At 43.0% G+C, this 42,849-nt stretch carries 43 protein-coding genes and 1 other annotated feature (1 of these 44 cut by a window edge); of the genes, 2 read left to right on the top strand and 41 right to left on the bottom strand.

Translation table 11 applies throughout. The annotated features are described in order from the left end of the window. Positions 1 to 193 precede the first annotated feature (193 nt). The 37 genes from HOP45_RS17300 to gpr all read right to left on the bottom strand — a co-directional run bounded on the left by HOP45_RS17300 (position 194) and on the right by gpr (position 37,708). The gene (locus HOP45_RS17300; RefSeq protein WP_181350633.1) at positions 194 to 1,315 is read right to left on the bottom strand and encodes a Nif3-like dinuclear metal center hexameric protein; all 1,122 of its coding nucleotides are present in this window, start codon (positions 1,313 to 1,315) and stop codon (positions 194 to 196) included. After that, positions 1,312 to 2,142: a tRNA (adenine(22)-N(1))-methyltransferase gene (locus HOP45_RS17295; protein ID WP_255437735.1), complete on the bottom strand. Its 831-nt coding sequence runs from the start codon at positions 2,140 to 2,142 to the stop codon at positions 1,312 to 1,314. The genes HOP45_RS17300 and HOP45_RS17295 overlap by 4 nt, the downstream gene beginning before the upstream one ends. Before the next feature lie 41 nt (positions 2,143 to 2,183). Next, on the bottom strand, positions 2,184 to 2,549 hold the full coding sequence (gene cccA / locus HOP45_RS17290) for a cytochrome c550 (protein ID WP_181350632.1): 366 nt from the start codon (positions 2,547 to 2,549) through the stop codon (positions 2,184 to 2,186). A 325-nt stretch (positions 2,550 to 2,874) separates the two neighbouring features. Then, positions 2,875 to 3,993 (bottom strand): RNA polymerase sigma factor RpoD, encoded by a 1,119-nt coding sequence (gene rpoD, locus HOP45_RS17285; protein WP_181350631.1) that lies wholly within the window; start codon positions 3,991 to 3,993, stop codon positions 2,875 to 2,877. A 49-nt stretch (positions 3,994 to 4,042) separates the two neighbouring features. After that, positions 4,043 to 5,860, bottom strand: a complete 1,818-nt coding sequence (gene dnaG / locus HOP45_RS17280) for a DNA primase (protein WP_370458059.1) — start codon at positions 5,858 to 5,860, stop codon at positions 4,043 to 4,045. Between the two features lie 30 nt (positions 5,861 to 5,890). Further along, positions 5,891 to 6,349 carry a DUF188 domain-containing protein gene (locus HOP45_RS17275; protein ID WP_181350638.1) on the bottom strand — a complete coding sequence of 153 codons (459 nt, stop codon included), beginning with the start codon at positions 6,347 to 6,349 and terminating at the stop codon, positions 5,891 to 5,893. A gap of 198 nt (positions 6,350 to 6,547) precedes the next feature. Then, positions 6,548 to 7,372: a pyruvate, water dikinase regulatory protein gene (locus tag HOP45_RS17270; RefSeq protein WP_181350630.1), complete on the bottom strand. Its 825-nt coding sequence runs from the start codon at positions 7,370 to 7,372 to the stop codon at positions 6,548 to 6,550. 31 nt (positions 7,373 to 7,403) lie between these two features. Next, complete coding sequence (gene ccpN, locus HOP45_RS17265; RefSeq protein WP_181350629.1) at positions 7,404 to 8,066, bottom strand: transcriptional regulator CcpN; 663 nt, start codon at positions 8,064 to 8,066, stop codon at positions 7,404 to 7,406. A 49-nt stretch (positions 8,067 to 8,115) separates the two neighbouring features. Continuing rightward, the gene (gene glyS / locus HOP45_RS17260) at positions 8,116 to 10,200 is read right to left on the bottom strand and encodes a glycine--tRNA ligase subunit beta (RefSeq protein ID WP_181350628.1); all 2,085 of its coding nucleotides are present in this window, start codon (positions 10,198 to 10,200) and stop codon (positions 8,116 to 8,118) included. Next, the gene (gene glyQ, locus HOP45_RS17255) at positions 10,193 to 11,080 is read right to left on the bottom strand and encodes a glycine--tRNA ligase subunit alpha (RefSeq protein ID WP_181350627.1); all 888 of its coding nucleotides are present in this window, start codon (positions 11,078 to 11,080) and stop codon (positions 10,193 to 10,195) included. The genes glyS and glyQ overlap by 8 nt, the downstream gene beginning before the upstream one ends. A 72-nt stretch (positions 11,081 to 11,152) precedes the next feature. After that, positions 11,153 to 11,323 (bottom strand) — a binding site (T-box leader). A gap of 49 nt (positions 11,324 to 11,372) precedes the next feature. After that, positions 11,373 to 12,116 (bottom strand): DNA repair protein RecO, encoded by a 744-nt coding sequence (gene recO / locus HOP45_RS17250; protein WP_181350637.1) that lies wholly within the window; start codon positions 12,114 to 12,116, stop codon positions 11,373 to 11,375. Between the two features lie 22 nt (positions 12,117 to 12,138). Next, positions 12,139 to 12,285, bottom strand: coding sequence for a YqzL family protein (locus HOP45_RS17245; protein WP_181350626.1), 147 nt, complete (start codon positions 12,283 to 12,285; stop codon positions 12,139 to 12,141). Positions 12,286 to 12,380: 95 nt separating this feature from the next. Further along, positions 12,381 to 13,286, bottom strand: coding sequence for a GTPase Era (era, locus tag HOP45_RS17240; RefSeq protein WP_181350625.1), 906 nt, complete (start codon positions 13,284 to 13,286; stop codon positions 12,381 to 12,383). Positions 13,287 to 13,384: 98 nt separating this feature from the next. Next, a complete protein-coding gene (locus HOP45_RS17235) occupies positions 13,385 to 13,753 on the bottom strand; it encodes a diacylglycerol kinase family protein (RefSeq protein ID WP_370458058.1) in 369 nt (122 codons plus the stop codon). Further along, entirely contained in the window at positions 13,728 to 14,195 is a 468-nt protein-coding gene (gene ybeY / locus HOP45_RS17230) for an rRNA maturation RNase YbeY (RefSeq protein WP_181350624.1), read from the bottom strand. The genes HOP45_RS17235 and ybeY overlap by 26 nt, the downstream gene beginning before the upstream one ends. Before the next feature lies 1 nt (position 14,196). Further along, on the bottom strand, positions 14,197 to 16,341 hold the full coding sequence (locus tag HOP45_RS17225) for an HD family phosphohydrolase (RefSeq protein WP_181350623.1): 2,145 nt from the start codon (positions 16,339 to 16,341) through the stop codon (positions 14,197 to 14,199). 61 nt (positions 16,342 to 16,402) lie between these two features. Beyond that, positions 16,403 to 17,374 carry a PhoH family protein gene (locus tag HOP45_RS17220; protein ID WP_181350622.1) on the bottom strand — a complete coding sequence of 324 codons (972 nt, stop codon included), beginning with the start codon at positions 17,372 to 17,374 and terminating at the stop codon, positions 16,403 to 16,405. Positions 17,375 to 17,385: 11 nt separating this feature from the next. Further along, entirely contained in the window at positions 17,386 to 18,561 is a 1,176-nt protein-coding gene (gene yqfD / locus HOP45_RS17215; RefSeq protein ID WP_181350621.1) for a sporulation protein YqfD, read from the bottom strand. Between the two features lie 10 nt (positions 18,562 to 18,571). Further along, the gene (gene yqfC / locus HOP45_RS17210) at positions 18,572 to 18,859 is read right to left on the bottom strand and encodes a sporulation protein YqfC (RefSeq protein ID WP_181350620.1); all 288 of its coding nucleotides are present in this window, start codon (positions 18,857 to 18,859) and stop codon (positions 18,572 to 18,574) included. 78 nt (positions 18,860 to 18,937) lie between these two features. Beyond that, entirely contained in the window at positions 18,938 to 19,429 is a 492-nt protein-coding gene (locus HOP45_RS17205; protein ID WP_181350619.1) for a hypothetical protein, read from the bottom strand. Positions 19,430 to 19,464: 35 nt separating this feature from the next. Beyond that, positions 19,465 to 20,457, bottom strand: a complete 993-nt coding sequence (floA, locus tag HOP45_RS17200) for a flotillin-like protein FloA (RefSeq protein ID WP_181350618.1) — start codon at positions 20,455 to 20,457, stop codon at positions 19,465 to 19,467. 17 nt (positions 20,458 to 20,474) lie between these two features. Beyond that, a complete protein-coding gene (locus HOP45_RS17195) occupies positions 20,475 to 21,806 on the bottom strand; it encodes an NfeD family protein (RefSeq protein WP_181350617.1) in 1,332 nt (443 codons plus the stop codon). 188 nt (positions 21,807 to 21,994) lie between these two features. Continuing rightward, positions 21,995 to 22,441, bottom strand: a complete 447-nt coding sequence (locus HOP45_RS17190; protein WP_181350616.1) for a GatB/YqeY domain-containing protein — start codon at positions 22,439 to 22,441, stop codon at positions 21,995 to 21,997. Positions 22,442 to 22,462: 21 nt separating this feature from the next. Then, positions 22,463 to 22,642, bottom strand: coding sequence for a 30S ribosomal protein S21 (gene rpsU, locus HOP45_RS17185; RefSeq protein WP_255437734.1), 180 nt, complete (start codon positions 22,640 to 22,642; stop codon positions 22,463 to 22,465). Between the two features lie 142 nt (positions 22,643 to 22,784). Then, positions 22,785 to 23,456, bottom strand: coding sequence for a deoxyribose-phosphate aldolase (gene deoC / locus HOP45_RS17180; RefSeq protein WP_181350615.1), 672 nt, complete (start codon positions 23,454 to 23,456; stop codon positions 22,785 to 22,787). A gap of 131 nt (positions 23,457 to 23,587) precedes the next feature. Further along, positions 23,588 to 24,937 (bottom strand): tRNA (N(6)-L-threonylcarbamoyladenosine(37)-C(2))-methylthiotransferase MtaB, encoded by a 1,350-nt coding sequence (mtaB, locus tag HOP45_RS17175; RefSeq protein WP_181350614.1) that lies wholly within the window; start codon positions 24,935 to 24,937, stop codon positions 23,588 to 23,590. A gap of 5 nt (positions 24,938 to 24,942) precedes the next feature. Next, the gene (locus tag HOP45_RS17170) at positions 24,943 to 25,695 is read right to left on the bottom strand and encodes a 16S rRNA (uracil(1498)-N(3))-methyltransferase (RefSeq protein ID WP_181350613.1); all 753 of its coding nucleotides are present in this window, start codon (positions 25,693 to 25,695) and stop codon (positions 24,943 to 24,945) included. A gap of 12 nt (positions 25,696 to 25,707) precedes the next feature. Beyond that, a complete protein-coding gene (gene prmA, locus HOP45_RS17165; RefSeq protein ID WP_181350612.1) occupies positions 25,708 to 26,646 on the bottom strand; it encodes a 50S ribosomal protein L11 methyltransferase in 939 nt (312 codons plus the stop codon). A 165-nt stretch (positions 26,647 to 26,811) separates the two neighbouring features. Beyond that, complete coding sequence (gene dnaJ / locus HOP45_RS17160; RefSeq protein ID WP_181350611.1) at positions 26,812 to 27,939, bottom strand: molecular chaperone DnaJ; 1,128 nt, start codon at positions 27,937 to 27,939, stop codon at positions 26,812 to 26,814. Between the two features lie 142 nt (positions 27,940 to 28,081). Beyond that, complete coding sequence (dnaK, locus tag HOP45_RS17155; protein WP_181350610.1) at positions 28,082 to 29,914, bottom strand: molecular chaperone DnaK; 1,833 nt, start codon at positions 29,912 to 29,914, stop codon at positions 28,082 to 28,084. Positions 29,915 to 29,946: 32 nt separating this feature from the next. Then, on the bottom strand, positions 29,947 to 30,483 hold the full coding sequence (grpE, locus tag HOP45_RS17150; protein ID WP_181350609.1) for a nucleotide exchange factor GrpE: 537 nt from the start codon (positions 30,481 to 30,483) through the stop codon (positions 29,947 to 29,949). Positions 30,484 to 30,602: 119 nt separating this feature from the next. After that, positions 30,603 to 31,634, bottom strand: coding sequence for a heat-inducible transcriptional repressor HrcA (gene hrcA, locus HOP45_RS17145; protein ID WP_181350608.1), 1,032 nt, complete (start codon positions 31,632 to 31,634; stop codon positions 30,603 to 30,605). Between the two features lie 203 nt (positions 31,635 to 31,837). Then, on the bottom strand, positions 31,838 to 32,974 hold the full coding sequence (gene hemW, locus HOP45_RS17140; protein WP_181350607.1) for a radical SAM family heme chaperone HemW: 1,137 nt from the start codon (positions 32,972 to 32,974) through the stop codon (positions 31,838 to 31,840). 64 nt (positions 32,975 to 33,038) lie between these two features. Further along, positions 33,039 to 34,853, bottom strand: a complete 1,815-nt coding sequence (gene lepA, locus HOP45_RS17135; protein WP_181350606.1) for a translation elongation factor 4 — start codon at positions 34,851 to 34,853, stop codon at positions 33,039 to 33,041. Between the two features lie 169 nt (positions 34,854 to 35,022). Next, positions 35,023 to 35,337, bottom strand: coding sequence for a hypothetical protein (locus tag HOP45_RS17130; protein ID WP_181350605.1), 315 nt, complete (start codon positions 35,335 to 35,337; stop codon positions 35,023 to 35,025). Positions 35,338 to 35,353: 16 nt separating this feature from the next. Next, on the bottom strand, positions 35,354 to 36,517 hold the full coding sequence (gene spoIIP, locus HOP45_RS17125) for a stage II sporulation protein P (protein WP_181350604.1): 1,164 nt from the start codon (positions 36,515 to 36,517) through the stop codon (positions 35,354 to 35,356). A gap of 99 nt (positions 36,518 to 36,616) precedes the next feature. After that, positions 36,617 to 37,708, bottom strand: coding sequence for a GPR endopeptidase (gene gpr / locus HOP45_RS17120; protein WP_181350603.1), 1,092 nt, complete (start codon positions 37,706 to 37,708; stop codon positions 36,617 to 36,619). A gap of 159 nt (positions 37,709 to 37,867) precedes the next feature. Here gpr and rpsT point away from each other — a divergent pair, with 159 nt between their 5' ends. Then, the gene (gene rpsT, locus HOP45_RS17115; RefSeq protein WP_181350602.1) at positions 37,868 to 38,128 is read left to right on the top strand and encodes a 30S ribosomal protein S20; all 261 of its coding nucleotides are present in this window, start codon (positions 37,868 to 37,870) and stop codon (positions 38,126 to 38,128) included. Between the two features lie 114 nt (positions 38,129 to 38,242). Here the strand turns inward: rpsT and holA are convergent, their stop codons facing one another. Then, positions 38,243 to 39,289, bottom strand: coding sequence for a DNA polymerase III subunit delta (gene holA / locus HOP45_RS17110; protein ID WP_181350601.1), 1,047 nt, complete (start codon positions 39,287 to 39,289; stop codon positions 38,243 to 38,245). A gap of 369 nt (positions 39,290 to 39,658) precedes the next feature. Between holA and HOP45_RS17105 the strand changes: the two genes are divergently transcribed. After that, positions 39,659 to 39,790 (top strand): YqzM family protein, encoded by a 132-nt coding sequence (locus HOP45_RS17105; protein WP_181350600.1) that lies wholly within the window; start codon positions 39,659 to 39,661, stop codon positions 39,788 to 39,790. A 37-nt stretch (positions 39,791 to 39,827) separates the two neighbouring features. Here the strand turns inward: HOP45_RS17105 and HOP45_RS17100 are convergent, their stop codons facing one another. From HOP45_RS17100 to HOP45_RS17090, 3 genes are all read right to left on the bottom strand, one after another. Next, positions 39,828 to 42,077, bottom strand: a complete 2,250-nt coding sequence (locus HOP45_RS17100; RefSeq protein WP_255437737.1) for a DNA internalization-related competence protein ComEC/Rec2 — start codon at positions 42,075 to 42,077, stop codon at positions 39,828 to 39,830. Positions 42,078 to 42,100: 23 nt separating this feature from the next. Next, positions 42,101 to 42,682, bottom strand: a complete 582-nt coding sequence (locus HOP45_RS17095) for a ComE operon protein 2 (protein WP_181350598.1) — start codon at positions 42,680 to 42,682, stop codon at positions 42,101 to 42,103. Between the two features lie 67 nt (positions 42,683 to 42,749). After that, positions 42,750 to 42,849, bottom strand: partial view of a helix-hairpin-helix domain-containing protein gene (locus tag HOP45_RS17090; protein ID WP_255437732.1) — the 3' portion only. 470 nt of this gene lie beyond the right edge of the window; 100 of the gene's 570 nt are visible here — the last part of the coding sequence; its start codon lies beyond the right edge, outside the window; the stop codon is at positions 42,750 to 42,752.

Below are 42,849 nucleotides of genomic sequence, written 5' to 3'. Positions count from 1 at the left end.
CCTTCGCCGTTCGGGACTTGAACCCTATAGTTTATGCCCATGCCGGGCACACATAGATAACGCTCTGAGCAAATGGACTCAGAGCGTTACTTTTTTTATACTTATAGCTACGACTCGGCTTCGAGATCGTTTGTGGGTTTGACGGTATAAGGAGTTGGTTTTACGTTTTACCTAATGGGGGTCTTAACCCGTTTTATACAAACTGAAATGGTTCTGTTGGTGCCTCAGAAATCATAATGTGAACCTGCTTTGCTTCATGATTGAACGTGTCATTAAAAAACGACTGCACAGATCGTTTCATGAGCTTTTCCACGTGGTGACCAGGGTCAACAACATTCAACCCCATCGCCCAGGCATCCTGAGCAGGATGAAGGGTCATGTCCCCTGTGACATATACATCAGCATCTTTTGACTGGGCGGCATCGATAAATTTTTCGCCACTTCCGCCCAATACAGCCACGCGTTTAACCATGTCATCGAGGGAACCGGTTACGCGCAGAGCCGGTACATCAAATGCTGTCTTGACCTGAGAGCAGAATGTTTCCAACGTGACCGGTTCTTCCAGTACGCCCACACGCCCGATTCCGTGTAGTTTCCCCTGATTTTTGAGCGGGTACACGTCATAGGCTGCTTCTTCATAAGGGTGGGAGGCTTCCATAGCCTGTAATACGTCAGAAAGCTTATGTTTAGGGACAATGGTCTCCACGCGTTTTTCAGCAGCTTTCTCAATCTCTCCCTGGTTTCCAATAAACGGGTTCGTTCCTTCCAATGGTTTGAACGTACCTTCACCACCAGATTGAAATGTACAATGGCTATAATCTCCGATATGACCGGCACCAGCCTGGCTGATGGCATCGCGTACGGTGTCTGCATAATCTTCAGGAACAAATACGACCAGTTTGATGAGTTCCTCACGGTGGGTCTCGACTAATGATTCGAGTTGCTCCAGTTGCAAAGCGTGAGCCATTGCATCGTTGACTCCCCCCTCAACGATGTCTAAATTTGTATGGGCCGTATACACAGAAATATCGTGTTTTAATAACTTTGTGATCACTCTGCCTTTGGGATCATTTGAATGAATCTGAGACAGCGGTTTAAAAATGACGGGGTGATGCGCTACGATTAAGTCAACTTGATTTTCAATGGCTTCATCGACTACGTTTTCCATCACATCTAACGTAATCATGACGTTTCGTACCGGTTTGTTCAGTGTGCCAACATTCAAGCCAACATTATCCCATTCATAGGCCAGATGCGGAGGACACCATTTCTCAAAAGCATGAATCAATTCTGTACCTTGAACGGACGGGTTCATTGGTCCAATGCCTCCTTTATCCAGTTTATCTCTGTATTTAATTGGTTCACTTTGAGTGAATCTGGTTGTTTCGCCAGTTTCATTTGTTCTAATACGAATTGTTTCTTCATTAATTCCTTGCGCCATTTTTTCTTGAACACTTCCGTACATTCTTCAAGTAAATACGGCCCCATCATTAACTGCACATCACGTCTCCCTATTTGATATTCTGATGCCGTGCCCGCTTCTCTTTTGTCTGCCGTGAGCACTTCATAGATGTGCCCCGATTCTTCAATAATTTCCTCGTGCACTAACGTGTAGTCATGGTGAAGAAACCATCTTCTTACAGCTCTGGCTTCAATATTAGGCTGGACGATAATACGCTGTACACCGGTTAATTTGTTTTGGCCCTCTCTGAGAATCTCAGTCATTAACGGACCTCCCATTCCAGCCAAAACAATCTGCCCCACTTCGCCCGGTCTTAACACTTCAAGCCCATTTCCCTTTCTCACATCGATGCGATCTGTTAACGCTTGTCGTTCAACTTCTTCAATTGCACTTTCATACGGGCCCTGGTTTATTTCGCCAGCTATGGCATTAGCGTCGACGTCCCGTAAACACACATAACACGGTAAATACGCGTGATCCGAACCGATATCTGCAAAGTTAGCACCTTCCGGCAATTGAGCAGCAACAGTTCTCAAGCGATTCGATAATTGATTGACGTTCATGGTCGACTCCTCTTTCACAATGATATATAAAAGTGTGTTAAACGTTGCTGGTGGCTGATGAAGGTTATTCAATAGAATCGCCGTTTTCAGGGATTGGTTATCCGCGCTGATAATCAAAAAGCCTTCTGAGAACTCAGAAAGCTTTTTGGTTGTTGCCCTTATTCTCCTGTCTTTTTGGATAACCATTCAGCAACTAGATCTGCTTCTTCCCCTTGCACAGCATTAGCCGGCATGGCTCCAGGACCTTCCTGAATGACGCCTAGAATATCATCTTTAGATAAACTGCTGCCGACATCCTGAAGCGCAGGACCGTTACCGCCCGACAAATCTGAGCCATGACATTGAGCACAGTTATTTTGGAAAATTTCTTCTGGATCTGAGCTCGCCTGTTCTTCAGACTGCTCGCCTGAATCTCCCTCTTCTATCGCTTCTTGTTGATTGGTTCCGACTGCAGAAATAACAATCATCACTAATATGCCCAGTACGGCTATCAACCCAAAAGGAATCACAGGGTTTCTTTTCATCTCTATTTCCTCCTTATGTATCCCCATTGCTTCTAATCAGACTATGTATATTTTACTTCAAATCGCAGCCTTAGAAAAGGGATATAGTGAAATAAACGTAAGACAACATCAGATGCCTACTTATGCTTCCGAGTTTGGATCACAACATTATTCGACAAAAGCCCTGTTTGCAAAATCACATGCAATTCAGTAAAATTAAAAACAAGATTAAACAGGGCACTTCAAAATCAGCTGAACGCCAAATCGTATAGTAAAAAACTCAGGAGAATAACAACATCTGACTATGCTATTCAACCTGAGCCAATCACTAGGGTCAGCTATTCGGTTATTCCATAAAATCCTTCAGGCGTTTGCTCCTGCTAGGATGCCGCAGCTTTCTTAACGCTTTGGCTTCAATTTGACGTATTCTTTCGCGTGTAACGCCGAACACCCGGCCGACTTCTTCAAGAGTACGTGTACGCCCATCATCTAAACCAAACCGTAACCGGAGAACATTTTCTTCTCGATCAGTCAGCGTATCAAGAACATCCTCTAACTGTTCTTTTAACAGTTCATAAGCTGCATGGTCCGAAGGAGAGGTTGCTTCTTGATCTTCAATGAAATCGCCCAAATGCGAGTCATCTTCTTCACCAATTGGCGTTTCCAGGGATACAGGCTCTTGAGCAATCTTCAAAATCTCACGAACTTTATCAGGGGTGAGCTCCATATCTTCTGCAATTTCTTCCGGTGTTGGTTCTCTGCCAAGGTCCTGGAGCAGCTGACGTTGAACACGAATCAGTTTGTTAATGGTTTCCACCATATGCACCGGGATTCTTATCGTACGAGCCTGGTCTGCAATAGCTCGCGTTATAGCCTGACGAATCCACCACGTTGCATAGGTACTGAATTTATAACCTTTTCGATAATCAAATTTTTCTACAGCTTTGATCAGTCCCATATTACCTTCCTGAATCAAGTCGAGGAATAACATCCCTCTGCCTACATAACGTTTTGCGATACTGACCACGAGGCGTAAGTTTGCCTCAGCTAAGTCCCGTTTAGCTTCTTCGTCTCCATTTTCTATCCGTTGAGCTAAATCAATCTCATCGTTTGCAGAAAGAAGATTGACACGACCGATTTCTTTCAAATACATCCTTACAGGGTCATTTATCTTCACCCCGGGAGGAACGCTTAGATCATTCAGGTCAAACTCCTCTTCTTTATCCAGTTGCTGCATGCTCGGATCTTCCTCAGAATCCCCGATCACTTCAACCCCTTGTTCATTCAGGTGCTCATAGAATTCATCCATCTGCTCTGATTCCAACTCAAAATTCGACAATCGTTCCGCGACTTCTTCATATGCTAAAACGCCGCGCTTTTTCCCAATTTCGAGCAGTTGCTCCTTCGCTTGGTCAAGCGTCAGTTCGTTTTCATTTTCTTTAGAACGTGATGGCTTATCTGCCATAAGTCCCCCTCCTTCCAACGTGTCCTTACCAGTCATTCAATTCATTTTTTTATGATTGCTTCATCTGTTGTTTTAACTGAAGAATCTCCATTGCAATTTCTGCTGCCCTGATCGGTTCATTTTGTTGCTCAGCCTTTTTCTGTTCAGCTTTAAGCGATTGTATATCATGCTTATTGCTTTGTTCAGCTTGAATGGTATAAATATAATCATTGATTTCCTGATCCGAAATTTCGTCGAGTACTGGCATCATCGCAAGCTGGACCACAAGATTTTTCAAATCCGGATCCGACAACCGTTCAACAAATTGAGCAGTATCAGAAAAGTTACCCTCTTCATAATAAGCATATAAATAGGTAACTATGACTTGATGTTGATCAATATTGAAATTTCCTCCTATTTCGTCTTGGACTTTGTCCGCGATATGAGGATCTCTCAACATATGAGCAATCAGTTTGCGCTCTGCATTTTGAAATGCAGGCAAAAGTTTGTCCTGCAAATGAATAGCCGTTTTCGTATTAGTATGCCTAACCGCTCTAGAGTTATCCTTGGCGGGGGCTTTACTTCTTCTGAGCTCTTGGACTTCTTGTCTTAGTGTTTCCAAAGACATGTCAAACTCATTTGCAACTTCTGTCAAGTAATGTTCGCGTTCGATACCTCTATCTAAATCAGCTAACTCCTGAAGTACCTTTTCGATATAATCTATCCGATCTCCTTCTAATTGAAGATTATAATCCCGTTTCAGGTAATTCATGACAAATGTCATGTACGGTGTATGAGCTTCAATAACCTCTTGCCGAAAACGCTCAGCACCATAAGATTGAATATAATCATCAGGATCCATTCCATCAGGTAAGCGGGCAACTTTAACCTGACAACCTGTTCTTTTCAGAAGTCGGGCTGCTTTTATCGTAGCTTCCAGGCCAGCTTCATCTCCGTCATAACATATTATCACGTGTTCTACATAGCGGTGAAGTAATTTGGCTTGTACGTCTGAAATGGCTGTGCCAAGCGTGCCCACCCCATTTTCCACCCCTGCCTGATAAGCGGAAATAACATCCACATATCCTTCAAAAAGGACGGCAGATTGGTTCCTGCGAATAGCAGCACGTGCAAGGTCAAAATTATATAACAGCTTCCCTTTATGGAACAATTCCGTTTCCGGGCTGTTCAAATATTTGGGGTCATGATCATATAAAGCTCTGCCACCGAATGCCACTGTTTTACCATGGTGATTGTGAATCGGGAAAATGATGCGCCCTCTAAATCGATCGGCATATTCTCCTTCATCATTCACATTTAACAAACCAGCTTTGACCATCGTTTGTGGGTGGAAACCTTTTTTTTCTAAAAATTTCACCACAAAATCCTTAGACTGGGGAGCGTACCCTAACTGAAACCGCTCAATGGTTTCCTCAGTGAACCCTCTTTCCAATAAATATTGATAGCCGGCTTTTCCTTCTTTGGAATGACGCAGCAAATGGTGGTAAAGTTTCTCTAACCATTGATGAGCTTCAAGAATTGACTGGGCTTCGCTTGATTGTTGAGGAGTCTTGTCGGTTGCGGATTCAGGGAGGCTGTACCCTGCTGCTTCAGCTAATTGTTGAACAGCCTGAGAGAATGCATAACCTTCAACTTCCATAAGAAACGTGAAAACATTTCCGCCTTTTCCGCAGCCAAAACAGTGAAATATCTGTTTATCTGAAGAAACAGAAAATGACGGTGTGTTTTCCCCGTGAAAGGGGCATAGCCCAAAATAATTTCTACCTTGCTTTTTCAACTGGACATATTCACCTACGATATCCACTATATTAGTGGCTTTGCGGATATCCTCCACTGTTTCCTCAGGTATTCGTCCGTTCATTTTCATCACCATACTCGCCTTATTCGGTATGAATTGCTAAATCCCCTTCATATTTGACAAAATCTTTTTCAAAGATTGCTCTAAACGAAAACGATCTTCTTCTGTTAACGCTTTGGGCCCTTTCAGTTTGTCCTCAGGAGAGCTTGTTTGACGGACATACTTTCGCCACATAATTTCATCAACTTGCTCCTCTGTAATCTGTTTACCTCTTGGGGTAAGCACGTAAACACGACGTGGCGTCAGTAAAGCCGCCAAAGACAAATCTTGCGTAATGGTCACATCAAAAGCTTTAACATGGTTGATGATATACATATCAACCATTTGCGAACCATCATCTACCATTACAGGTTCTCCGTAAGACAACTCATCATTATAATGGTTAACATTCATTACAAAATATAAAGGAACTTCAAAATCTTTACAGATCTTTTCGATCACGTCTTTAAACGGACAACTGTCAGCATCCACAAAAACAACTGGCTTGTTATTCTGCATATTCAATATTTCTACAACATCCTTAGGATTCCTGCCCGATAATTAATGTTTTATTATTCTGAAAAGAAGAGCAACTCTTCTAGATAGAATTTTTCACAAAATATAATTATAATACATTGTCTAACTCAATGCGAGTATTTTATACATTTTTTTTGCAATTACCATGGAAAAGTCGCGCTTAGACCAGCGCGACTTATATTATTGACCATTTTTACGTGAAGAATCAGCTTTCATTTTGTTGGTAATGATGTTGGCCGTTTCTTCTACCGCTTTATCAGAGACATCAACCACATAGCATCCAATCTCATCAACAATCTTATTAAAATGTTCTAATTCCTGGATAATGCGACTTTGATTCGCATAACTTGCCTGATCTCCAAGCCCTAAGGCTTTCAAACGTTCTTTTCGGATATTATTCAGTTTTTCAGCGTTAATCTTCAGACCGATACATTTAGACGGATCCACCTTGAATAATTCTTCAGGGGGTTCGACTTCCGGGACTATGGGAACATTTGCAACCTTTAACCGTTTATGGGCTAAATATTGAGATAAGGGCGTTTTGGATGTTCTTGAAACACCGATTAAAATAATGTCCGCTTTAGTTATACCGCGCGGATCACGTCCATCATCATACCGAACGGCAAACTCAATGGCCTCCACGCGTTTGAAATAATCTTCATCCAACTTATGAACGAGTCCGGGCTCAAGACGGGGGTCTTTATTAAAAAACCTGCGCATGGCATCGATGGAGGGTCCCATAATATCCACGCATTCAATCTGTGCTTCTTCAGCTTGTTCAATCAGGTGACGGCGGTGCTCAGGGTCAACAAGGGTGAAGCCGATAAATGCTTGTTTCTCTTTAGCTTGTGCGACAGCTTCATTTAAGGTTGCTTTATCTTCTATATAGGGAATGCGACGTATCTCATAAGGACCGTCATCAAATTGGCTCAAGGATGCTTTTACTACGAGTTCAGCCGTCTCACCGACCGAATCTGACAACACGTAAATTAGTGGTTTGTTCATCTGAAATCCTCCTCATGCATATGGAAGCCGCTCATACATGCTGGTCGCGTGCGAGTTCAACAAGTGCTTTAGTTATATTCGTTTTTGTTAATCTTCCTGTCACTTCAAGGCCTTGTGAAGAATCTTTTACGACGGGAAGACCATCTATCTGCTTTTCAATCAATTGCTGAGCTGCATCTAATAATAAATCATCTTTTCTGCAGATCGTAATATTGGGCATCCGTGTCATAATAATATGGACGGGTACGGTGGTTAAATCCTGATTTCCAATACTTGCTCGGAGCAGGTCTTTACGTGATAGTACGCCGACCAACAAAGACTTTCCGTTCACGACAAAAAGCGTTCCCACGTCTTCTAGAAACATCGAACAAATAGCATCATAAACGGATACATCTTCCTCAACGACAATTGGAATTGACTGATATTCCTGCACCTTAAACTTCTTCAGTTTTTCAGTAAGCAATTCAGAACCGGTTTTGCCCGTATAGAAATAACCGACACGAGGACGCGCATCTAAAAAGCCTGCCATGGTCAAAATAGCTAAATCCGGTCGTAATGTTGCTCGCGTCAAGCTTAATTGATCCGCGATATTCTCCCCTGTAATCGGACCATTTTCTTTCACGATCTGAATAATCTGTTCTTGTCTATTGGACAGTTCCACCCTTTCACCACCCTGATCACATAACTGTGACATACTATTTATTAATTATAGCTAAGTTGAAGACTGGATAAAAGAAGGATGCTTATACGTGCTGCTTCCATTGCACAGCATTAAAATCAGCAAACGTGTAAATATCTTGAGCGATTTTTTTCAACAGCCCTAAACGGTTTCGTTGCTTGGATTCATCGCCCACCATGACCATTGTATGATCAAAATAAGCGTGAATAGGATCGGCCAGTGCTTCGAGCTGAGCCAGCGCTGCATCAGCCTGCTGATTATTGATGGCCTCCGTAAATGGCGCTTGGATTTCCTGGTGGACCTGATATAGCTTTTCTTCTGACTGGTTCTCAAACAATTCAGGATCCACTGCAGGCTCTGATGCTTTTTCGGCTAGATTCAACACTCTACCTAACGCTTCATGAACAGAACGAAACTGGTCATCATTTCGTTTCGCAGCTAGCAATCCAGCTTTTTGAAGCGTAAACGGATAATGCCCGATGCCTTCGACTAACACGGCATCAATAATATCTGATTCCACTTGTTCAGCACGAAGCAAGTAAGAAGCACGCATCCGGAAAAAGCTGGCCAAATCTTCTTCCACCTCGGTTCTTGGTCTTGTTGGGAGATTCAGCTCCTCGTGTCGATTGAGTGCATTCTGGATTAATGCCTCCACCGTAATATTCCATTTCCAAACGTTCATAATCTGCAGGACACCTAACGCCTGACGTCTCAATCCATATGGATCCTGGGAACCAGAGGGCACGATGCCTGTCGCAATGCTTCCGATAATGGTGTCCAGTTTATCAGCTACGCTAAGGACTGCGCCTGCTTCAGTTGAGGGAAGTGCACCTTGAGCATGCCGAGGGAGGTAATGCTCTGATATAGCTTTGGCAACTTGCTCTTCCTCTCCAAATAAGCGGGCGTACTTTTCTCCCATCACCCCTTGTAGATCAGGAAATTCATCAACCATATGGGTGACGAGGTCGAATTTGCAAATCGCTGATGCTCTAGACACATGTTGTTTCTCTTCCTCTGTCATGCCGAGTCGATCGGCTATGCGACCTGCAATATCGTTAACACGATCTGTTTTATCCTGTAATGTTCCAAGCTCTTCCTGGAAAACAATCCGGGAAAGTTTCGCCATTTTCTGATCAATGCTTCCTTTTTGGTCTTCTTCAAAAAAGAATTGTGCGTCAGCCAGTCTCGCTCTCAGCACTTTCTCATTCCCTTTGACAACTTGGCCAAGGAAGTTATCATCACCATTTCTTACACCTACAAAGTGAGGCAGCAGCGTACCCTCTTTTGAACGTACAGGGAAATAACGCTGATGTTCTTTCATCGATTTGATCAACGCTTCTTCCGGTACAACAAGGAATTCTTCGTTGAAGTCGCCATTGAATAATGTGGGGTACTCTACTAAATGGTTCACTTCTCTTAATAAATTTTGATCGACTAATATTTCCCATTGCTTCTCAGATTCGAGGTCATGAATCTGGTTCATGATCATTCTTTCGCGCTCATCAGGGTCAACAATGACATAGTCTTGTTTCAATTGTTCAACGTAATCATCAGCAGTCTCGAAAGCAATCCGGCTGCCAAGGAAACGATGACCGTATGAGATACGATCGCTCGATACGCCAACGATATCGAAAGGGATTACCTCAGATCCAAATAAGCCGACCAACCAACGGATAGGGCGTACATAGCGAAGGTCTTGGCTCCCCCATCTCATGTTTTTAGGAAAGGTTAATGCTAACACGATATCTTTGAATTGGTGGAGCAGGTCAATCGTAGCAGCTCCCTCAATGAATTTGGTTACAAAAGCGTACGCTGTGCCTTTTACTTCTTTGAAATAGATATCTTCGACCGACACCCCTTGGCCTTTTGAAAAACCAATCGCAGCCTTCGACCAATTTCCTTCCTCATCCAAAGCTATGGTCTTAGCAGGTCCTTTAGCTTCTTCTTCACGATCCGGTTGTTTTTCTTCCACTCCCGTAACGTGAATGGCCAAGCGGCGGGGGGTGGCGAATACGTTTATGGCTTCATAAGGGACGCCAGCGGTTTCAAACCAAGCTGCTGTCTTTGTTCGTAATTGCTCCAGCGCATCATCAATGAAGCGCGCAGGCATTTCTTCAAGACCAATTTCAAATAATACGGATCTAGTCATGAGTTGTCCCCTCCTTTTTCAGCATCGGGAATCCAAGCCGTTCCCTTTCCTCCACGTATGTTTTAGCAATCTGCCGTGCTAAGTTCCGGACCCGGCCAATGTAGCCTGTCCTCTCCGTCACTGATATAACCCCCTTGGCATCGAGGAGATTAAATGTATGAGAACATTTTAAAACGTAGTCATAGGCTGGAAATACTAAACCGTCCTGCATGATTCGCTTGGCTTCTTGTTCGTAGATGTTAAATAACTGGAACAACATGTCCTCATCTGATGCTTCAAAGGTATAGGTAGAATGTTCGATTTCCTGTTGCATGAATATGTCACCAACGGTTACGCCATCTGTCCATTCAAGTTCAAACACATTTTCTTTATCCTGGATGTAAGAGGCAAGGCGTTCCAGTCCGTACGTAATTTCAGCCGAAACAGGCTTCGCCTCCAGACCGCCTATTTGCTGGAAGTATGTAAACTGCGTAATCTCCATACCATCTAGCCACACTTCCCATCCCAGGCCTGCGGCACCAAGCGTAGGGTTTTCCCAGTTATCTTCAACAAACCGGATATCATGCTGAAGTGGATCAATCCCAAGTTTTTTCAATGAATCCAAATATATGTCCTGGATGTTGTCAGGTGAGGGCTTCATGATCACTTGAAATTGATGGTGTTGATAAAGACGATTCGGGTTTTGTCCATACCGTCCATCGGAAGGGCGGCGTGATGGTTCAACATACGCCACATTCCATGGTTCTGGTCCCAAGCTCCTCAATAAAGTCATAGGTGACATTGTGCCAGCACCTTTTTCCACGTCATATGCTTGCATCAGCAAACAGCCTTGCTCAGACCAGTGTTTTTGCAGGGTTAGAATCATATCCTGTATATTCACCGATATCCCTCCACGTTCATTATAGTCATCCTAGTGCGAATCAAAAAAACTCCCGTCCCTATGCCCGTTACGCATAGGGACGGGAGTTTTCCCGCGGTTCCACCCTAATTGCTTCAAAATCGAAGCCACTTCAAAAATAATTGCTCCAGAACGCCTTCACTGAATCCCAGCCACCTGTCTCTCACCGTCACAGGCTCGCTAACACTACGACACTCAGCTACTACTCTCCTTCACCGCACGTTTATCTTCAGTAATAGCATCATACTGAATCAGTAATCGTTTGTCAACAATGCTACTTAAAGAGATCAAGTTGGTCTAAAAACTTTCGGGATTTCAGAAAAAAACCACCGTATTGGTCGTAATAACGATCCATCAATTGCCGTAAACGCTGCTTATTTTCTTCTTTAATCGATATATTCCCCACACGGCTGATATCAATCAAGGTAAATAAGCGAAGCAGTTTGGCCAGCTCTTCTGGAAGACCTATAGCCTCAGAATCTTTATACCTGCATTGCGTACATAAAAACCCGCCTTCAGCAATAGAGAAAGCAAACGGCCCTTGCGATTCACCACAATGCACACATGCGCTGACATGAGGGGCAAAACCACCCTTTTGATACAGTTTAATCTCATACATCAGCACAAGCGTTTCCGGATCCTTGCCCTCTGAGAACCAGATCAAAGTCTGGAGAAACTGCTGGAATAAATAAGGATCCGGTGCCTTTTCTTCCACAAGTTTATCGGTCAACTCAGCTATATAGGCGGCATAAGCAGTGAGCACAATATCTTCCCGAACTGCTCTTAGGGAAGTCAACATTTCACCTTGACTCAACTGCCCGAGGCCTGAACCTATCTGAATTAAAAACTGGCCATGTATAAAAGGTTGGGTTATTGAAGACATTCGGCTCTTTGGCTTCTTTGCTCCGCGAGCCATGACCCCTATTTTACCTTTTTCCCTGGTCAATAACGTCACAATTTTATGTGTTTCTCCATAATCCCTCGTGCGAAGCACAATACCTTCTATTTTCTCTAACAAACGATTCACCTATTCCCATCATTTAAATCTGACGGTCATTTTCTAACAGGGACGCAGTGTCTATACCTTCTTCACTATCATCTTGCTGAATCAATTGAAGTTCTTTCATCAATAAATAACTTTCTATGTTTCCTGTTTGACTGAAAACCTTCCATGAGAAATCAATCACAAGAAACACCGCCTTTCGTGGATTTGAAAGCAAGATACTTAACCATAGCATGTTCTTAATTGACTGAAAGCATGACACTTAAAATTTTCCAAACGTCAGTACTCATCCTTGTTGTAACCAAAATCGCTTAATTGTCTCTGATGATTCCGCCAGTCTTTCTGCACTTTAGCCCACAATTCTAGATAGACTTTACTTCCAAGCAGTATTTCAATATCTTTACGTGCCCGTTTGCCTATTTCTTTCAGCATGCTGCCTTGCTTACCTATAATAATCCCTTTTTGAGACGGACGTTCTACGATGACCGTCGCTTGAATATAGACGGTATCCGAATCTTCTCTGGATTCAATGCTATCCATGACGACCGCTATGGAGTGCGGCACTTCTTCTTTCGTGAGATGTAGTGCTTTTTCTCTAATCATTTCAGTTATAATAAAACGCTCAGGATGATCGGTGATCTGATCTTCCGGATAATATTGAGGCCCTTCAGGTAAATGCTCTTTTAAAACATGGACCAGGTGCTCAACATTATTCCCCTGGATAGCAGATATGGGGATAATTTCAGCAAAATCATATCGTTCCCGATAACCGTCAATCAAAGGAAGCAGTTGCTCAGGGTGGACACGGTCAATCTTATTGACGATGAGAAAAACAGGGCGATCAACGTTCTGAAGGCGGTCGATGATAAATTGGTCTCCGCGCCCATAACCTTCTTCTGCATCAATCATAAACATGATAGCGTCAACCTCATTCAGAGCTCTTTGCGCCACATTGACCATGAAGTCTCCTAACTTATGCTTAGGTTTATGGATGCCAGGTGTGTCAATGAACACGATTTGAGCATCGTCTTCAGTCATCACCCCTTGTATCTTATTGCGCGTTGTTTGGGGTTTATCACTCATAATGGCGATTTTCTGACCAATGACATGATTCATAAATGTTGATTTACCAACATTCGGTCGACCTATAATTGCGACAAACCCTGATTTATATGCTTGCTCCATGTTGTGTCCTCCATTTTGTAAACGTCGCTTCCTGTCTTTATTTTACTATAGTTCCATCATCTTTTCATGTCCATCCTTAGGCTAACGACCAAAAGATTCTAAAGATATGGAATAAACACGATCAATCCTATGATCACGGCCGCTATAGCAGCCGTTAGCACAGCCCCGGCCGCTATGTCTTTTATCGTTCTTATTTTGGGATCATAGTCTGTGGTGGCATAGTTCATGATGCGTTCTATACACGTATTGACCATTTCTAACGTCATAACTGACGTGATCGTCACCGTTATAATCAGCCATTCGACTTGTCGGATACCAAACATGGCCCCGCAGGCTATTGCCAGCATAGCGAAAAACACGTGTACTTTCATATTTCTTTCTTCTTTGAATACCATTAGCACCCCTCGGAACGCATATCGGAACCCAGCACCCCGTTTGCGCTTACCGTCTTTCCAATCCGAATTCACTTAACAATACCTCTTGTCGTTTAAACATTTTGGTTTCTTCTTCGGTATTACCATGGTCATAACCGAGCAGGTGTAATAGGCCGTGAAGTGCTAGGAAGCTTATTTCCCTTTCAAGCGAATGGTTGTATTCCTCTGCCTGCTCGTTTGCTTTATCTATCGAGATCACAATATCTCCGAGCACAACCGGAAACTCTTCTCCTACTATTTTAAGCTCCCCTTCTCCCTCTTCTTGCATGGCAAAGGACAGGACATCCGTCGGGGCGTCTTTTTGTCGGTATATCCGATTTAAGGTCTGAATTTCGTCATTATCAACAAAATTGATGGACACTTCACTCTCTTTTGTCAGGTTTTCTTGCTCAGCTGTGAAATTGAGCAGACGTTGAATCAAATCTGTAAACGCCTCATCCACAGAATTCGTCTTATCGTGAAAATCAATATGCATGTTATTTGGCCTCCTTAATGTTCTGAACCTCTTGAGGGTATTGGATTCTTGTGTGGAATATCCCTTGCAACGTCTCACAAATGGCTGTCTGAACTATTTTCAACTCGACAAATGTCAATTGACACTCATCAAATTGCCCATCTAAAAGCCTGTCTTGGATGATTGAACTGACGATGCGCTCGATTTTTTCTGGAGTTGGCTCTTCTAATGAGCGGACCGCCGCTTCAGTCGAATCGCATATACAAACTATTGCTGCTTCTTTCGTCTGAGGTTTTGGTCCAGGATAGCGGAATTCTGATTCACGCGTTTCTTCATTGTGTTCTTTGGCCTGATGGTAAAAATATTTTAATAATGTCGTGCCATGATGCTGTTGTGCGATATCAACAATTTCTTTAGGAAGTTTGTTAGCGATCAAATCGTTAGCTCCATCATACGGGTGGCTGATGATAATCTCGGCGCTTTGTTCAGGTTCAAGATAATCATGGGGATTTTTTTGCCCCATTTGATTTTCAATGAAGTAATGAGGCCGTTTCGTTTTACCTAAGTCATGATAGTACGAAGCGACTCTGGCTAAGAGTCCGTTCGCTCCGACAGATTCACAAGCTGTTTCGCTCAAATTAGCCACCATAACACTATGATGATAAGTGCCGGGCGCTTCAGTTAAAATTTTCTTCAGCAATGGATGATTAGGGTTGGACATGGTTAGTAATTTACTATCAGAAATAAGCCTGAAGGCTGTTTCGATAAAGGGCATCAACCCTAATGTCAGAACGGCCGATAAAAATGCCGAAACAACCCCGAAGCCAGCATGCATAATCATGTCGTTCCACGCATACTTTTCAAATGATAAAAGTAAAAAGAAGGATATGATTAACACATTGACTGCCGCAACAGCGCAGCCTGCTTTCACAATAGCTAAGCGATCCTTTAAATTACGAAGAAACAGCAAAGCAGCTACCTGTGTAAAAACAAAATAAACACCGGCTTCTGCATTTAGTGTACCCGCAATTTCGCCATTGAAAATGAAACAAGCTAAAATGGCATGAATGATAGACATGGCCACAGCGATCCGTTCGTTAAATAATATTTTTAATAACATCGTGCCGGTAGCAAGCGGCACAAGATAATACAAGGATTCATCAGGTTCCATGAACAAACTTGCTACTTTCATAACAGTAACCATGAAAGCCGAGATCAAAACAACTAATAAAATCTGTTGATTGTTCACAGACAATCGGTTACTCAGGTTAGCAAGTTCAGTATAAATCAAGAGAACGATCATGATGATAAATAAAGCGAGTCCCAGTAAAGGGAGTATGTTGCGTTCATTATTCAATAATCCAGTTAAAGCCAGTTCTTCATATACTTCGTTGGTGATGGTTGCACCTTCCGACACGATAACTTCACCGGCACGAATCATGACAGGTTCAACATTGCTGACAGCTAACTTTCTTGCTTCTGAAGTTGCTTCTGCATCAAAAAAAGCATTTTCAACCAGCGCAAATTGTCCTAATTGAACCAACGACTGTTTTAACTCTGAAGGAAGACTTGAGTATTTAATTTTCGTTTCAACGTTTTGTTCGGCATCCATCAACGAGGATGTTTTAATGCCATTATTAAATTCACTATACAACGTGGTAAGCAGCAGTTCTTCCCCGATATTGCGTGCTTCTGATGCACTATTAAGTAAAGGGCGTATCGTTTCATCTTCAAGCCCTGAGGTCACTTCCTCTGAAAGGATGGTCTGAAGGCGTTGCAATCGCTCCTGACCGCTTGCCCCTCCGCCGTCTTCACCCTGATTTTGCTTCCCCTCTTCGACACTTTCTACAGCTTCAAACACTTCTTTCACATAACTGATCCGTTCTTCCGTTATTTCTGTGGAAGTCGTGTATTGATCTTCCACTGCCTGTGTGGCTTCTAGTGTTTCATGCTGGGTTTCCTTCTCGTTTTCTATCGTAATAGGAGAACGAATGGTTTCGTCGGCAGCACTGAATTTTTCTATGTCATATACAGGGGTATGTACATTGGAATGGAGGATGATAAAAAAGAGCACACCAAGCAAGAGAGGTGGCAGACCGAATTTAAGCCACTTTCTCTGATTCTGCCTCTTCACTAAATAGGCTAATCCCGAACGTTTCGTCCCCATTCCCTCCACCCCCTGCTCATATCATGGATAATACAGAAATAAGACCCTGTTTGTGAGGGTCTTATGTTGCATCACTTTCCTGGCCTTCGTAAGCATCTATAATACGCTGAACGAGTGGATGGCGTATGACATCCAATTGATCAAGATGAATGAAAGAGGCGCCTTTAACCGCCGAAAGTTGTTGTTCAGCTACTCTTAATCCTGATTTAACACCCTTGGGAAGGTCAATTTGAGTAATATCCCCCGTTACAACCATTTTAGAGCCGAACCCTAACCGCGTTAAGAACATTTTGATTTGTGCAGGTGTCGTATTCTGAGCTTCATCTAAAATGACAAACGCATCATCCAGCGTACGCCCCCTCATGTAAGCAAGAGGCGCAATTTCAATCGTGCCTCGTTCAATAAGACGTGTCGTGTGTTCTGTACCCAACACATCATGCAAAGAATCATAAAGCGGCCGGAGATACGGGTCAACTTTTTCTTTTAAATCTCCTGGCAGAAACCCCAGGCTTTCCCCTGCCTCTACCGCCGGACGTGTTAAAATAATCCGCTTGACGAGACCGTTTTTCAAAGCATTAACAGCCATCACCACAGCTAAGTAGGTTTTCCCTGTGCCTGCAGGCCCGATTCCGAATACAAGATCATTGTTCTTGATGGCAGAGACATAACTACGTTGACCCAACGTTTTGACCCGGATCGGTTTGCCTTTTGAATTCTTCGTAATTTCATCTTCAAAAAGTGCTTCAAATTGATTGATTTTACCTTTTTTGGCAAGTTCGATGGAATATACGATATCCCTTTCGGTAACGGTTAACCCTTTACGGATAATCGCAAGCACCGACATTAATATTTCTTCGACTAACTTCACCCGGTCAGGCGACCCAGATACACTGACGTGTTCACCACGCGAAATAATCGTCACCTGCAGTTGTTCTTCAATCTGCTTCAGGTTACGGTCCTCAGTACCAAATAAGGATAGAGCTTCTGTAGGGTTATCTAATTGTATATCAATGGTATGCAAGTCTTCTGTCATTCTCAAACTCCTTAAGATACATTCTTAATGCTCGCTATGTTTTCATTTACTTTTAATAAAAGGATTAATTTTACTTTACCACTCTCCTCACGCTGGTGCAAAATATTTTCACCTACTATTTTCGACTCTGCGGGAAGTTGGTCCATCAAATCGTGTTTCGCTTGTTCGACACCGGCTTGAACAGCTTCTTCTTTGCTCCTTGATTCTTCTTTCTTTTCTATATGATAATGCTTGGTTGCCTTCCATTTGATTGGGACCTCCCAGGAGAATATTTTAAATGTCTTTTCATTGGTCTCCACGCGTTTGTAACGTGGCTCCACTTTCCCGAACCCCCACACCGGTAGCTCAACATCATTCCATTTAAGAAAATATTTCCGTTTAGTATCCCCCGTCGTAATGTGAACATCTTTTGTAAGGGGCACTGATATTTCCGCCCGGTACCACGTTTCTGCGATAACATCTCCTTCGGCTCTAATGAACGTATCACTGTCTTCGGTTAATTTACCTGAAGCGAGAATATCCCCTTTTCTCACAAAGTCATTGACACCTACCAGTGGCCGCCCTTCACTAATGAACATTTTTACAATAACGCCTTGTTTCTTTGCGACAACGTTGGAAGGATGATTGTCTATATCTTTCTCAGCTAGCGTCTTTTCTACGCCATGCAAATTAAAACTTGTCCCTTTTTTCTCCACGCCTATCCATAGCAGATCGGGAATCTCTTCTAATAAGTGACGCTGGATGTCATTCGGATTGCTTCCCGAAAACACGAAGCGACCCGTGCTAATCCCTGCTTTGTTTAATTCTTTTTCTACCTGAGCTTCAAGTTCGGGAGTCAATCCCTGGATTTGGATGGACCATATCATATTTGAGAGTAAGTAAATGCATGTACAAAAGATCAACACAGCAAACCATAATGGCTTACGGTTCATAAATTGCTGCCACACAAACGGAAATCCATCTTTGTTCTTCACATACAACTTACACCGCGTTGTTTTCCTGAAGGCACGGCAATGTCGCAAATCCTTTGAATAGATCGTGAGTGTTATCTCATGTTCGTTCTTCCATCTCACCCCCCACACTCTGACACCATGCTTGCTGCATGCGTTCAAAAACGATTCCGGATAAGCCCCTTTAACCTTGAGCACAATAGTCCCTTGCAAAAATCTCCCTTGCAACAGATTCATGAGTTCCTCCTTACTGTTCGATTTCTATGAACTCGATGGATTTGACGACACCTTCCACAAGCAGTTCTTCTGAGAGCATGAGCTTCAAAACAAATTGAGCGCCTTTAATACAAATTTGGCCGTTTCGATATTTTAAACGGATCTCTTCCTGAGAAAACTTCAACAGTCCGTTATGGTTCTCTATGTAAACATGAAGGGAGCCGATCGTTGTAATTCTCGGTAAATCAAGCAGAACGTCAGCCGGCAAATCAAAATAACTGCTTAAAAATTGACGTAATTTCTTTTGCCATCTGTTCATTCAGCCATCCCCCCTATCTTATATATACGAAAAACGCGCGAATTGTATCACAACAATTCGCGCGTTTATTCAAGAAGCTTATCTTTTTTGTTGTTCGTACGTTCTATGACGGCGATAAGCACGTGGAGGGCCTAATATTTCTGCCATAATCATACCCTCAGCGAGTTTCTTTTTGGAGAAATACCCTTTATTAATTGAAATATTGGGAAGATCATCGGTATTCTCTTCGGACACGTATACTTGCAAATCCTGATTTTCTGGTAAAGCATCATGTTTTCCTTGATAAGAGGCTTCTCTTGTTGAGCCCGCTTCTTTGGATAAATCGTTCAGACGCTCTTGCTTATGATCATAATATTGTTTCACCCGATCATCTTCTCTGGCACCCTCTTCCTTATATTCATGAGCAGGAGGCTGGGGAGAAACCGGGCGCGTTTGCTCACCCGATTTTCTTTTGGTCTCGTCATCTTGAGCTTGTTTTCCTCCCATCCCCTTCATCCAACTCAGAATACCACCGATGATCGCGGCTACGATTAAAAAATTTCCGAAAAGAAGCTCTAAAATGTCACTCATCTGTTCGGCTCCTTTCATTCAATCAAAGAAACAAATTACTTTTCTTCTTCTCCTTGATCGTCACCGCTCATTTTGCCTAGCGTATCACGCATATCGGTATCAGCATTGATGTTTTTATAGTTCATATAATCCATGACACCCATTTTTCCTGAACGCAATGCTTCAGCAAGAGCTTGTGGTACTTCGGCTTCAGCTTCAACAACTTTAGCCTGCATCTCTTGTACTCTTGCGCGCATTTCTTGCTCTTGAGCGATGGCCATAGCTCTACGTTCTTCAGCTTTAGCCTGGGCAATGTTTTTATCTGCTTCAGCTTGATCGGTTTGCAGGATGGCCCCAATGTTTTTACCGATGTCGATATCAGCAATATCTATGGATAAGATTTCAAAAGCCGTTCCGGCATCAAGACCTTTAGATAACACATTCTGGGAAATCCGATCAGGGTTTTCCAACACTTTATTGTGGTTCTCGCTAGAGCCGATCGTCGAAACAATGCCTTCCCCGACACGAGCGATGACAGTGTCTTCACCTGCCCCTCCAACGAGACGGTCAATGTTAGCTCGAACCGTTATCCTTGCTTTAGCCTTCACTTCAATTCCATCCATCGCAACACCTGCGATAAATGGTGTTTCAATAACTTTCGGATTCACACTCATTTGTACAGCTTCTAACACGTCACGACCGGCTAAATCGATGGCTGCACAACGTTCAAAGCTTAATTCAATATTTGCACGCTGAGCCGCAATCAAAGCGTTTACGACTCTATCCACATTACCTCCAGCAAGGTAATGGCTCTCAAGTTGATTCGTGTCTACATCCACCCCTGCTTTATGCGCTTTAATCAGCGGGTTGATGACTCTTGATGGGATAACGCGTCTCAAACGCATCCCGATGAGTGTCAGAATACTGATTCTAACGCCTGCGGCGAGCGCGCTGATCCATAACATTACGGGTATAAATGTAAATAGAACGGCAATGACGATAATGATGAGCCCCACTATAATGAGCGGGGTAAGTTCTTGAATGGTCATAGATTTTCCTCCTACTTTTAATCTTGTGAAATTTCTCTCACTACAATGCGTGACCCTTCCGATTTAATGATTCTGACCGGCTTACCAGTACTTACAAAACCACCTTCTGTCACCACGTCCAGCCTCTCTTCTCCAAACACTGCTGTACCTGCCGGACGAAGCGGTGTAACTGTCGTCCCTTCTCTTCCTATAAGCTCCAAGCGATTGACTGAAGATACATATCCTTTATCGGAAGAAGTCGAGTCATTTAAAATGACATGACGGAAGAAACCGCGTTCGAACCCTAATGTTTTAAATAATATGACTGAGGCGATAATCGACACGAGTAACGCGATACCAATACTCATCGCCATATGCCCCATATCTGCTGATGAAAGCATAAGTGACGTGACAATAGCGACAACACCTGCGATGCCTGTGATCCCGCCAGGCAGGAAAAACTCTGCGACTACCAAACCTATCCCTAACACCAGGAGTACGATGGCTTCATACCCAGCTAAACCAGCTACAATATGTCCATAGAAAAAGAGGATAAGGGATAGGACTCCCATAATTCCGGGAATGCCAAAACCAGGTGAGTATAATTCCACAATGATGCCTAAGCTGGCTACTGAGAGCAGGATAGGAACAACGACAGGATCCGTCAATAAACGAGCGATATTTTCAGCAGGGGTCGGCTCGATTTCGACTATTTCCGCATCAGATAACGACAGTTCATGTAACAATTCGGTACGATCGTCGACAATTCCTTCCGTGTAGCCTACTTCTTCTGCATCATTTGGTCCTAAAGTGAGAAAGCTGCCCTCAGGAGCCCCAACTTCCGGCAGATCGACACTCTTATCAGCCATCGCCCTTGCATAGAGCGGATCGCGATCAGCTGTTTCAGCTGCGGCTTCCATTGCAGCAATCCAAGCAGATTGAGCTTTCTGATCAGCAGCAGTGCCGTCAGAATTAATGACACCGGAGGCACCCATTGTCGCTTGCGGCTTCATATAAATTTGATCAGCATTAAGCGCTATGTACGAGCCTGCCGAATAAGCCTGGCTTGTTACAAACGCGGTATTCGGAATCTCAAGGTCTTGAAACAATTCACCGATAGATCCAGCAGCATCTACTCTGCCGCCGGGTGTATCAATTTCAAAAATGATATGGTCTACTCCGTTTTCTTGAGCCTCGCTCACAGACCGCTTTAAAAACGCTTCCATACCCCGTTCTACGTTATTCTGTACAGGTACAACATAAACCAGCTTGCCTTCTCCTTCTGCCTTTACTTGGGGAGATTGAGCAAATAAAGGGACGAGGAAGCCAACTAAAATAACCAAAGCAAACAAGCGGTAAATTCCTTTCATGACGACACCTCCTCTCTAGGATGACTTAGGGTGATAGTATTTATACGATATGTATGATACAAACGTTTCAAAAAGTTTAAATGAATTTTCTCCCGTTCTCTCACAAATTAATGCAACCCTTCATTTCTCTAAACAGAAGTGAGATTAAAAAAGTCTCCCTTTCGTTACATGAAGGGAGACTCTTGATTTTAAGATAAGTTCTTAAGGACGAGCTTGTTCACTTGGGAGCCATCTGCTTTGCCTTTAACTTTAGGCATAATCGCACTCATGACTTTTCCCATATCCTGTTTTGAGGTAGCTCCGACCTCTGAAATGGTTTCTTGTACAATTTGTTCCAGCTTATCTTCAGATAGCTGTTCCGGCATATAAGCTTGTAATATATCAATTTCTCGATATAGTTGTTCTACAAGATCGTCGCGTCCAGCTTCTTTAAATTCATGGAGGGAATCTTTTCTCTGCTTAACCTCACGGGCTAATACAGTCAATTCTTCTTCTTCTGATAAACTGTCCTGACCAAGCTTGATGGCTTCATTTTGCAAAGAAGCCTTTGCCATGCGGATGACCCAAAGTTTTTCCTTTTCTTTGTTTTTCATCGCGGCTTTCATATCTTGGTTTAGACGTTCTGCCATTGACATGTTTGCTACACCCTCTTTAAATTATCGACGCTTTCTAGCGGCCTCAGATTTTTTCTTGCGGCGAACGCTAGGCTTTTCATAAAATTCACGCTTACGATATTCAGATAGTGTACCGCTTTTAGAAACGCCTTTCTTGAAGCGACGAAGAGCATCTTCAAGAGACTCATTTTTACGAACGCGAGTAGTATTTGAATTTGCCAATTTATTTCCCTCCCTCCGAAGCATAAACCTAATCTTTAATGCATGTAAAGGTTTCATACACGCCTCTGCTAATTATATTATAACCGTTATTTTCGGTCAACTTTTTTTATGAGTTCGATAAAGCGTTCAGCAAACAAAGGGATCAGTAATCAGAGTGCCCTTGTTCCCCTTTTAAGATAGCGACACCAGCACTAGCCCCAATCCGTGTGGCTCCGGCATCAACTACCGCTTGTGCTCCTTCGAAATCCCGCACGCCGCCTGATGCTTTAACACCTATGTTCGGCCCGACGGTTTTCCGCATCAAGCTGATATCCTCTACTGTTGCACCGCCTCCGGAAAAACCGGTCGATGTCTTTACGAAGCCAGCTCCGGCAAGCTTGGCCAATTCGCATGCTTTCACTTTCTCCTCTTCCTCAAGTAGAGATGTTTCAATAATCACTTTAACGAGAGCCTTATTCTCAGCTTCTCTTACGACGGCTTCGATATCTGCCTTAACGTAATCGTGGTTGCCGCTTTTCAATTCTCCCACATTGATGACCATATCAATTTCATCAGCACCATTTTCAATCGCCTGACGCGTTTCGAATGCTTTAGTTTCCGTTGTTGTCGCTCCTAACGGAAAGCCAATGACGGTGCATACTTTGACATCCGAATCCTTGAGCAATTCTTGACAATAGGTCACCCAGTGGGGGTTGATACAAACAGATGCGAAATGATGATCTTTCGCTTCCTGACAAATCTGTTCGATCTTTTCCTTACTTGTCTCCGGTTTAAGTTGTGTGTGGTCGATCATCTTAGCTAATGATTGAGACATGTTTGGCAACTTCCTTTCAAGTGTTAGTTGTACGTACATCTATTGTATCATAGCACGCGTTAAAGAATAAGGCGATAGAAAAGTCACGAGCGAAACAATGTACGAGGACCATTGGGATACATGTGCAAACTTTACATAGCCGTGGATCGCGAACTTAACTCCGGATGATCCATTACACGCACAAATTCCCCTTCGTTATACGGGTAACCTGCCTCAGTTATTTTCACGCGTACGATTTGTCCAATCAAATCTTCCGAACCTTTAATCCTCACCTTCAGGTAGTTATCGGTATACCCGACGAGGACATTGTCCTTTTCCTGTGCACTTTCTTCCGGAATAATCTCGAGCACTTCTCCTTCATAACGGGAAGCATAATGTTTCGCCTGTTGATCAGACAACTCAATTAAACGATGAACCCGGTCATGTTTAACCTCTGGATCGACTTGGTCATCCATGCGAGCAGCGGGCGTTCCTGTCCGCTTGGAAAATGGAAAGACATGCAACTCCGAATAACCAACTTCGCAGACAAACTCGTACGTTTCCATAAATTCTGCTTCCGTTTCACCCGGGAAGCCGACAATAACATCAGATGTGATCGCAAGCCCTGGCAAGGCTTCTTTGATGCGGTCAATCCGTTCCTTATAAAAGGCTGTCGTATATTTACGGCGCATCCGTTTCAACACCGTGTCCGAACCAGACTGTAGTGGAATATGAAGGTGACGGACGATTTTATCAGAGTCATGAAGCACCTGAATAACCTCGTCGGTGATTTGACTCGCTTCAATCGAAGAAATTCGAACCCGTTTCAGGCCCTTCACCCGATTATCCAACTCGCGGAGAAGCATAGCCAGATTATAATCTTTCATGTCTTCCCCATAACCACCTGTGTGGATTCCGGTCAAGACGATTTCTTTATAGCCTGCATCGACCAATTGCTGCGCTTGATCAATCACGTCTTCCGGATCTCTTGATCTCATCAATCCGCGCGCCCACGGAATGATGCAGAAGGTACAAAAATTATTGCACCCTTCTTGTATTTTCAAAGAAGCGCGGGTGCGGTCAGTAAACGAAGGCACGTCCATCTCTTCGAACACACGATTTTTCATAATATTCGTTACGCCATTGATGGGTTTGCGTTCTGTTTTGTACTGCTCGATATAATCCAACATTTTGATTCTATCCTGGGTTCCAACTACGATGTCGACACCCGGAATCTCCATAATCTCCCCAGGAGATGTTTGGGCGTAACATCCGGTCACACAAATAACGGCATCAGGATTACGACGGATAGCCCGGCGGATGACCTGTCTGCTTTTTTTATCTCCTGTATTGGTTACCGTGCACGTATTCACCACATAAACGTCTGATGGTCTTTCGAATTCCACGCGTTCATAACCGTTTTGGCTGAACATGTTCCAAATTGCTTCCGTTTCGTAATGATTCACTTTACATCCTAATGTATGAAATGCCACTGTTGGCATTGACGTCACCTCAATTCTTCGTAATGGTAAGAAACACAAGAAAGGAAATATAAAGGAGCTGTTTCCGTCCTAAGGATTCTCCGACCCAGTCTCACCGATTGAAACCCGTGCTGAGTCATCTTTTCAACTTCGCGTTCTGAAAAACCGCCTTCCGGTCCGATTACCACCATCATACTTTCCCCTGCTTGGGTCTCTTTAAAGACCGCTGATAAAGCATGATGTTGCTTAGCTCTGACCTCATCCTCGTAGGCAAACACTTTTTTATCAAAATGCTCTGCGCTAGCCAAGACGTTCTGTAAGGTATACAAGCCTTCAACTTCTGGCATTTTCGTACGCCCTGATTGTTCGCCTGCTTCTTTTGCAATCTTTCGTAAACGCTCCACTTTTTTTGCCGCTTTTTTTTCATCCCATTTTGCAATGGAACGATCAGCTTGGAAAGGGATAAATCCATCGGCACCTAATTCCGTTCCTTTTTGTACAACCATGTCCAGTTTATCATGTTTCCCCAGCGCTTGAACAACCGTAACCTGAATAGGTAACTCACTCTGCCATTCCTGCCATTCAACGATCTGACAATCCACTCTGTCCTGTTGAATCTCGGTTATTTTGCATAAAGCAGCTTTTCCGTCGGGATGAATGCACGTCACAACATCGCCTGGCGACATGCGCATCACGCGGGAAATATGATGTGTATCTTCTCCTGTAATATGCACAGACTCACTATTCCATTGGTCAGAAGCTACAAAATATGTTTGCACAGAAACACCCTCTTATGGCTTTCTCGCAATAATGGAGATCCAATCCTCCATTTTATTTGTTTCAATTATTTCGAACCCGACAGATATAAGGTTTTGTTTCACCAATTCTTTCTTTCCTTCAATAATCCCAGCTGTGACAAACAACCCACCCTGATTAAGCAGTTTAAACGCTTGATCGGTGAATTTCACAATCACCTCAGCGAGAATGTTAGAGACGATTAAATCTGCCTGGACATCCACCCCATCTAATAAATCATTTTGACGGGATAGGACTTGCTGCTCAACTTGATTCAATTCAGCATTTATTGAGGTACTTTTAACCGCGACATCATCTAAATCATAGGCATAAACATAATCTGCCCCCAAAAGGACTGAGGCGACACTGAGAACGCCTGATCCAGCCCCCACATCTATGACCGTGGAATGCGGCTGAATAAATCGTTCAAGGGCCTGAATGCTCAAAACCGTGGTCGGGTGAGTGCCCGTACCAAAAGCCATCCCTGGATCCATTTCAATGATCAGTTCATCACTAGAAACCGGGGTATACGATTCCCATGTCGGAATAATTGTAATTCTGTCAGAAATCTTCACTGGTTTATAATATTGTTTCCAAGCTGTGGCCCAATCTTCTTCCTCTATTTCATTGATGGTTACCTCATTTTGCCCAATATCAATATTGAATGCAGTCAAATTAGTGACAGATTGCTTAATTTCCTGAACCGTTTCATTCAAGAAACTGTTCATCGGTATATAGGCTTTAACATAGACACCTTCATCAGGATAATCGTCCGGGTTTAGTTCGTAGACTTCCCCAAAAAACGATTCGCGTTCTTTAAGCATATCCTGAGGATCCTCAATGACAACGCCGCTTGCTCCTGATTCATGCAAAATATTGGATATAGGTTCTACTGCCTCATTCGTGGTATGTATACAAACCTCTGACCATTTCATATCAGCTGACCACTCACTTTGTATAAAATTTTTACTGCTTGTTTCTCGCTCACTTTAGATCAACACGTTGATCGTGCATACATGTTATAAAAAGACGGCCCTTCATCATACAAAACGCAACATACACGGTCTTCGTATAACAGGGCCGTCCTCAACTCCAGTTCACTATTCGCCTTTAAAAGCACGTTTCATTTTTTTAAAGAAAGTACCATGCTGCTCTTCGGTAGGCTGATTACCACTTATTTCATTAAACTCCCGTAATAGTTCTCGCTGACGGTCAGTCAGTTTTTGAGGCGTCACCACGCGAATTTTCACATGCTGATCGCCTTGGCCGCGACCATGAACATTCGGCGCGCCTTTATCTTTCAACCTGAATGTCTTGCCATTTTGCGTACCTTCAGGGATTTTAAGTTTTACGGTGCCATGAACAGTAGGAACTTCAATTTCATCGCCCAAAGCTGCTTGCGTAAAAGTCAGAGGCATTTCACAAAAGATATGGTCCCCTTCACGCTGGTAAAATTCATGTGGTTTCACCTGAATTACAACATAAAGGTCGCCTGCTGGGCCGCCATTCACTCCGGCCTCACCCTGACCTGGAATCCGAATTTGCTGGCCTTCATCAATGCCTGCTGGAATACTGACATGAATTTCTTTGCGTGTTGTGACTCGACCATCACCGCCACACGTATTACATTTGTCTTTAACGATCTGGCCGGAGCCTTGACAATGGTGACACACGCGACGGTTGACAACGCGGCCAAATGGGGTATTTTGTTCCTGATTGATTTGACCCGCGCCCTCACAATGTGGACATGTTTCAGGTGATGTTCCAGGTTTTGCACCAGAACCATCACATGTATCACATTCTTCTTCTTTCGGAATTTCAACATCGGTTTCTTTACCAAAAATTGAATCCTCGAAATTCAATGTCATTTTATATTGCAGGTCTGCCCCTCTGCGTGGAGCATTCGGGTCACGGCTACGTCCACCGCCACCAAAAAACATATCGAATATATCGCCAAAGCCACCGAAATCCTGGCCGCCACCAAAACCGCCGAATCCTTGCCCCATATTAGGGCCTTCATGACCAAATTGGTCATATTGGCTACGTTTTTGTTGGTCGCTCAATGTCTCGTAGGCTTCCTTGGCTTCCTTAAATTTTTCAGCTGCATCTTCTTCTTCACTTACATCAGGGTGATATTGACGAGCCAATTTTCGATAGGCTTTTTTGATCTCATCTTTGGAAGCGTCTTTTGAAACTCCGAGCACTTCATAGTAGTCTCGCTTACTCACTTGTCGATCACTCTCCCGGCACTATTACATAAAATTAATCTTAACATTCCCATGCTTCCACGGGCAACTTTCGTAAGCCCATGACGTTAAAAAGTCAAAGCCAAGAGGCCCTGACTTTGACTTTTCAACTTAAACATAGGAGTTATTTCTTTTCATCATCGTTAACTTCTTCATAATCGGCGTCAACGACATCTTCTTCAGAGCCTTGTTGGCCTTCAGCACCTTGAGCTTCTTCAGCTTGTTGCTGTGCTTGCTCATAGAGCTTGACAGACAATTGCTGAACTTGTTCTTGTAGCGCATCTTTTTTCTCTCTGATTTGCTCTTGGTCTTCGCCTTCGAGTGCAGTTTGGAGTTCCTCTTTTGCAGTTTCAGCCTGCTGCTTTTCTTCTTCACTTACTTGTTCGCCTAGATCTTTGATGGTTTTGTCGGTTGTGAAGATGATTTGATCGGCTTCATTGCGAAGTTCGATTTCTTCACGGCGCTGCTTATCAGCTTCCGCATTTTCTTCTGCATCTTTAACCATTTGTTCTACTTCATCATCAGAAAGACCGGAAGAAGATTTAATTGTAATGGACTGTTCTTTATTAGTTCCCATATCTTTTGCACGCACGTTTACGATACCGTTCGCATCAATATCAAAGCTTACTTCGATTTGTGGAACACCACGCGGAGCTGGTGGGATATCAGTCAACTGGAAGCGTCCTAATGTTTTATTGTCTTGAGCCATCTCACGTTCACCTTGCAACACATGGATATCCACGGCTGTTTGGTTGTCCGCTGCTGTTGAGAAGACTTGAGAATGACTTGTAGGAATTGTCGTATTACGTTCAATAAGCTTTGTTGTCACGCCGCCCATGGTTTCGATACCTAGGGATAGCGGCGTTACGTCAAGCAATACAACATCTTTGACGTCACCTTGCAGAACGCCACCCTGGATGGAAGCACCTAGCGCTACAACCTCATCAGGGTTGACGCCTTTAGAAGGATCTTTTCCGATAACTTTTTGAATCGCATCTTGAACAGCAGGAATCCGTGTAGAACCACCTACTAATAGAACGCGATCAATGTCACCTGAACTAAAGCCGGCATCTTTTAATGCTTGACGAGTCGGCTTCATGCTGCGCTCAACCAAGTCAGAAGCAAGTTCTTCAAACTTAGCACGTGTAAGGTTCATTTCTAAGTGAAGCGGACCTGCTTCGCCTGCTGTGATAAACGGCAGGGAAATTTGTGTTTGAGCTACACCTGATAGATCTTTCTTCGCTTTTTCTGCTGCATCTTTAAGACGTTGCAAAGCCATTTTATCTTGTGATAAATCAATGCCGTGTTCTTTTCTGAATTCAGCAACCATATGATCGATAATCACTTGGTCGAAGTCGTCCCCGCCTAGACGGTTGTCACCGGCTGTAGCCACAACTTCAAAAGTGCCTTCGCCGATATCCAGGATCGATACGTCAAACGTACCTCCACCCAAGTCATATACAAGAATCGTTTGATCTTGATCTTCTTTATCAATACCATAAGCAAGTGCCGCTGCTGTCGGTTCGTTAATAATACGTTCTACTTCCAGACCAGCGATTTTGCCTGCATCTTTTGTTGCTTGACGTTCAGCATCATTAAAGTAAGCTGGAACAGTGATGACAGCTTTATCCACTGTTTCACCAAGATAATCTTCTGCATAGCCTTTGATATATTGAAGGATGATCGCAGAAATCTCCTGTGGCGTATATTCTTTTCCTTCAACATCTACTTTATGGTCCGTACCCATATAACGTTTAATTGAAAGAATGGTATTAGGGTTAGTGATGGCTTGTCGCTTAGCTACTTCCCCTACCTGGCGTTCGCCATTTTTAAATGCAACAGCAGATGGTGTTGTCCGGTTACCTTCAGGGTTCGGGATAACCTTTGATTCGCCACCTTCCATTACTGCTACACAAGAGTTTGTTGTTCCTAAGTCAATACCTATGATTTTACCCATGATTGGGAGCCTCCTTTACTTCGCTATAATTATTATTGATTTACTTTTACCATAGCCGGGCGAATGACCCGGTCATGTAATTGATACCCTTTTTGCATCGTTTCCACAACTACATTGGAACCGTAGTTTTCATCTTCCACCTGCATGACTGCCTGATGTTTATGGGGATCAAATTCCTCTCCGTCAGCAGGAATTTCTTCAACGCCTTCTTTTTCAAGGGCAGATTTGAATTGTTGATAAACCATTTCCACACCATCAGCAAATCCTTTTGCGCTGTCTCCTTCGACTTGAAGTGCACGCTCGAAGTTATCTAAGACAGGAATAAGTTCACTTATAAGATCCTTGGACTTATATTTTCTATCTTCTTCCTTTTCTTTTTGCGTGCGACGTTTGAAATTATCGTAATCCGCCTGAATACGCATCAAGCGATTATAAATTTCGTTCTTTTCTTCTTCCAACCGCTCATATTCAGATTTTTCTTCAGTTTCTTCTGACGTGTCAGCCACTTCATCCTGAATATCATCCTGTTCATCGATGATCTCCTGGTTGGTTTCTTTCTTCTCTTCCACGTCTTCCACCTCCTCAAATCCATTCACCGTTACTGACTATAACACGAAACCTTACCCTACAAAAGTATTTGAAAAACATGGCATGCAATCGGGATATTTTCTAAGTTTACAGCTTGTTTTCACTCACTTTGATACCACGATTGGAACGTCTCTGTCATTTCCTGAGAGAGTACATTCATGAGTGAAATCACACGATTGTATTCCATCCGGGTAGGCCCCAGTAAGGCAATGGTACCCATCTGATCTTCTCCGAGTCTGTAAGTAGCCGTAATCAATGTGCAATTCTGCATGGCATCAAACTGATTTTCATGGCCAATTTTCACATTCAAACCGCTTTGATCCGAACGGAGTAAGTGGGCAATTTCATTTTCTTTTTCAATCATTCCGTAAAGCGATCGCACCTTATCCAAATCTTTGAATTCGGGCTGCATTAAAATGTTGGTTTTACCACCTACATATAACTTGGCAGGCTGTTCATCCAATAAAGCCGCTCTCAAATACTCAAATGCATTCTCATAATCACGCGTGTGTTTCCGCAATAACTCAGAAACCTCGAGATAAAGTTTCTCGTGCAACTGCACCAAGGGGACACCTGACAATTTTTCATTCAAAATATTTACCATTTTCCCTAAATCCGAAGCATCTATTTCAGCTGGCACATTAAAAGCACGATGTTCAACATGCCCTGTATTGGTGACGAGGATCGCAACCGCCGATTGATCATTCAACGGTACGATTTGAAGTTGTTTCAGCTTCGTCTCAAATATTTCCGGACCCAGGATAATGGACGTATAATTTGTTAAATCAGAAAGGATCCCTGCGGATTTTTGTACAACACGTTCATATTCGAGCATACGATCCTTAAAGGCTTCATGGATGATATTCATCTCTTGGTTAGATAGTTTTAAAGGAGAAAGTAAGTGATCGACGTAAAACCGATACCCTTTCTCTGAAGGGACTCTTCCGGAAGATGAATGTGTTTTTTCAATAAAGCCCATTTCTTCAAGATCTGCCATTTCATTTCGGATTGTTGCTGAACTGAAGGTTACTTTCTGCATTTTGGAAATGGCACGCGAGCCTACAGGCTGCGCTGAATGGATGAAATCATCAATAATAACTTGAAGAATCAGCAATTGTCTATCTGTCAACATGATGATCACCTCTGTTAGCACTCATTTAAAGCGAGTGCTAAATCTATTAATAAATTATCAAATGGGCTCATGGATGTCAACGCGTTCAATTTATTTTTTTTAGAATGTTCACGATTCGTTGATGAATGTTATATGCCACGTTCTCTCACGACAAGTAAGGCTTACCACTTCTACAGTGGAAAGCTGTTAGAACACAGGACAGTTCAATCATCGATTAAGAATGCTTGAAAAACTTCATTGCCAAGCATTTTTCCTTTTGACGTCAATCGAACAGCAACTTCATCTTCTTGTAATAAACCCCGATTCTGTAAAGATGTTATGGCCTCCTGATAGACGTTATGCATCGAACGATTGTATCGCTCCTGAAATACGGCCTTCTGAACCCCTTCTGCTTTTCTTAAACCCAGGAACATTTCTTCTTCCATCATCTCTTTACGGCCGATAGGTTCTTCGTGCAATACAGGCCTGCCATTTTCACAGGCTTGTTTTACATAGGCAGGTAATGGTCGGATATTGATCAATCGTTTCCCTGGCAGATACCCATGGGCACCGGCACCGAAGCCATAATAAAAATGGTTGTTCCAATAGGTCAAGTTGTGTTGACTTTCATACCCTTCTGCCGCAAAATTACTGATTTCATAATGGTTTAATCCGGCGTCGTTCATTTTTCGCTGCAGCATTTCGTACATCACAGCTTCGTCCTCTTCGGGCGGTTTACTTAATTCGCCTCGTTTGTACCGTTGATAAAATACAGTTTTCGGTTCTATTTGCAAAGAATAAGAAGAGTAATGAGGAAGGTTGAAGGCTAATGCTTCATCGATTGTTTCTTCAAAATCATGTACGGACTGACCAGGCAACGCATACATAAGATCAATACTAATGTTCGAAATGTCTTTATTTAACAAAGCTTCAATATTAGTGTAAACATCTTTTTTGCGATGCAGACGTCCGATTTTTTCTAACATGGCATCATCAAAAACCTGGACCCCCATGGAGACGCGATTCACACCATAAGCTGCCAACAATTGAATTTTCTCCGAATTGAGATCACCAGGGTTGGCCTCAAATGTGTACTCCATGTCCCCAGATATATGAAAGTGCTCGTCCACCATCTGCAAGAAACGTCGCAATTGCGCTTCAGATAATATCGTTGGAGTGCCTCCCCCCACAAATATCGTCTCAACTTGAACAGGCTCAGGGAGATAATGGTTCATTTCGTTCTCGAGCGCATCTAAATAATCGTCCGCTTGTTTTTCCGTATAAAAGAACTTTGTAAAATCGCAATAATGGCATATCTGCTGACAAAAAGGAATGTGTATATATGCTGAGGGTATGCGCATGCTGTTTCCACCTTTCAAAACAAAACCGCAAGAGCTGTCTCCTGCGGTTTCATCCTGCTATCATTTAGTCATCATTAATTTCTAATACAGACATGAATGCTTCCTGGGGCACTTCAACTGATCCGACCATCTTCATCCGTTTTTTTCCTTCTTTTTGTTTTTCCAGCAGTTTACGCTTACGCGTAATGTCGCCGCCATAACATTTTGAAAGGACATTTTTACGGATGGCTTTGATTGTCGAACGGGCTATGATTTTATTTCCAATTGCCGCCTGGACAGGCACTTCAAACTGTTGTCTCGGAATTAAATCTTTCAATTTTTCTACGATTTGTTTTCCACGCTCATAAGCAAAATCCCTATGCACGATAAACGACAGCGCATCAATGGTATCACCGTTCAATAAGATATCCATTTTTACTAAATTCGAGTCACGATAGCCGATCATTTCATAATCGAATGATGCATAACCTTTTGTTTGTGATTTCAAGGAATCGAAGAAATCGTACACAATTTCAGATAAAGGTATTTCATAAACGATATTGACACGATTGTCATCAAGGTATTGCATATCCATGAAATTGCCGCGTTTTCTTTCACATATTTTCATTACGGGTCCGACATAGTCCTCTGGAACCATGACCGTTGCTTTGACGAAAGGTTCTTGAACTTCATTCACGCGTTGATTATCAGGCATCATGGATGGGTTATCGATCATGATGTCCTCATCGTCGGTCGTTTTTACTTGGTAAATAACACTTGGAGCAGTCGTAATTAAATCAATGCCGTATTCCCGTTCAATCCGTTCTTGAATGATTTCCATATGCAGCATGCCGAGGAACCCGCAACGGAATCCGAAACCGAGTGCTTGAGAAGTTTCTGCTTCATACTGTAATGACGAATCATTTAATTCCAGACGCTCCAAAGCGTCTCTCAGGTCGTTATAATTGCTTGCATCGACCGGATACATGCCACAGAAAACCATCGGATTCAAACGTTTATAACCCGGAAGCGGTTCTTCTGCAGGGTTTTTGACCTGAGTAATCGTATCACCGACGCGGCTGTCACCAATATTCTTGATAGAGGCCGTCATATAACCGACATCCCCGACATTAAGTTCCTCGAGCGGAGTCGGTTTCGGGCGGAATACGCCCACTTCATTCACTTCAAACTCCTTGCCTGTCTGCATCATCTTTATCTTGTCGCCTACCTTAATAGAACCTTCACGGACACATATGTACGCAATAACTCCGCGGTAGGAATCATAAAGTGAATCAAATATGAGAGCTTTTAAAGGATCATCTGGACTACCGGCTGGAGCAGGGATATCCGTCACAATACGTTCGAGAATTTCATCGACGCCCACGCCATCTTTTGCCGACGCTAATATGGCATCAGATGCATCAATTCCGATTACATCTTCTATTTCCTGTTTGATTCTTTCCGGCTCTGCACTGGGCAGATCGATTTTGTTGATAACGGGAATGATTTCCAAATCATTCTCAAGCGCTAAATAAACATTTGCTAACGTTTGGGCTTCGATCCCTTGTGCCGCATCAACAACGAGAACGGCACCTTCACAGGCAGCCAAACTTCTGGAAACTTCATACGTGAAATCGACGTGACCGGGAGTATCAATCAAATGAAACGTATAATCATCGCCGTTTTCATGAAGGTAATTCAACTGAACGGCATTCAGTTTGATGGTGATGCCGCGTTCACGTTCCAAATCCATGGCATCTAAAAATTGTTCTTTCATTTCTCGCTGCGTTAACGCCTTCGTTTTCTCCAATATGCGATCAGCCAATGTGGATTTCCCATGATCAATATGAGCAATAATCGAGAAATTTCGCACACGCTGTTGTTTACTTTGACTAGACACCTAACATCACTCCTACTATTTTCCGCACATAACTAGTCTAGATTATAGCAATAGTATCACCATTATTCAATCATCATCCCCCGTACCTGGTACAAAATCATATTATTGAACGCACTGTTTATTCACAGCGTTAACGGTGGTAAAGCGGCCTCCCGCGCAATGAATTGAGCTATGAGGAGTGAATAAACGAGCTAAAGGTTACGATGACTCCATTAAACACGCCTGATACACCTGACCCAAGGGACTGTGCCGTTTTGACGCTCCACGGAGCAGCTGATGCCCTGGCAGGTTCGGCACATTCCTCTTTAGTTTGATCGGACTGTTCTTTTTTCGATGATGGCTTCTCCCGTTCTGCTGCTTGTTCAGTAAGATGAGGGGGGTGTGGATCATTGACCGCTTCACGTTCGTTCCCTTTTTGGGCACCAAACAGTGCACCTGAGACAAATACCATTAAAATGATGCCGATCACAAGCAACGTTCTCATATTGGCTCCCCCTCGCTCAATCTGTGGTCACTTTTTCTGCATCCCAGTAATAATCACTGAACACATCAGCCATCGCATCGGCTGAACGATACAATTCGTCAAGGTTATTCCCGACTCCTCCGAATTCTATGAGCATTGCGTTTTGGGAAATGTCCTGATTATATTTTCCATCAACTCCCGCGCCTTTTTTTGTTATAACACCGCGGCTTAACCCTGGGTACGATTGTTCAAGCCGTTTGTGCAGGTCTGAGGCGAGTTTTAAGTTCTTTTCGTACTGGGGATGTTCAGCACCGACTACAAAAATTAAGCGAGCATAGGGTTTATCCTTTATGGTAGTAGTCGTTAAATTTTTCGGCAGACTGTCTCTGTGAAGGTCCATAAAATATTTAAAGTTATTATCATTCGTTGCCGCAGCCTCTACAATCGGTCTCGAAGCGTCATAAGACTGATAGTACGGCATGCCTTTTTGATTCAACACTTGAGTAACATCGGTTTTATCTACTTTTGTTCCGATGCCATTATCTTTAAGCGTTTCGGATAAGCGGTCGCCCACTTTCGTAATATTAACTTCCCCGTGATAAGCTTCAGAAGAAGGAGTTCCCTCCGGCAAATGAGGAAGAAAAGATTCACGGTTGTGCGTGTGATAGATGAACACCACTTCTTTTCCATTCGTACTCTCCCGATCATTAGGTTCTGGGCGTTCCGGTGCTTGTTCCTCGGTATCAACCGCTTCTCTGTCCTTTTGCACCACGTCGATGGGAGCCTGAGATTCAATAGGCAAGTTTGTATAATCGGTTCCTTCCCCGGCAATGATGATATCACCATTGTAAGATGCCAGTCCCGGTATTTCCCTCCCTAATAAACTGCGTGGGTCATTGGGCGTCAAACTAGTCAATAAATTGAACGAAATGGATGACAAATTCGGCGGCGTGTGGCCGGAAGGATAAGCGCTTTTAAAGACCCGATTCTCCATTTGAAACAGATAGAGAAATGAGGCTGCCGGAAGTTGGCTCGTCCATTCTTGCACAGTGTCAGAATACACACGGTATGTCGTTTTAGCTCCAGTCAGAACCCCTATACCAATCATGAGCAGCATCATGAACGCGACTAAAATTCCCGTCCATTGGGATATACGTTTCCATTTATGTGATCCTTGCGGCTTCAGCAATCGCTTAGGCATATATATCAACTCCCATCACAGTTCTGAATCGTTACTAGAGTCTATGAAGGGAGAAAAAATAATAGAACCGGAATCTATCAGAGAAGATTCCGGTTGAGGTTATCGTGTGAATGACGGTGAATCACCATAATCGATGCGTTCATGCAGCGCATTATTAATGCCATTTGCAATGACGTGAGCCATATCTGCTATAAACTCATCGACTTCTTTTGGTGTAACCATTAAATTATGGCCAAGAGGGGTCAAAACTTCTTCAATCAGTTGCCGCTTCTCGGCTTTCCCTAACTGGCCCAATATCCCTAACACCGCTTGCCGCTGCTCAGAGTCAGGCATATCTTCTTCCGTGAGTTTTTTATCACTGAATGGGTTAGAAGCAAACGACAAATCGTTCGAAGGTTCATCTTTTTCATTCCACTCACGTCCAAAATGCTTTAGAATATATTCGATTGTATCATTCGTTATGGTGACAGCATCGACTACAGTGGGAACTCCAATGGAAAGCACAGGAATATGATACGTTTTCTCACTGATTTCATCCCGTTTATTACCGACGCCTGAACCGGGATGGATGCCAGTGTCTGATAATTGAATGGTGGCGTTGATACGGTCAATTGAACGTGAAGCAAGCGCATCTACCACAATAACAAAATCAGGGTGAGCTTCCTTAATCACGCCGTGAATGATCTCACTCGTTTCTATGCCCGTCACTCCCATAACGCCGGGAGTAAGTGCGGAAACGGGCCTGTAACCTTCTGAAACAGTCTCAGGATGTAAGTTGAATAGGTGGTTGGTAACGAGTACTTTTTCCATGACTGACGGACCTAACGCATCCGGTGTGACACTTCGATTCCCAAGTCCCACCACCAGACAATGAGCATCTTTGCTTAAACCTGCCCTATCGAGCAACCGCACAATTTCTTCTGAGAGAACATTGGCTAATGTCGCCTGCATCTCCGTATCTTGTTTTCTTATAGCAAGGGATTCTAATGTAATGTATTCCCCAGCTTTTTTACCGATACGCTCGACTGCTGATTTTTCAATCGTCACGTATGTAAGCTTGATGTCTTCTCGACTCTCTTCCTTGACAATCACACCTTGTTCGTTAGATTGTTTCGCTTGATCACGATCGACTGTATCCTTAGCTTCAACAGCCAAATCTGTCCGAATTTGCATAAATGGATCACCTTTCATTTGAGCACCTCCTGCCTTTATGTTCTGCCAGCGACAAAAAATTTATGCCCAGGCCATCTCACATTTTACAAATATGTTGAAAACACCATAACGCTTTGGTAAAATGACTCTTGTTCGATATGAATATTACTTTTATGTTTTTACCTGGGAGGTGAAACAATGCCTAACATTAAATCTGCAGTTAAGCGTGTGAAAACAAGCGATGAATCTTATGTTCTCAACCAAGCATTCAAATCTGACATGCGTACGGCTATCAAACGAGTCGAAAAACTTGTAGCGAGCAAAGACGTTGAGAATGCAAAATCAATGCTCCCAATTGCTGTCAAGAAAATTGATAAAGCAATCCAGCGTGGCGCTCTTCACAAAAATAACGGCGCTCGTCAGAAATCCCGCCTAACTCAAAAAGTAAACGCTTTGTAATACACTTTTATCTGATGACCGTCAAGCGATCCTACCCTTATGGATCGTTTTTTCGTTTTCATCTTTGATGTGAAAAAAATGCTTTCCAGCCAATAAGCGGCCGGAAAGCATTTTTTACCCTGACTGTGATCCTTGCTTACGTATATCCATTAACTGATAGAGCATCATTTCAAATGCTAACGATTGTTCCATTAACCCCTGCTTCATTTTGTGATCGGTTTCCGCTATAGAATCGATAATACTTTCCAATTCTGTTAACGAAAATTTCCTTTCCCGTTTCAGAGCCATTTTTATCACATAAGGGTGGGCTTTAATATAAGGGCGCATGTGGTTTTCTGTATAACCTTTTTGCTTTAAAATTTTGGCTAATACGATCGTACGGAACTGAGAAGCTAATAATGCTGTTAAAGCGATGGGTTCTTCGTTCGCTTTTTGCAAATCCTTATACAATTCAATGGCCCTCGTTAAATCCTGATCCATAACGGCATCAACCAGCTTCAAGCCAGAAGTCTCTGCACTATGGGATAATAGGTTTTCAGCCATTTCCTTTGTTATGGTTCCTCCTGCTTCTACATTCAACGCTAATTTTTCCATCTCACTGCGAAGAGCCATCAGATTGGTTCCGACTTCTCGCACAAAAAGTTCATGAACATGTGAAGGGATCGTTATGTTATGTTCCTTTGCTAACGCATCAATCCACTCATCTACATCCCACTCCCTTACCGGGTGACACTGAACCACCTCACCATTATTTTTGATCTGCTTGAATATTTTCTTACGTTCATCCAGCTTTTCATAAGGCGCGACAATGACCAACGTCGAGTAATCCACCGGGTTTTCAGCGTATCGCAAGAGAACATCGGTGTGGTGCTCAAATGGAAGCTTGTCCGGTTTACCTTTCATAAAAGTCGGATTATGGGCAAAAATGACCTTGTGTTCACCCAAAAAAGGGTATGTTTCGGCATCCGTAATGACATCTTCTATCGGTGTTTCCTCTAGATCATAGTGAGAGACATTCATTTCCATATCATCTTCTGTAAGCCCTGTCTCCAGGATTTTTCGCCTTATCTCTTGAATTAAATACATTTCTGTTCCATATAATAAATATAAGCGTGACAATTTTTTTTGCTTCAGCTTTTTTATGGTTTCCAAATAACTCATCATTTTCCTCCAATATATGTAGCAAAAAATGGGTACTTTGATCGCATGACATGTTTGATTCTTCATTGGTATCATTATTTTATGGGTGTTAGGCGCCCATGTCAAAATCCAACTGGAACCAAAACGCAATTCAAAGTACCCAGGCAATCTATATAAACGCCGCTTTCCTAGGCCCGGGCTTAAGAAAGCAGACGATGTTGTTCCCTTCACTCTTTAGCATAGCCTGAACATCGTGTTATTATCTGTGACAAGTCTTGCTAGCTTAGGGAAACACTTGAATTGCCCCGAAAAATTTTTTCATTTAATATGAAATGTAGATTTTTACCTTGGATTGGATTATACTTAGTAATTGATATAGGAGGGGTTACCATGAATGAATTTAAGAAAGAAATCCAGTCGAAAAATAATGATGTCGTAGATTCAGGAATGGGATTCATATTCTCATTCGTGTTCTTTTTTGTCATCTTTTTCATTGGCGTCATATTTAATGCTCTATCCTAGTCAAATTACGTAAAGGCTGCTGAAATAGCAGTCTTTTTTACTTTGTACTGTCATTATACGGTAGAAAGGTCTGAAACGTTCCTGAATCTGTCGTAAATCGATATTGCACGGCCCCGTGCCGGTCTGTCCTGAAAAGGAAAACTTTTTTCTCCTCCAATAAGGACGTCACCATGCGATGCGGGTGACCATACCTATTGTTTTTACCGACTGAAATAAGCCCTGCTTGAGGGTTGAGATGATCCACCCACCGTTCATGCGTGGAGGTTTGGCTGCCATGATGACTCACTTTTAGCACATCTGCTTTTAAACGCGGGTGTGTTTTTAATATATGCTGTTCTATTTCAGTCGAAATATCTCCTGTAAACAGCCAATTCAGTTTCCCTAATTCTGCTGATAAGACTAAAGAGTTATCGTTCGCATTTCCATACGAGCCAGCAGGGTGGAGAACGTGAAAATCATATCCAGCAATCGTGAGCGTCTGCCCAGCTGATAAGAAAGTATGCGCACTCCTCTCGAGTTGCTCCGGCTTTTTTAAGGTATGGTGGCGGCCGAAATGAGGCGAAGTATAAACTCTGGAAACGTCAAAAGCCTCTATAAGCTGACGCGCACTCCCGCTATGATCCTGATCATTGTGGCTGAGAATGAGCCCGTCAATGGTCGTAATTCCTCTAGAACGCAAAAAAGGTTCAATTATACGTGTAAAGACATAATTTTCCCCCAATTGATCTGAATAAACAGGAGATCCTGCTGCATCTATCATGATTACGCCTTTGCGAAAAGGTAATTCAATAACAAACGCATCACCTTGCCCAATATCGAGCATCGTTACTTGACCGTATTTGGATAAATAAGGTTTGAGGCTGAAAGCTATGAGAACACATACGCTCAGAAGCCCAAATAGAAATGTTTGACGTAATTTTTGTGTGATCCATGAACGCATGAACTGAAAAAATCCTACATAATAAAGCACGATAAAAGGAAGAGAAATTTCACCTACGTTCCATAAAAACTGAAAAGTGGCATCCCATCTGGTAAACAGTTCAATCACCACTTGATGAACCGTCACGAATAAACGTGAAAGGAAATAACCAGCAGGTGAATAAAGGAGGGTTACTGTGAAGATCACAAACATGAAGGGGATGACAATCAAAGAAAAATAAGGAACAAATAGAATATTTGCGAACAGTGAGAGAGGATTAAACTGATAAAATTCCTTAATCTGAATAGGCAATATGGCCATTTGGCAGATCAAACTCAAGGAAACGAGTTGCCAAACCCCCGAGGGGAGCGTCGTAAATAGAGGACGCGAAAGTACAATACTGAATGTGACCAGAAAAGAAAATTGGAAGCCAAGATGATGAATGATAGAGGGGGAAATGATCAGCATCGTCAGCGCAGCGAGGGCCAATAAATCTGTGGGAGCTATTTTGAGTTTGAATTTTACAATCACTAAAGCAATTGTGCCCATTATGGAAGCCCGTATGACGGAAGGAGCGCCACCAGCAACCAGACCGTATATGGGGATCAGGAGGATCAACACCCACTGGGCATGTTCACGCGTGAGCCATCCACTACGATAGCACAGGAAGTAAACGGCTCCCATAAACAGTCCAATGTGCAGCCCTGAAATCGCCAAGATATGGGATAAGTTCCAACGTCTGAATAATGACACAGTCTCTTCATCAAGCGCTTTATCATCTCCGAGAACAAGCGCGGCAAGCCACGGATACCCTTCCGGGTGGAGCGATTGTTTCATAAACGTGTTGACGTCATGACGCCAATCGATTAATGGCGCCAACAGTGAACTCCCCTTGCACGTCATAGCTGATCGGGAATCCAGGATAACTTGATAAGCAATCCCCTGTTTTTGTAAATAACGCCGATAATCGAATTCACCTGGATTTCGTGCTTGATCCGGCATCGTTCTGCTCCCGGTTAAGGAGCAATAAGCGCCATGTTTCCAACTGTCCGGCACGTCCAGATCCTGATCATTCAGATAAACCACTTGAACAAGTTGTTCATCCTGTTCCTCACGAAATAACATGTTTACAGCTGAAGGCGTTTTGTCTCGATCACTTATGATCCGGCCATTTATGTGTATGCTTTCCTCTTTTACTTCAACATCGGGGAAAAGTGGAAAAAACAAGCTCCCTACTCCAAAAGCACTCCCTAACAACAGCAAGCCTGCCGGGTGACGATGAAATTGCCATAACCACCAAATTAATAATCCTGCGCCTGCATACGTTAAGGTGTAAAGGGAGCAGATTCCACCTAATAAAAAGGCCAAAACCAAATGATACAGCCTTACACTCAACTTTCCTGATTATCGGTGTCAGCGTATAAGTGTTCGATATCCTGCTTTAGCTTAGGAATGTCTAAATCCTTTCGGTTAGATTGTTCTAATTCACGGATTAAATAATGCATATAGGCTTTCTTTTCGGTTCTATGCTGTTCAAAAGGAGGATCTTCTAGCGGCACTTTTTCCACTGTAACCTCTGCTTGTTGAAACAGCTCAATCGCGTAAGGATGATTCTTATAATCTTCACTATAATAAACCGCCTTGATACCTGCCTGGATAAGAGCCTTCGTGCAATGGATGCAAGGAAAGTGTGTGACGTATAACTCGGCACCTTCAGTAGGTACACCGAATTTGGAGCATTGGAGTAATGCATTCATCTCGGCATGGATGGTTCTGACGCAATGCCCATCAATGACATAACATCCCTGATCGATGCAGTGCACGCCTCCTGAGACGCTCCCATTGTATCCACCTGCAATCATTCTTTTCTCACGTACGATTGTTGCACCGACAGAAAGCCGTTCACACGTACTTCTTAATTTAAGTAAATGGCTCTGTGCCATGAAATATTGATCCCAAGAGAGTCGTTTCATACATAAGCTCCTTTGTAACATATGATTTAAAAACAGTTTATCTGTGTATCAAAACCGCGTCAATTGCTTATGGAAGTTGAATATCTTCTTTGATATTAGCCAATGTGCTTTCCCCTACTCCTGAAACATCAAGTAAATCTTCTGGCTTTTTAAATAGGCCATTTTCA

The organism is Thalassobacillus sp. CUG 92003 (assembly GCF_013618635.1).
Taxonomy (GTDB): Bacteria; Bacillota; Bacilli; order Bacillales; family Halobacillaceae; genus CUG-92003.
The sequence above is the reverse complement of the archived record's forward strand: the minus strand, read 5'-3'. Positions and strand labels throughout refer to the sequence as shown.

Excerpts from the sequence above, each read along its gene's own strand:
- dnaG (WP_370458059.1), bottom strand. The coding sequence starts at position 5,860 with ATGAAAATGAACGGACGAATACCTGAGGAAACAGTGGAGGATATCCGC.
- HOP45_RS17095 (WP_181350598.1), bottom strand. The coding sequence starts at position 42,682 with ATGAAACGACTCTCTTGGGATCAATATTTCATGGCACAGAGCCATTTA.
- HOP45_RS17300 (WP_181350633.1), bottom strand. The coding sequence starts at position 1,315 with ATGAACCCGTCCGTTCAAGGTACAGAATTGATTCATGCTTTTGAGAAA.
- hrcA (WP_181350608.1), bottom strand. The coding sequence starts at position 31,634 with ATGTTGACAGATAGACAATTGCTGATTCTTCAAGTTATTATTGATGAT.
- HOP45_RS17205 (WP_181350619.1), bottom strand. The coding sequence starts at position 19,429 with ATGAGTGACATTTTAGAGCTTCTTTTCGGAAATTTTTTAATCGTAGCC.
- HOP45_RS17105 (WP_181350600.1), top strand. The coding sequence starts at position 39,659 with ATGAATGAATTTAAGAAAGAAATCCAGTCGAAAAATAATGATGTCGTA.
- hemW (WP_181350607.1), bottom strand. The coding sequence starts at position 32,974 with ATGCGCATACCCTCAGCATATATACACATTCCTTTTTGTCAGCAGATA.
- mtaB (WP_181350614.1), bottom strand. The coding sequence starts at position 24,937 with ATGCCAACAGTGGCATTTCATACATTAGGATGTAAAGTGAATCATTAC.
- HOP45_RS17270 (WP_181350630.1), bottom strand. The coding sequence starts at position 7,372 with ATGAACAAACCACTAATTTACGTGTTGTCAGATTCGGTCGGTGAGACG.
- yqfD (WP_181350621.1), bottom strand. The coding sequence starts at position 18,561 with ATGAATCTGTTGCAAGGGAGATTTTTGCAAGGGACTATTGTGCTCAAG.
- cccA (WP_181350632.1), bottom strand. The coding sequence starts at position 2,549 with ATGAAAAGAAACCCTGTGATTCCTTTTGGGTTGATAGCCGTACTGGGC.
- era (WP_181350625.1), bottom strand. The coding sequence starts at position 13,286 with ATGGAGCAAGCATATAAATCAGGGTTTGTCGCAATTATAGGTCGACCG.
- rpsT (WP_181350602.1), top strand. The coding sequence starts at position 37,868 with ATGCCTAACATTAAATCTGCAGTTAAGCGTGTGAAAACAAGCGATGAA.
- spoIIP (WP_181350604.1), bottom strand. The coding sequence starts at position 36,517 with ATGCCTAAGCGATTGCTGAAGCCGCAAGGATCACATAAATGGAAACGT.
- HOP45_RS17275 (WP_181350638.1), bottom strand. The coding sequence starts at position 6,349 with ATGCAGAATAACAAGCCAGTTGTTTTTGTGGATGCTGACAGTTGTCCG.
- glyS (WP_181350628.1), bottom strand. The coding sequence starts at position 10,200 with ATGACTAGATCCGTATTATTTGAAATTGGTCTTGAAGAAATGCCTGCG.
- HOP45_RS17190 (WP_181350616.1), bottom strand. The coding sequence starts at position 22,441 with ATGTCAATGGCAGAACGTCTAAACCAAGATATGAAAGCCGCGATGAAA.
- dnaK (WP_181350610.1), bottom strand. The coding sequence starts at position 29,914 with ATGGGTAAAATCATAGGTATTGACTTAGGAACAACAAACTCTTGTGTA.
- gpr (WP_181350603.1), bottom strand. The coding sequence starts at position 37,708 with ATGAAAGGTGATCCATTTATGCAAATTCGGACAGATTTGGCTGTTGAA.
- ybeY (WP_181350624.1), bottom strand. The coding sequence starts at position 14,195 with ATGCATATTGATTTTCACGATAAGACGAATTCTGTGGATGAGGCGTTT.
- HOP45_RS17220 (WP_181350622.1), bottom strand. The coding sequence starts at position 17,374 with ATGACAGAAGACTTGCATACCATTGATATACAATTAGATAACCCTACA.
- HOP45_RS17130 (WP_181350605.1), bottom strand. The coding sequence starts at position 35,337 with ATGAGAACGTTGCTTGTGATCGGCATCATTTTAATGGTATTTGTCTCA.
- deoC (WP_181350615.1), bottom strand. The coding sequence starts at position 23,456 with ATGTCTCAATCATTAGCTAAGATGATCGACCACACACAACTTAAACCG.
- HOP45_RS17195 (WP_181350617.1), bottom strand. The coding sequence starts at position 21,806 with ATGAAAGGAATTTACCGCTTGTTTGCTTTGGTTATTTTAGTTGGCTTC.
- yqfC (WP_181350620.1), bottom strand. The coding sequence starts at position 18,859 with ATGAACAGATGGCAAAAGAAATTACGTCAATTTTTAAGCAGTTATTTT.
- prmA (WP_181350612.1), bottom strand. The coding sequence starts at position 26,646 with ATGAAATGGTCAGAGGTTTGTATACATACCACGAATGAGGCAGTAGAA.
- HOP45_RS17225 (WP_181350623.1), bottom strand. The coding sequence starts at position 16,341 with ATGGGGACGAAACGTTCGGGATTAGCCTATTTAGTGAAGAGGCAGAAT.
- rpoD (WP_181350631.1), bottom strand. The coding sequence starts at position 3,993 with ATGGCAGATAAGCCATCACGTTCTAAAGAAAATGAAAACGAACTGACG.
- floA (WP_181350618.1), bottom strand. The coding sequence starts at position 20,457 with ATGACCATTCAAGAACTTACCCCGCTCATTATAGTGGGGCTCATCATT.
- ccpN (WP_181350629.1), bottom strand. The coding sequence starts at position 8,066 with ATGTCACAGTTATGTGATCAGGGTGGTGAAAGGGTGGAACTGTCCAAT.
- holA (WP_181350601.1), bottom strand. The coding sequence starts at position 39,289 with ATGAGTTATTTGGAAACCATAAAAAAGCTGAAGCAAAAAAAATTGTCA.